The 57,354-nt window shown below is 65.7% G+C and carries 48 protein-coding genes (1 of these 48 only partly in view); 11 read left to right on the top strand and 37 right to left on the bottom strand.

Features of this window, described 5'->3' with window-relative positions:
- The 4 genes in view from ispG to ndk are tightly spaced (at most 45 nt apart) and all read right to left on the bottom strand, a layout consistent with a single transcriptional unit that may run on beyond the window.
- Positions 1-391 carry the 5' portion of a flavodoxin-dependent (E)-4-hydroxy-3-methylbut-2-enyl-diphosphate synthase gene (ispG, locus tag ASE30_RS07915; RefSeq protein WP_057283755.1) on the bottom strand. It extends 896 nt beyond the left edge of the window, so only the first 391 of its 1,287 coding nucleotides appear in the window; its start codon is at positions 389-391; its stop codon lies off the left edge, out of view.
- 14 nt (positions 392-405) lie between these two features.
- The gene (locus tag ASE30_RS07920) at positions 406-900 is read right to left on the bottom strand and encodes a RodZ family helix-turn-helix domain-containing protein (RefSeq protein ID WP_057283756.1); all 495 of its coding nucleotides are present in this window, start codon (positions 898-900) and stop codon (positions 406-408) included.
- Entirely contained in the window at positions 897-2,051 is a 1,155-nt protein-coding gene (gene rlmN / locus ASE30_RS07925) for a 23S rRNA (adenine(2503)-C(2))-methyltransferase RlmN (protein ID WP_057283757.1), read from the bottom strand. Before rlmN ends, ASE30_RS07920 begins: the two co-directional genes overlap by 4 nt.
- A gap of 45 nt (positions 2,052-2,096) precedes the next feature.
- The gene (gene ndk / locus ASE30_RS07930) at positions 2,097-2,522 is read right to left on the bottom strand and encodes a nucleoside-diphosphate kinase (protein WP_057283758.1); all 426 of its coding nucleotides are present in this window, start codon (positions 2,520-2,522) and stop codon (positions 2,097-2,099) included.
- Between the two features lie 390 nt (positions 2,523-2,912).
- On the opposite strand from ndk, the gene ASE30_RS07935 reads away from it, so the two are divergent.
- Positions 2,913-5,807: a valine--tRNA ligase gene (locus ASE30_RS07935; protein WP_057283759.1), complete on the top strand. Its 2,895-nt coding sequence runs from the start codon at positions 2,913-2,915 to the stop codon at positions 5,805-5,807.
- A gap of 75 nt (positions 5,808-5,882) precedes the next feature.
- Here ASE30_RS07935 and ASE30_RS07940 read toward each other — a convergent pair whose 3' ends face one another.
- The 8 genes from ASE30_RS07940 to rpsP all read right to left on the bottom strand — a co-directional run bounded on the left by ASE30_RS07940 (position 5,883) and on the right by rpsP (position 12,181).
- Positions 5,883-7,172, bottom strand: a complete 1,290-nt coding sequence (locus ASE30_RS07940; RefSeq protein WP_057283760.1) for an FAD-binding oxidoreductase — start codon at positions 7,170-7,172, stop codon at positions 5,883-5,885.
- Positions 7,173-7,181: 9 nt separating this feature from the next.
- Positions 7,182-7,913: an amino acid ABC transporter ATP-binding protein gene (locus tag ASE30_RS07945; RefSeq protein WP_057283761.1), complete on the bottom strand. Its 732-nt coding sequence runs from the start codon at positions 7,911-7,913 to the stop codon at positions 7,182-7,184.
- Complete coding sequence (locus ASE30_RS07950; RefSeq protein ID WP_057283762.1) at positions 7,910-8,563, bottom strand: amino acid ABC transporter permease; 654 nt, start codon at positions 8,561-8,563, stop codon at positions 7,910-7,912. Before ASE30_RS07950 ends, ASE30_RS07945 begins: the two co-directional genes overlap by 4 nt.
- 121 nt (positions 8,564-8,684) lie before the next feature.
- A complete protein-coding gene (locus ASE30_RS07955) occupies positions 8,685-9,440 on the bottom strand; it encodes an ABC transporter substrate-binding protein (protein WP_057283763.1) in 756 nt (251 codons plus the stop codon).
- A gap of 99 nt (positions 9,441-9,539) precedes the next feature.
- Positions 9,540-10,205, bottom strand: coding sequence for a helix-turn-helix domain-containing protein (locus ASE30_RS07960; RefSeq protein WP_057283764.1), 666 nt, complete (start codon positions 10,203-10,205; stop codon positions 9,540-9,542).
- Between the two features lie 126 nt (positions 10,206-10,331).
- Entirely contained in the window at positions 10,332-11,204 is an 873-nt protein-coding gene (gene trmD, locus ASE30_RS07965; protein WP_057283765.1) for a tRNA (guanosine(37)-N1)-methyltransferase TrmD, read from the bottom strand.
- Positions 11,204-11,821, bottom strand: a complete 618-nt coding sequence (gene rimM, locus ASE30_RS07970; protein WP_057283766.1) for a ribosome maturation factor RimM — start codon at positions 11,819-11,821, stop codon at positions 11,204-11,206. Before rimM ends, trmD begins: the two co-directional genes overlap by 1 nt.
- A 99-nt stretch (positions 11,822-11,920) precedes the next feature.
- Positions 11,921-12,181, bottom strand: a complete 261-nt coding sequence (gene rpsP, locus ASE30_RS07975; protein ID WP_006224007.1) for a 30S ribosomal protein S16 — start codon at positions 12,179-12,181, stop codon at positions 11,921-11,923.
- Positions 12,182-12,620: 439 nt separating this feature from the next.
- Here rpsP and ASE30_RS07980 point away from each other — a divergent pair, with 439 nt between their 5' ends.
- Positions 12,621-13,202, top strand: coding sequence for a hypothetical protein (locus ASE30_RS07980; RefSeq protein ID WP_057283767.1), 582 nt, complete (start codon positions 12,621-12,623; stop codon positions 13,200-13,202).
- A 70-nt stretch (positions 13,203-13,272) separates the two neighbouring features.
- Here the strand turns inward: ASE30_RS07980 and ASE30_RS07985 are convergent, their stop codons facing one another.
- The 14 genes from ASE30_RS07985 to panD all read right to left on the bottom strand — a co-directional run bounded on the left by ASE30_RS07985 (position 13,273) and on the right by panD (position 29,628).
- On the bottom strand, positions 13,273-13,542 hold the full coding sequence (locus ASE30_RS07985; protein WP_057283768.1) for a sulfurtransferase TusA family protein: 270 nt from the start codon (positions 13,540-13,542) through the stop codon (positions 13,273-13,275).
- The gene (gene alaS / locus ASE30_RS07990) at positions 13,542-16,166 is read right to left on the bottom strand and encodes an alanine--tRNA ligase (RefSeq protein WP_057283769.1); all 2,625 of its coding nucleotides are present in this window, start codon (positions 16,164-16,166) and stop codon (positions 13,542-13,544) included. Before alaS ends, ASE30_RS07985 begins: the two co-directional genes overlap by 1 nt.
- Before the next feature lie 93 nt (positions 16,167-16,259).
- Positions 16,260-17,336 carry a hypothetical protein gene (locus ASE30_RS07995; protein WP_057283770.1) on the bottom strand — a complete coding sequence of 359 codons (1,077 nt, stop codon included), beginning with the start codon at positions 17,334-17,336 and terminating at the stop codon, positions 16,260-16,262.
- Complete coding sequence (locus tag ASE30_RS08000; RefSeq protein ID WP_057283771.1) at positions 17,333-17,950, bottom strand: type 4 pilus major pilin; 618 nt, start codon at positions 17,948-17,950, stop codon at positions 17,333-17,335. The genes ASE30_RS07995 and ASE30_RS08000 overlap by 4 nt, the downstream gene beginning before the upstream one ends.
- Positions 17,951-18,004: 54 nt before the next feature.
- The gene (locus ASE30_RS08005) at positions 18,005-19,141 is read right to left on the bottom strand and encodes a hypothetical protein (protein ID WP_057283772.1); all 1,137 of its coding nucleotides are present in this window, start codon (positions 19,139-19,141) and stop codon (positions 18,005-18,007) included.
- The gene (locus tag ASE30_RS08010) at positions 19,134-20,861 is read right to left on the bottom strand and encodes an ATPase, T2SS/T4P/T4SS family (protein WP_057283773.1); all 1,728 of its coding nucleotides are present in this window, start codon (positions 20,859-20,861) and stop codon (positions 19,134-19,136) included. Before ASE30_RS08010 ends, ASE30_RS08005 begins: the two co-directional genes overlap by 8 nt.
- A complete protein-coding gene (locus ASE30_RS08015) occupies positions 20,858-21,352 on the bottom strand; it encodes a hypothetical protein (protein ID WP_057283774.1) in 495 nt (164 codons plus the stop codon). Before ASE30_RS08015 ends, ASE30_RS08010 begins: the two co-directional genes overlap by 4 nt.
- Positions 21,339-22,676: a hypothetical protein gene (locus ASE30_RS08020; protein WP_235515215.1), complete on the bottom strand. Its 1,338-nt coding sequence runs from the start codon at positions 22,674-22,676 to the stop codon at positions 21,339-21,341. Before ASE30_RS08020 ends, ASE30_RS08015 begins: the two co-directional genes overlap by 14 nt.
- 2 nt (positions 22,677-22,678) lie before the next feature.
- Positions 22,679-24,268 carry a hypothetical protein gene (locus ASE30_RS08025; protein WP_057283775.1) on the bottom strand — a complete coding sequence of 530 codons (1,590 nt, stop codon included), beginning with the start codon at positions 24,266-24,268 and terminating at the stop codon, positions 22,679-22,681.
- Entirely contained in the window at positions 24,265-25,149 is an 885-nt protein-coding gene (locus ASE30_RS08030) for a TcpQ domain-containing protein (protein WP_057283776.1), read from the bottom strand. The genes ASE30_RS08025 and ASE30_RS08030 overlap by 4 nt, the downstream gene beginning before the upstream one ends.
- A gap of 206 nt (positions 25,150-25,355) precedes the next feature.
- Positions 25,356-26,702 carry an extracellular solute-binding protein gene (locus ASE30_RS08035; RefSeq protein WP_057283777.1) on the bottom strand — a complete coding sequence of 449 codons (1,347 nt, stop codon included), beginning with the start codon at positions 26,700-26,702 and terminating at the stop codon, positions 25,356-25,358.
- Positions 26,703-26,706: 4 nt separating this feature from the next.
- Entirely contained in the window at positions 26,707-27,963 is a 1,257-nt protein-coding gene (locus ASE30_RS08040; protein WP_057283778.1) for a D-amino acid dehydrogenase, read from the bottom strand.
- Between the two features lie 180 nt (positions 27,964-28,143).
- Positions 28,144-29,190 carry a CDP-6-deoxy-delta-3,4-glucoseen reductase gene (locus ASE30_RS08045; protein WP_057283820.1) on the bottom strand — a complete coding sequence of 349 codons (1,047 nt, stop codon included), beginning with the start codon at positions 29,188-29,190 and terminating at the stop codon, positions 28,144-28,146.
- Between the two features lie 69 nt (positions 29,191-29,259).
- Positions 29,260-29,628, bottom strand: a complete 369-nt coding sequence (gene panD / locus ASE30_RS08050; protein ID WP_006224022.1) for an aspartate 1-decarboxylase — start codon at positions 29,626-29,628, stop codon at positions 29,260-29,262.
- Between the two features lie 211 nt (positions 29,629-29,839).
- On the opposite strand from panD, the gene sugE reads away from it, so the two are divergent.
- A complete protein-coding gene (gene sugE, locus ASE30_RS08055) occupies positions 29,840-30,157 on the top strand; it encodes a quaternary ammonium compound efflux SMR transporter SugE (RefSeq protein WP_057283779.1) in 318 nt (105 codons plus the stop codon).
- A 20-nt stretch (positions 30,158-30,177) separates the two neighbouring features.
- Here sugE and ASE30_RS08060 read toward each other — a convergent pair whose 3' ends face one another.
- The 6 genes from ASE30_RS08060 to ASE30_RS08085 all read right to left on the bottom strand — a co-directional run bounded on the left by ASE30_RS08060 (position 30,178) and on the right by ASE30_RS08085 (position 35,096).
- Complete coding sequence (locus tag ASE30_RS08060; protein ID WP_057283780.1) at positions 30,178-31,050, bottom strand: MOSC domain-containing protein; 873 nt, start codon at positions 31,048-31,050, stop codon at positions 30,178-30,180.
- A gap of 170 nt (positions 31,051-31,220) precedes the next feature.
- Positions 31,221-32,147: an ectoine hydroxylase gene (gene thpD, locus ASE30_RS08065; protein WP_057283781.1), complete on the bottom strand. Its 927-nt coding sequence runs from the start codon at positions 32,145-32,147 to the stop codon at positions 31,221-31,223.
- A gap of 15 nt (positions 32,148-32,162) precedes the next feature.
- The gene (locus tag ASE30_RS08070) at positions 32,163-32,561 is read right to left on the bottom strand and encodes an ectoine synthase (RefSeq protein WP_057283782.1); all 399 of its coding nucleotides are present in this window, start codon (positions 32,559-32,561) and stop codon (positions 32,163-32,165) included.
- The gene (gene ectB, locus ASE30_RS08075; protein ID WP_057283783.1) at positions 32,558-33,865 is read right to left on the bottom strand and encodes a diaminobutyrate--2-oxoglutarate transaminase; all 1,308 of its coding nucleotides are present in this window, start codon (positions 33,863-33,865) and stop codon (positions 32,558-32,560) included. The genes ASE30_RS08070 and ectB overlap by 4 nt, the downstream gene beginning before the upstream one ends.
- Positions 33,866-33,990: 125 nt before the next feature.
- Positions 33,991-34,551, bottom strand: coding sequence for a diaminobutyrate acetyltransferase (gene ectA / locus ASE30_RS08080; RefSeq protein ID WP_057283784.1), 561 nt, complete (start codon positions 34,549-34,551; stop codon positions 33,991-33,993).
- Positions 34,548-35,096 carry a MarR family winged helix-turn-helix transcriptional regulator gene (locus ASE30_RS08085; protein ID WP_057283785.1) on the bottom strand — a complete coding sequence of 183 codons (549 nt, stop codon included), beginning with the start codon at positions 35,094-35,096 and terminating at the stop codon, positions 34,548-34,550. Before ASE30_RS08085 ends, ectA begins: the two co-directional genes overlap by 4 nt.
- A 266-nt stretch (positions 35,097-35,362) precedes the next feature.
- On the opposite strand from ASE30_RS08085, the gene ASE30_RS08090 reads away from it, so the two are divergent.
- The 4 genes from ASE30_RS08090 to ASE30_RS08105 all read left to right on the top strand — a co-directional run bounded on the left by ASE30_RS08090 (position 35,363) and on the right by ASE30_RS08105 (position 41,629).
- On the top strand, positions 35,363-36,292 hold the full coding sequence (locus ASE30_RS08090) for a MurR/RpiR family transcriptional regulator (RefSeq protein WP_057283786.1): 930 nt from the start codon (positions 35,363-35,365) through the stop codon (positions 36,290-36,292).
- A 53-nt stretch (positions 36,293-36,345) separates the two neighbouring features.
- Positions 36,346-37,686: an aspartate aminotransferase family protein gene (locus tag ASE30_RS08095; protein WP_057283787.1), complete on the top strand. Its 1,341-nt coding sequence runs from the start codon at positions 36,346-36,348 to the stop codon at positions 37,684-37,686.
- Between the two features lie 178 nt (positions 37,687-37,864).
- Positions 37,865-38,869, top strand: a complete 1,005-nt coding sequence (locus ASE30_RS08100; protein WP_057283788.1) for a TAXI family TRAP transporter solute-binding subunit — start codon at positions 37,865-37,867, stop codon at positions 38,867-38,869.
- Positions 38,870-39,010: 141 nt separating this feature from the next.
- Positions 39,011-41,629 (top strand): TRAP transporter fused permease subunit, encoded by a 2,619-nt coding sequence (locus tag ASE30_RS08105; RefSeq protein WP_057283821.1) that lies wholly within the window; start codon positions 39,011-39,013, stop codon positions 41,627-41,629.
- Between the two features lies 1 nt (position 41,630).
- On the opposite strand, the gene ASE30_RS08110 is transcribed toward ASE30_RS08105, so the two are convergent.
- Genes ASE30_RS08110 through parE form a run of 4 tightly spaced genes read right to left on the bottom strand, consistent with a single transcriptional unit; the run spans position 41,631 to position 47,787 of the window.
- On the bottom strand, positions 41,631-42,833 hold the full coding sequence (locus ASE30_RS08110) for a DUF418 domain-containing protein (protein ID WP_057283789.1): 1,203 nt from the start codon (positions 42,831-42,833) through the stop codon (positions 41,631-41,633).
- Positions 42,834-42,848: 15 nt separating this feature from the next.
- Positions 42,849-45,185 (bottom strand): DNA topoisomerase IV subunit A, encoded by a 2,337-nt coding sequence (parC, locus tag ASE30_RS08115; RefSeq protein WP_057283790.1) that lies wholly within the window; start codon positions 45,183-45,185, stop codon positions 42,849-42,851.
- 35 nt (positions 45,186-45,220) lie between these two features.
- The gene (locus tag ASE30_RS08120) at positions 45,221-45,826 is read right to left on the bottom strand and encodes a YcxB family protein (RefSeq protein WP_057283791.1); all 606 of its coding nucleotides are present in this window, start codon (positions 45,824-45,826) and stop codon (positions 45,221-45,223) included.
- Positions 45,826-47,787, bottom strand: coding sequence for a DNA topoisomerase IV subunit B (gene parE, locus ASE30_RS08125; RefSeq protein ID WP_057283792.1), 1,962 nt, complete (start codon positions 47,785-47,787; stop codon positions 45,826-45,828). Before parE ends, ASE30_RS08120 begins: the two co-directional genes overlap by 1 nt.
- 324 nt (positions 47,788-48,111) lie before the next feature.
- Between parE and trxA the strand changes: the two genes are divergently transcribed.
- Together trxA and rho are read left to right on the top strand one after the other, a co-directional pair.
- On the top strand, positions 48,112-48,438 hold the full coding sequence (gene trxA / locus ASE30_RS08130; RefSeq protein ID WP_006387817.1) for a thioredoxin TrxA: 327 nt from the start codon (positions 48,112-48,114) through the stop codon (positions 48,436-48,438).
- A 117-nt stretch (positions 48,439-48,555) separates the two neighbouring features.
- Positions 48,556-49,815 (top strand): transcription termination factor Rho, encoded by a 1,260-nt coding sequence (rho, locus tag ASE30_RS08135; protein WP_006218533.1) that lies wholly within the window; start codon positions 48,556-48,558, stop codon positions 49,813-49,815.
- Between the two features lie 127 nt (positions 49,816-49,942).
- Here the strand turns inward: rho and ASE30_RS08140 are convergent, their stop codons facing one another.
- On the bottom strand, positions 49,943-53,578 hold the full coding sequence (locus ASE30_RS08140) for a YhdP family protein (RefSeq protein WP_082601505.1): 3,636 nt from the start codon (positions 53,576-53,578) through the stop codon (positions 49,943-49,945).
- Positions 53,579-53,680: 102 nt separating this feature from the next.
- Between ASE30_RS08140 and glnE the strand changes: the two genes are divergently transcribed.
- Complete coding sequence (gene glnE, locus ASE30_RS08145; protein WP_057283794.1) at positions 53,681-56,458, top strand: bifunctional [glutamate--ammonia ligase]-adenylyl-L-tyrosine phosphorylase/[glutamate--ammonia-ligase] adenylyltransferase; 2,778 nt, start codon at positions 53,681-53,683, stop codon at positions 56,456-56,458.
- Positions 56,459-56,578: 120 nt separating this feature from the next.
- Positions 56,579-57,253: an epoxyqueuosine reductase QueH gene (locus ASE30_RS08150; protein ID WP_057283795.1), complete on the top strand. Its 675-nt coding sequence runs from the start codon at positions 56,579-56,581 to the stop codon at positions 57,251-57,253.
- Positions 57,254-57,354: the final 101 nt, after the last annotated feature.

A 57,354-nucleotide genomic window follows, 5' to 3' on the forward strand; every position in this document is an offset into this window, starting at 1 on the left:
TCCGGTACTTGGACAGGGCCTGCGCGCACTCGGGAAACTGCGTCAGGAGCTTGTGGCCGTTGTAGTGGAAGTCTCCCACCAGCGGCACGTTGACGCCCATGCGGTCGAGCTGTTCGCGGATGGCGACAACTTCGCGAGCCGCCTCGGGCGTGTTCACCGTGATCCGCACGAGTTCGGAGCCGGCCTGCGCCAGCTCCTTGACCTGGATCGCGGTGGCGATGGCGTCCGCGGTGTCGGTGTTGGTCATGGACTGGACCACGACCGGCGCATCTCCGCCCACCGTCACGACGCGATCGCCCCACTTCACCGCAACCGAACGCGTAGCGCGGCGGGCCGCAGCTCCCACGGAGGGAGGCGGCGCATCCTGGCAAGGCAGAGAAGAATCTTCCATCGGGTGGAACCGGGTTACTTGGTCGGCTTCGGCAGCCAGTCGGACGGCAGCCATTGTTGCGGCAACCAGCCTTGCCAGAAGGCATACGCCACGCCGGCGGCCAGCACCAGCACGATGGCGATGAGCCAGCCCCAGGACGTGGAAGACGAACGCTCGTCGTCCGCGCTGGATTGCGGGATGGAATGCGCCGAATGCAGCGCGCCCGGACTGAGCTTGACCGGGCCGGTGACGCGAGCCTTGGGATCCAGCGAATCGACGATGGCCTGCGAATCCGCGCCCAGCAGCCGCGCGTAGTTGCGGACCAGGCCGCGCAGCGAAACGCCGGTGGGCAGGTCCGCCCACTGTTCGTTTTCAAGGGCTTCGATCTGCTTCGTGGAAAACTTGATGCGGCTGGACACTTCGTCGAGCGACCAGCCCTTGGACTGGCGCAACGCGCGCAATGCCGAGCCCACGCTGCCCGCAGCGCCTGCGGACGTGTCGGAAACTGCAGAAGCGAAATCCTGCGTCATGCATGCACCTGTTTAATTGGTATGGTCTGGCGCTGTGCGGCATTGCGCTCGGTGATCCGAGTACGATCCCGCACCTCTCCGGCCAGTTGGCCACAAGCCGCATCGATATCGTCACCCCGGGTCTTGCGGACGGTCGTGATGATGCCGGCGTCCATCAGACGCTGGGCAAACACTTTCACGCGCGCCGAGTTCGAGCGCTTCAGGCCGGACTCGGGGAAGGGATTGAACGGGATCAGATTGAGCTTGCAGCGTAGCTGGCGTGCAATTTGGATCAGTTCCTTGGCGTGCTGGTCGGTATCGTTGATGCCGTCCAGCATGCAGTATTCAAATGTGATGAAGTCGCGAGGCGCGAACGCCAGATAGCGTTCGCAAGCGGCCAGCAACTCCTTCAGCGGGTATTTCTTGTTCAGCGGCACCAGATCGTCGCGCAGCGCGTCGTTCGGCGCGTGCAGCGATACGGCTAGCGCCACGGGACAGTCTTGCGACAGGCGGTCCATCATGGGCACCACCCCAGACGTTGACACCGTCACGCGGCGGCGCGACAAGCCGTAGGCATTGTCGTCCAGCATCAGGCGCAAGGCCGGCAGGACCTGGTCGTAGTTGAGCAGGGGTTCGCCCATGCCCATCATGACGACGTTGCTGATGACGCGCGTATCTTCGGTGGCGCGGGCGCTTGCCAGGCGGGCGGTGCCGATATCGGCCTCCAGCACGCGCTTGGCCCACCATAGCTGGCCGATGATCTCGCTGGTCTTCAGATTGCGGTTGAAGCCCTGGTGCCCGGTCGAGCAGAAGCGGCAGTTCACCACGCATCCGGCCTGGCTGGAAATGCACAGCGTGCCGCGGTCGTCTTCGGGGATGAAGACGGTCTCGATGGCATTGCCCTGCCCCACGTCGAACAGCCACTTGCGGGTGCCGTCGGTCGAGCGCTGCTCGATATTGACGGGCAAAGCCTCGATGCGGCAGTGCGTCGCGAGCTGGCCGCGGAATTCGCGGGCCAGGTCGGTCATGGCGTCGAACGAATCGGCGCCGCGCTGGTGCATCCAGCGCTGCAACTGACGAGCGCGAAACGGCTTGCCGCCCCACTGCCCGACAAGTTCGGACAGGGCGGAGCCGTCCAGCCCCAGCAGATTGATTCGTTCGACGGATTCCATGACCTGGGTAAAACTAAAAAGCTTTGAACAATTGTTCCGCGAAAATCAACGGCTGTGAATGTTGATTTCGGGGAAGAAGAACGCGATTTCGACAGCGGCCGTTTCCGGAGCGTCGGAGCCGTGGACGGCGTTGGCGTCGATGCTGTCGGCGAAGTCGGCGCGGATGGTGCCGGCAGCAGCCTTCTTCGGGTCCGTGGCGCCCATCAGGTCGCGGTTCTTCAGGATGGCGTCTTCACCTTCCAGCACTTGCACGAAGACCGGGCCCGAGATCATGAAATCGACCAGGTCCTTGAAGAAGGGACGTTCCTTGTGCACGGCGTAGAAGCGCTCGGCGTCGGCGCGCGACAGTTGGGCCAGGCGGGCGGCGATGACCTTCAGGCCGGCTTGCTCGAAACGGCCGACGATCTGGCCGATCACGTTCTTGGCGACGGCGTCGGGCTTGATGATCGAGAGGGTGCGTTGAATGGACATAAGGACTCCAAAAACTGGTTTCTGACTGGTTTCTGATTAATTGCCTGGCGTGGCTCTGCGCTTTTTGGTGTCACCCTTGAAGCGTCATCGCGCTGTTGGCGCACAGGCGGTCCGAAACGAATGGATGTCTCGGGCCGTCCTGAACCACATGGCCAAGGCAGGGATTCGGCACTGCCCACCTGTCGGACGCGCCCCAAGGTTCCACGGGTTTCCGAAAAGCGGGCTGATCGCGCGCATTTCCTGAGGAATCCTCAATGAATTCAGGGACTTCTAAAAGGTTTACAGTAACCCGGTATTCTAACACGCTGAGAAGACCGCAATACATCTTAAAATGAGCGGTTTGCTGCCCGTAACCCTAGTCCGGGCGCCCCTGTCTGCCGGAACCCTGTAATGACTCAAGCTGCTCCCCCGAACGCCGCGAATGCCGCGAGCGACACCCAGGAACTCTCCAAGAGCTTCGAACCTTCCGAGCTGGAATCCCGCTGGTATACCGAATGGGAACAGCGCGGGTACTTCACGGCAGGCCAGCACGTAAAAAAGGGGACGGAAAGCCAGCCCTATGTGATCCAGTTCCCGCCGCCCAACGTGACGGGCACGCTGCACATGGGTCATGCGTTCAACCAGACCATCATGGACGGCCTGGTGCGCTACCACCGGATGTCGGGCGACGACACCGTCTTCATCCCGGGCACCGACCACGCCGGCATCGCCACGCAGATCGTCGTTGAACGGCAACTGGACGCCGAAAAGATCACCCGCCATGACCTGGGCCGCGAGAAATTCGTGGAAAAGGTGTGGGAATGGAAGGAAAAGTCCGGCAGCGCCATCACCGGGCAGGTCCGCCGCCTGGGCGCGTCGGCCGACTGGCCGCGCGAATACTTCACCATGGACGACCGCATGTCGCGGGGCGTGGTGGAGACCTTCGTGCGCCTGCATAAACAGGGACTGATCTATCGCGGAAAGCGCCTGGTCAACTGGGATCCCAAGCTGCTGACGGCGGTTTCCGACCTGGAAGTCCAGTCCGAAGAGACCGATGGCCACATGTGGCACATCCTCTACCCCTTCGTCGACGGACCCCAGACCATCGTCGACAAGGATGGCCAGAGTGTCACGCTGCGCGGCATGACCATCGCCACCACGCGCCCGGAAACCATGCTGGCCGACGGCGCGCTGTGCGTCCACCCGGACGACCCCCGCTACAAGCACCTGGTCGGCAAGCAAGTGGAACTGCCGCTGTGCGACCGCAACATTCCCATCATCGCCGACGACTTCGTCGATCCTGAATTCGGCACCGGCTGCGTGAAAATCACCGGCGCGCACGATTTCAACGACTATGCCTGCGCCATGCGCCACGATCTGCCCCTGATCGTGATCTTCACGCTGGACGCGCACATCAACGAAAACGGTCCCGAGCAATTCCAGGGCATGGAACGCTACGTGGCCCGCAAGGCGGTCGTCGCGCAACTGGAAGCCGAAGGCTATCTGGTCAAGATCGAACCGCACAAAATGATGCAGCCCAAGGGCGACCGCACCGGCGTCGTCCTGGAGCCCATGCTGACCGACCAGTGGTTCGTGGCCATGAGCAAGCCCGCTCCGGAAGGCACGCTGAACCCCGGCAAGAGCATCACCGAGGTGGCCCTGGAAGTGGTGGCCGACGGCCGCATCCAGTTCTATCCCGACAACTGGACCACCATCTACAACCAGTGGCTGAACAACATCCAGGACTGGTGCATCTCGCGCCAGCTCTGGTGGGGCCACCAGATCCCGGCCTGGTATTCGGAAGACGGCCAGGTCTTCGTGGCGCACGACGAAGCGGGCGCCATCGAGCAGGCGCGCGCCGCCGGCGTCACGGGCGAACTGAAGCGCGACCCGGACGTGCTGGACACCTGGTTCTCGTCGGGTCTGGTGCCCTTCACGACGCTGGGCTGGCCGGAGAACACGCCGGACCTGCAGCGCTACCTGCCTTCGAGCGTGCTGGTGACGGGCTTTGACATCATCTTCTTCTGGGTGGCGCGCATGGTCATGCTGACCACCCACCTGACCGGCCAGATCCCGTTCAAGCACGTCTATGTGCACGGTCTCATCCGCGACGCGGACGGCCAGAAGATGAGCAAGTCCAAAGGCAATACGCTGGACCCGGTGGACCTGATCGACGGCATCGACCTGGACGGGCTGGTCGTCAAGCGCACGTACGGCCTCATGAACCCGAAGCAGGCCGGCGCGATCGAAAAGGCCACCCGCCGCCAGTATCCGGATGGCATCCCCGCGTTCGGCACCGACGCGCTGCGCTTCACGATGGCCGCCTACGCCACGCTTGGCCGCAACATCAATTTCGACCTGAAGCGTTGCGAGGGCTACCGCAATTTCTGCAACAAGCTGTGGAATGCCACGCGCTTCGTACTGATGAACACCGAAGGCCACGATCTGACCGGTTCGGACGCCGGCGAACTATCCTTCGTGGACCGCTGGATCGTCAGCCAGATGCAGACACTGGAAGCCGACGTCGCGCGCGGCTTTGCCGATTACCGCTTCGACAACATCGCCAACGCGCTCTACCGCTACGTGTGGGATGAATACTGCGACTGGTACCTGGAACTCGCCAAGGTGCAGATCCAGACCGGCACGCCGGCCCAGCAATTGGGCACCCGCCGCACGCTGATCCGCGTCCTGGAATGCGTGTTGCGCCTGGCGCATCCCATCATTCCGTTCATCACGGAAGAACTCTGGCAGAAGGTCTCGGTGGTGGCCGGCAAGCGCAAGGAAGGGGTTGCGGACAGCGTCAGCGTCCAGCCCTTCCCGCAGGCGAATCCGGCAGCCGTGGACACCGCGGCCGAAGCCGACGTGGCCGAACTGAAAGCGCAGATTGAAGCGGTGCGCGCGCTGCGCGGGGAAATGAGCTTGTCGCCCGCCCTGAAGGTGCCGCTGTGCGCCCAGGGCGATGCGCCGAAGCTGACCCGCAATGCGCCCTACCTGGCCGCGCTGGCCAAGCTGAGCCAGGTCGAGGTGCTGGACGCCCTGCCGGACGCGGGCGCCCCGGTCCAGGTCGTCGGTTCCAGCCGCCTGATGCTGCACGTCGAAATCGACGTGGCGGCGGAACGCGTGCGTCTGGACAAGGAAATCGCGCGCCTTGCCGGCGAGATCGCCAAGGCCAACGGCAAGCTGTCCAACGCCAGCTTCGTGGAACGCGCCCCGGCGGCCGTGGTCGAGCAAGAGAAGGCGCGCATGGCGCAGTTCGGCGAGACGCTGCAAAAGGTGCAGGAGCAGCGCGCCAAGCTGGGCGACTGAACCGCGGCGTCAACACGCTGAAAGGACAACCCCGGAGATGGTTTCCGGGGTTTTTTTACGGCAACACGGCAGCGCTCAGACGCCGCCGTCGGTCATCCGATACCACGTCACCACGGCATTGACGTAGAGCCGCCGCAGGCCGTAAAGCGGAAACGGCACCACGGGCGACAAAGGAACCGGCAGCGCATTGGCATCGCCCGTCGCCACGTACTCTGCCAGGGCGCGGCCCATGCTGGTCTGCAGGCCCACGCCACGCCCCTGGCAGCCAATGTCCACCAGCAACCCCGGTTCCGGCTCGTGCAAATGCGGCAGATAGTCGCGCGTGATGGCGACGCGGCCGCACCAACGGAATTCGAACGGCGTCCCCGCCACCTGCGGGAACATCTTCAGCATCACGCGCTCGAGGTGCGCCCAATCCCCGGCCCCCCTGGGCTCGCGGAAAGGACCGCGTCCGCCCATCAACAGCCTGCCCTGGTGGTCCAGGCGGAAGTACAGCAGCAGGTTGCGGGTGTCGGACGAGACATGCCCCTCTGGAAATATGCCGGCCCTGATGTTTTCGGGCAATGGCGTGGTCGCGACCTGGAACGTATTGGCGTCGATGATCGACGGCTTCAAGCCCGGCCACAGATCGCCTCCGTAGGCATTGGTGCACATCACGACGCGGTCGGCCGTGATGGTGGGCCCCCGGGCAGTGGAAGCCGTCCATTTGCCGCCCTCTCGCTTGAGGCCGGTGACGGGGGTGTCCGTATGAAGAAAGGCGCCCGCGTTCAACGCGGCGCGCGCCAGGCCGCGCGCATAGCTCAGCGGCTGTACGGCGCCCGCCCGCTTGTCGAGCCAGCCGCCCAGGTATTTGTCCGCGCCGATCAGATGGGACACCTGCGCACGGTCTAAAGGCTGGGCATCCGCGCCATGCCGCGCCCACTGCGCGGCGCGCTCGTGCGCCACGCGCAGGGCTTCGGGATTGTGCGCCCCCTGGATCCAGCCATTGCGCACACGCGGCACGTCCATGGCGTGCCGCTCGATCAGGTCGAACACCGAATCCGCCGTGGCGCCGGCGAACCGCAGCAGCCTCTCGCCGCGTTCGGGACCGAACATGGAGATCAACGCATCGGGGTCATACTTCAGGCCAGGAATGACCTGTCCGCCATTGCGCCCCGATCCGCCGAATCCGATCTCGCGCGCTTCCAGCAACACCGCCTTCACGCCCTGTTCGGCAAGATGCAGCGCAGTGCTCAGGCCGGCATAGCCTCCGCCAATCACCAGCACGTCCGCCTGACTGGAGGCGGCCAGGGGTTCCGTGGGCGGTGGCGCCGCGGCGGTCGCTGCCCACAAGGACGGGGAAAGGGGAAACGGCGCTTGCGGCATGATGATTCCTTACATGGGATGCAGCACGCGGCGCAGGAAATCCTGCGTACGGGGATGCTGCGGATGATTCAGCACTTCACGGGCGCCGCCCTGCTCCACCATGACGCCGCCATCGAAGAACATGACACGGTCCGCGACCTCGCGCGCGAAACTCATTTCGTGCGTCACGACGACCATCGTCATGCCGGCCTCGGCCAGCTTGCGCATGACGCCCAGCACATCGCCGACCAGCTCCGGATCCAGCGCGGACGTCGGCTCGTCGAACAAAATGGCCTTGGGCTGCATCGCCAGCGCGCGCGCAATGGCCACGCGCTGCTGCTGGCCGCCCGACAACTGGTTCGGATGGGCGTCCTCCTTGTCAGCAAGGCCCACGCTGGCCAGGAGCTCGCGGCCGCGCTCCAGCGCCTGGGTGCGCGGTTCCTTTTTCACGAAGATCGGCCCTTCGATGACGTTCTCCAGCGCCGTACGGTGCGGAAACAGATTGAAGCGCTGGAACACCATCGCAACCTGCGTGCGGATCGACACGATGGAGGGCGCATCGCAATCCACGAGTTGTCCGTCCACGGTAATGCGGCCGGCGTTGTAGCGCTCCAATCCATTGATGCACCGCAGGATGGTTGACTTGCCCGACCCGGACGGGCCGACCACGCAGACCACTTCGCCCTGGGCGACCTCGGCGTCGATGCCCTTGAGCACCTCGAGCGGACCGAAACTCTTGCGGACTCCACGCAGTTCGATCATTTGGTGGCACTCCTTTTTTCCAGATGCCGGACCAGCAGAATCAGCGGCACGCACATCACCAGGTACATCAGCGCCACCAGCGAAAATACGGTGGCGTTCTTGAACGTGGAGACGGCAATCAGCTTGCCCTGCAACGCCAGCTCCGCCACCGTGATCGTGGAGGCCTGCGAGGAATCCTTGAGCATCATGATCATGATGTTGCCGTACGGCGGCAGCACGATCTTCACCGCCTGCGGCAGCACCACGCGCCGCATGGTGAGGCTCCAGCTCATGCCCATCGCCAGGGCGGCTTCGATCTGCCCGCGGTCGATGGCCTGTATGCCTGCACGGAAATTTTCGGCCTGATAGGCGGAATATGCCACCCCCAGGCCGATGATCGCGGCCTGCACCGCGCTCAGCGACACCCCCATGTCAGGCATCACGAAGTAGATGTAGAACAGCAGCACGATGATGGGTATGCCGCGCAGCAGGTTGATCACGCCGCCGCTGAAACTGGACAGGTATTTGTTGCCCGAGACCCGCATCAGCGCCCACACGAGCCCCAATACCGTGGACAGCGCGAGCGAACCCAGCGTGACCAGGATCGTGAGCTTTGCGCCTTCCAGCAGGATCGGCATGAACTCTGCCGCGTCTTTGAAGAATTCCATCATGACTCGACCCACCCCGACTAGACAGCCTGCGGGAGCGCGCGATGCGCCCCGTCCGCCGGCGTGCGCGAACACGCCGGCGGAGCCTGTGCAATGGCTTGGTTAATGCGCGGTCAGGCGGGCGTCATGCGCCGCCCAGGCCCCACTTCTTCAGAATGGCATCGATGGCGCCATCGGCCTTCAGCTTGGCCAGCGCCTTGTTGATGCGTTCCAGCAATTCCGTGTCTTCCTTCCGCGTAGCCAGACCCAGGCTGCCCATGATGGTGGGCTGATAGGCCTGCGCCATCTTCAGGTTGGGGTAGTTTCCCTGCGTCAGGATGTAGGTGGCGATGGGAAAGTCCATGAAGCCGCCCTGGATGCGGCCGGCGTTGGCGTCTCGCATCATGTCGGGGGGATTGTCGTAGAGCTTCACTTCCTTGAAGACGCCGCTTTTCTGAATCGGCTCGACGAACGCGGTGCCGACCTGCACGCCGACCGTCATGCCTTTCATGTCCGCAAACGACTTGTATTCCTTGTTGTCGGTTTTCAGCACCATCAACCCTTCACCGTAGCGGTAGACCGGCTCGGAAAAGCTCACGACCTGCTGGCGTTGCGGGGTGATGAACATGGCTGCCGACACGATGTCGATGCGCTTGGACGTCAACGAGCCGATGAGCGCCGAAAACGCCATGGGCTCGATCTGCACCGCGAACCCGGCCTCTTTGCCGACCGCCTTCACGATGTCGACCATCACCCCTTCGATGCTGTTGGTCTTGGTGTCGAGAAACGTGAACGGACTGCCGGTGGGCGTCGATCCCACCTTGAGCACCGTCTGGGCTTGCGCGCCCGCGGCCATGGACAATGCTGCGAATACAGAGACAACAAGAGTCTTGAATTTCATGACATATCCTCATCGTGGCAAGGAAATCCGGGCGGCGCTGCGCGCGTCCGGTGGCGGAATGATCCCCAGCGTCAATCCGCCGCATTAGGTGCTGCGCGCTCATGGCGCTTGTTGCGAGTCGTCCCCCAAGGCTTGATTGATATTCGAGATGGCCCAGATGACCTCTGTCGTCTGAGATCCGGGATTGCGCCAGCGGCGCGGTGTGCTGCTGGCATAACAAAAACTGTCGCCTTCCTTGAGGAGGATGACGCGATCGCCCACCCAAAGCTCCAGCGAACCCTTGAGCACCAAGCCGATCTGCTCGCCTTGCCCCGTGACGAACAGCTCGTTGCCGGTTGAACCGCCGGGTTCGATGGAGGCCCGGCACAGATCCATGCTGCGGCACGCAGGCGGCGTGTACATCTCTTTGCGGATGCCCTTTTCCTGCAAGTCGATGTGCCGGTGCGTTCCCGCGCGGGCCACGCGTCCGTCGTCCTCGCCCTCGGTGTGTTCGGCATTGCGCAGCAGCGAATTGACCGAAACGCCGAATTCACGGGCCAGCAGCTGCAGCACTTTCACGGAGGCGGAGCTCAGGCCGCGCTCGATCTGGCTAAGCAGGCCCAGCGACATGCCGCAGGCGCGGGCCACGTCGGCAAGCGACCGACCATGCTGCTTGCGCAACTGGCGCAGTTGCTGGCCCAGCCAGAGATCAACCGCGGACTCGGGACGCCCGGGCAGGGTTGTCGGAGGCAAGCTGGCACGGCGTTCGGCGGCGGATTGGCTCATGTGAAAATTTCATTTTCATGTAATTTTCAATACTAAGGAGCCGCAAAATCGCCCACAACCTAGGAACATCCCTAGCGGTTGCGGGCGTGAATATCGTGACGGATGGGCGTAGACACGCGGGGCGCGTCAGGACGGATCGGATGTCTCGGGCGTGCCGGGCGCGACCGGGGGCACGTCGCCGGAAACCGTTTTCCGGGGCTTTCGGCGATGTGAAGGCGTCTTGGTCCCCGGCACGTCGATGCCAGTCAATTCCGCCAGGTAACGTTCGTCCAGTTTGCTCAGCCAACCCTGGGCGCGGGCGGCTTCGATCAGTTCGGGCCGCCGCGTGGCGGTCAGCGCCAGCGAACGCTCGCGCCGCCAGCGGGCGATATTGGCGTGATGTCCGCTCAGCAAGGGCGCGGGCACGGACGCACCTTCGTACACCTCTGGGCGGGTGTAGTGCGGACTGTCCAACAGGCCGGACAAGGTCTCGTTGAACGAATCCTGCAAGGCGGAATCGCCGTCGTTGAGCACGCCGGGCAACAGGCGCACGGCGGCATCGATTACCGCCAGCGCAGCGATTTCTCCGCCGGACAGCACGAAGTCGCCCAGCGAGATTTCATGCGTGACGCAGCGCTCGATGAAGCGCTGGTCCACGCCTTCGTAACGGCCGCAAATGAGGATGATGCCCTCGCTCGCGGCCAGCGTTTCAGCGCCGGCCTGGTCGTAGCGCTGGCCTACGGGGGCCAGCAGCGCCACGGGTGCGCGGCCCAGCCCTTGCGCGGCACGCGCTGCCTGGGCGGCATTGACGGCGGCCTCGAGGGGGGCCGCCATCATCACCATTCCGGGGCCGCCGCCGTAGGGACGGTCGTCCACCGTGCGATGCACGTCCTGCGTGAAATCGCGGGGATTCCAGGCGTGCAGGGACCACCGGCCCTGGGCATGAGCCCGGCCGGTGACGCCCAGGTCGCGCACTACCCCGAACATCTCGGGAAAGAGCGTAACGACGTCAAATCGCATCAGAGATCCGCGGGCCAGTCGCTGTCGATGCGGCGGGCAGCCAAATCGACGGCGTGGATGTGCGCGCGTACGAACGGAACGAGCATTTCGGCGGGTCGGCCTTTGGCGTCCAGGATGGGCTCGGGACCTTGGTCCCCCGCCTTCTGGCACAAAATCTTCAAGACGGCGTGAGCGCCGTTATCGAGGACTTCGCCAACCACGCCTATCAGCGCGGGTTCTCCGTTGGCGCTGGTGTACAGCGCACAACCGATAAGATCGACCCAGTAGTATTCGTCTTCCTGGGGCGCGGGAAAAGAACCGCGCGGCGCCTGCACGGAATAACCGCGCAGCGCTTCGGCCTGGTCGCGATCCGCAATGCCCTTCAGTTGCGCCACCACGGTGGCGCCCTGCGAACGGACTTGCACGATCTTGAATGCGACAGGCGCAGACGCGACAGCGCCCCGCGCCAATTCAGGCACAGGGCGAGTCAACCACCATTGAGACGCTGAGAGCAGCACTTCGGCATTGGCCGAATGTGGCTGCACCTTAACCCAGCCTTTCACACCGTAGGCTGCAGTGATGCGGCCCAGCTCGATCAAATCCGTAGGCGCCGCGTTGGAGGTTGCGGCATCAGACATGTATCGTGCTCTTGTTAGTGTTCTTGGTAGCTATAAAGCAATGAACGGCAGCTTTTAAGCGTAGAAAAACTAGCAGCTCAGGCTTTGCGACGCGGGCAATCAAGCCGCGGCGGAAACCTTGGCCGAGTAGTCTTTGACCAGACGCTCGACAGCGGGCGACAGTTGCGCGCCGGTGCCAGTCCAGTATTGCACGCGGTCCAGCGCAATGCGCAGGTTTTCCGTGCCTTCGCTAGCTACGGGGTTGTAGAAACCCACGCGCTCGATGAAGCGGCCGTCGCGACGGTTACGCGAATCGGTGGCCACCAGGTTGTAAAACGGACGCTTCTTGGACCCACCGCGGGCCAGGCGAATCACCACCATAGGTAATCCCTTGAATTAGTTGTGAAAAACGGGAAATTCTAGCACTTAAACAAGCCTGCTGGCAAATGAGAGTGCTGAAATGTGTGAGGCGGCGCGATTTGTATCCTAAAACACCCGCATCCGGGTATTCTACAAACACGGGCCATGGCCCGCCGCAGCCCGAAGTGTAGCCGCCTAGCGGCACTTGCGGCTGCGTAATCGCTACTTTTAATGCGTTTGAGCGGTTGGTGCGTCTGAAGAACAGCCCGATTGGAGAGATCGGTTTTATGTCGTTCTACGCAATAACTCCACGCCTTACCCCGCCAGCATGCGCCCCAGCGGCGCCGGCATCGCCTTTTCTTCAAGTCGTCCCGTCCCGGCGCCCGTGTGGCCCGAGGCCTCGGCCCTTCTTTTCCCGCGTTTTCCCCCAAAACTTCCTCTACCTGGAGGGTGCATCACCATGAAGAAACAAAAATCAGTCTTCGCTCCCGTCGCACGCCTGGCTTTGGCTGGAGTGCTGGCGGGAACACTGGCGATGCCGATGGCCGCGTCCGCGCGAGTGATCGGCGCGGCACTGACGACCGCTTCGGGCCAGGTCACGGCGGTGGACCAGGCCACCCGCACGATCACGCTGCGAGGCCCGAATGGCAACTCGATGGACGTCGTCGCGGGGCCGGACATCCGCAACTTTCAGCAGATCAAGCCCGGCGATACGCTGACGCTCGACTATTACGAGTCGGTCGCGGTGGATGTGCGCCCCGCCGGCTCGGGCGCGCCCGAAGTCGTGACTGAAACCGCGGCCACCCGCAGCGCCAAGGGAGCCCGGCCCGGAGGAGCCGTTGGCCGTCAAACCACGATCACCGCCGAGATCTGGCACATCAACAGAAGCGCGAACCTGGTGATACTGAAGGGTCCGCAAGGCGGCAGGCGCACCATCCAGGTTCGGGACCCCGCGCTGCGCGAGAAGCTGCAGCAACTGAAGGAAGGCGATCTGGTGGACTTCACGATCACGCAGGCGGTTGCGGCGGCCATTCACCGGTAAACATCGGCGGTTTACGAAAAAAAGGCCCGCTGTGCGCGGGCCTTTTTGCCTGAGTCGGACTGCAGCAGACTTAGCGGCGGCGCAGGAAATGCACGCAATGGCCTTCGGCCTCCTGCTGCGCGACCAACACGTTGCCGGTTTGGCGCGCGAAGGCCTGGAAGTCGCGGATGGCGGTGCGGTCGGTGGTGATGACGCGCAACACCTGACCGCTTTCCATCTGCGCCAGTGCCTTCTTGGCCCGCAGGATAGGCAAGGGACAGGTCAGCCCAGTGGCATCGACCTGATGCTCGAAGGCCGGCGCCTGGGCGCCGGCATCCAGGTTGGCATCCACGCCGCTCATCAGAGACGCTCGTCCACCCATTTCTGCACGCCGGCGATCGCCGCGGGCAATGCCGCGAGGTCCGTGCCGCCGCCCATGGCCATATCAGGGCGGCCGCCCCCCTTGCCTCCTACCTGGCTGGCGACAAAGCCGACCAGATCGCCGGCCTTGATGCGGTCGGTCAGGTCGGCGGTCACGCCGCCCACCACGCTGATCTTGCCGTCGGCGGAGCCGGTAGCCAACAGCACCACGGCCGGCTTCAGGCGGTCCTTCAGGTTGTCGACCATGCCGCGCAGCGCCTTGGGATCCACGTCGACGATGCTGGCGGCCAGGACCTTGATGCCCTTGACCTCAACGGCGGCGCTGGAAGCCAGATCATTGCCGGCGCTGGCAGCCAGCTTGTTGCGCGATTGTTCCAGTTCTTTCTCGAGCGCCTTGACCTGATCCTGGACCTGCGCGATGCGGACGGGCAAATCCGCCGGCGTGCTGCGCAGCATGCCCGCGACCTGGGTCAGCAAGGCGTTCTGGTTCTGCACCCAGGCCAGCGCGTTGTCGCCGGTGATGGCTTCGATGCGGCGGACACCCGCGGCCACGCCGCCCTCGGAAACGATCTTGAACAGGCCGATATCGCCCGTGCGGCTGACGTGCGTGCCGCCGCAGAGTTCGCGCGAGAAACCGATGTCCAGCACGCGCACCGTATCGCCGTATTTTTCACCGAACAGCGCCATGGCGCCGCCCTTGACGGCGTCATCGTAGGCCATGACCTGGGCCACCGTGGGGTGATTGGCCAGCACCTCGGCGTTGACGATGGCCTCGACGCGGGCGATCTGCTCCGCGGTCAGCGGCGCGTCCTGCGCGAAGTCGAAACGGGTCTTGTCGGGGTCCACCAGCGAACCGCGCTGCTGCACATGCGCGCCCAGCACCTGGCGCAGCGCCTTGTGCATCAGGTGAGTGGCGGAGTGGTTGCGGACCGTGCGGGCGCGGCGGACCGCGTCCACGCGGGCCAGCAGGGTGTCGCCGACCGACAGCGAACCGGATTCGAGGACGCCGTGGTGGCCGAACACGCCGGCCTGGATCTTCAGGGTGTCGGCGACGGCAAAGCGCACGCCGTCGGCTTCCAGCAGGCCGGTATCACCCACCTGGCCGCCCGATTCCGCGTAGAACGGGGTGGCATCCAGCACGACCACGGCGCTCTGGCCGGCCTTCACTTCCTGGACCTGGGTGCCGTCGACGTACAGCGCCGTGACCTTGACGTTGTCCAGCTCCAGCTTTTCGTAGCCTTCGAAGCGCGTGTCGGCGCCTTCGTAGCTCAGGCCTTCGGCCATCTTGAACTTGCCGGCGGCGCGGGCCTGGTCGCGTTGGCGCTCCATGGCGACCTCGAAGCCAGCCATATCGACTTCAACTTCGCGCTCGCGGCAGATGTCGGCGGTGAGATCCACGGGGAAACCGTAGGTGTCGTACAGGGTGAACAGCGTGGTGCCGTCCAGCACGCCGCCCTTGGGCACATTGGCCAGGGCCGTGTCCAGGATGCGCATGCCGTGCTCGAGGGTTTCGCCGAAGCGCTCTTCTTCCTGCTTGAGCACCTGGGCCACGCGGTCGGCCGTGGCGGCCAGTTCCGGATAGGCTTCGCCCATTTCGGCGACGAGGTCCGGCACCAGGCGATGGAAGAACGGCTTGGTCTGGCCCAGCTTGTAGCCATGGCGCAGCGCGCGGCGCACGATACGGCGCAGCACATAGCCGCGGCCTTCGTTGCTGGGGATCACGCCGTCGACGATCAGGAAGGAGCAGGCGCGGATGTGGTCCGCGATGACCTTGAGCGAGTTGTCTTCCAGGTCCTTGATGCCCGTTTCGCGCGCGGCGGCGGTGATCAGGTGCTGGAAGAGATCGATTTCGTAATTGGAGTGCACGCCCTGCAGGACGGCGGCGATGCGTTCCAGGCCCATGCCGGTATCCACACAGGGACGCGGAAGGCGCGGCATGTTGCCGGCCGCATCGCGTTCGAACTGCATGAACACCAGATTCCAGATCTCGATGTAACGGTCGCCGTCTTCTTCGGGCGAGCCCGGGGGGCCGCCCCAGATCTCGGGGCCGTGGTCGAAGAAGATTTCCGAGCACGGACCGCAAGGCCCGGTGTCGGCCATCTGCCAGAAGTTGTCGGAGGCGTAGCGCGCGCCCTTGTTGTCGCCGATGCGGATGATGCGCTCGGCCGGCACGCCGACTTCCTTGGCCCAGATGTCATAGGCCTCGTCGTCTTCCTGGTACACGGTGACCCAGAGCTTTTCGGCGGGCAGCTTGTAGACCTGCGTCAGCAATTCCCAGGCGTACTGGATGGCGTCGCGCTTGAAGTAGTCGCCAAAGCTGAAATTGCCCAGCATTTCAAAGAACGTATGGTGGCGGGCGGTGTAGCCCACGTTCTCCAGGTCATTGTGCTTGCCCCCGGCGCGCACGCTGCGCTGCGACGAGGTGGCACGCGTATACGACCGCGACTCCTTGCCCGTGAAGACGTCCTTGAACTGGACCATGCCCGAATTGGTGAAAAGCAAGGTCGGGTCGTTGCCCGGGACGAGCGAGGACGAAGGAACAATGGTGTGTCCCTTGGACTTGAAGAATTGCAGAAACTGCTGGCGAATCTCGGAGGATTTCATCGTGGATGAAGCAGAATTTAGGCGAATCGTTGATTATAGAGGGTTGGCGGAAAACCGCGGAAAAGGGGCGCCGCCCCGGAACTGCCCCGGGGGCTACCGCACGCAGACGTAACCGGTGGTCCACCCCTCGGTTTCTGTCCATTTGCCCCCTGCGGACACGATGACACTGGCGTACCCGTCGGGGCAGGAACACTGGCCGGTGCGCGGGTTCGCGGTGGAAACGCCCGTGAAATGGGAACAGCCCAGCGGGTAATTCATGCTGTACGCGCCGCCAAACCCGCCGCTTGCCTGAGCCCAGACCCCCGATTGGCAAGCCAGCAGCTCGCCCTGGGCGGAACTGGCCAGCGCGCCCGATGTGACGCCGCAGTAATGGCCCGGCGTCTCTCGGGCGCCTACCGTCACATAGCCGCCCGCGTGCACGTTGCCGGCGACCGAGAGCGAACCCTGGAGGTCGGGGTCCCGTGTGTCCCGCATTTTCACGTAGCGATTCATATCCGGCTGGCCGCTACCCGCCCCCGCGCCAGCCCACAGCGCCAGGGTTCCCGCCGCATACGTCGGCGCGCCGGCACCCAGGGGATTGGGAAAGCTGTACGCGGCTCCGCGCAGTAACGCAGGCGCCTCGGGCCATACCGCGCCGCCGTAGCCGCCCGCGGCCTCGATGACGGACGCCATGGCAATGTGATCGGTAAACTGCGTCCCTTTTTTAAGCAATGGCTTGTCGGCATAGACCACGCCGTCGATGCGGCAAGGCTCGCCGGGACACGCCGTTGCCCGCAGAATCCTGATGTCCGCGCCGAAGCCCAAGGCCGACTGGTTGGGAAAGTCGCCGGGCAGGTATCCGTTGCTGCGCAATTCGGCCAGGGTGGGCAGGAATGCGTTCACGAACAAGGGAAGCCCTTGGCTGTTGACGGGCCCCTCGCCCTTGGCCATGACGTCGAAATGCCGCGTCAGCACGCCCGCTACCGCCACCCGGACCTGGGTCATCCAGACGCCCGCCGACCGGGCCGCGGCGGCCTCGATGTGGTGCACCACGTCGTTGGATGCCCAGATGGCGACCGCGGTGGCAATGGCCAGCGCCAGCGCCATGGCGGCCAACGAGAAGCCCGCCTGCCGCCGTTGGCCGGCGGCCGCGCGGAAGGGACGGCCCGGCACGCAGTCAGGCCGGCTCATCTTGCGGTGAACACGAAAGTATTCACGTCGCCCTGGCTGCATTGGGCCTGCGCCTGCGCCGCGCGGTAGGGCACGCCGGGCTTGGCTATCGTGTCCTTGACGACCTTGGCGCCGCTGGTTCCCGTGATGGAAATGATCTCCGATACCCGCTGCAGGACCGAGGCGAGCGCGGGGCAGGCCGCGTGGCTGACGCTGGTCAGCGTGAGCGTAAACGCGGATCCCATGCCAGCGCCGTCGACGGCGACAGGCTCGACCCCGACAGTGCCGCTGCCGCCCGTTCCACTGCCACCCAAGCCATGGGCAACGCTGGCCGTCGTGCCCGAGCCCTGCACGGCCAGCACGGTGGAATCGCGCAGCGCATTGGCCAGGGCGCCGGTATCGAGCCCCGTATAGGGCGTGACCCCGCCGCCCTGGGCATTGATTTTCATGCTGGCAACGAAGCGCTGCAGTTCTTCCCCCACCTTGGGCACCTTGTTTTCAATGACGTACGAGCCGATCGCCGGGATGCCGACAATCGCGATCAACAAGACAATGGCGGTGACGATGGATACCTCCATCAACGAGAATCCCCGTTGGCGCATCGCGCCGGACCGGAACCTATCAAGACCTTGCATGGCTACCTCTTTTGAATGAAGGCGCAGCGCGGCTGCGCCGTGATGGCCGGCCGGCTATTGGCTGGCATAGAAGTTGGTCAGTGCCTGACGAAGCTCGTCGATGACCGCGTAGTGCCAGAGCGTGATTCCCAGCACGGTTCCCAGGGACAGGATCAGCAACGACCAGCGCAACACGAGCGCCTGCCGCCGCACTCGATCCAGCAACCGGAGTTCGACCCGCTGGCGCACGCGAGCCAAGCCGGTTTCCACGCCTAGCGCATCCATCATGTCGGCCATGTACCACCACGTTTCGGGGTCCAGCAGCCCCGTGCCGAATATCTCGGGACCGCTCGCGCCGGCGTCGATACGGCTCAGCATGGCCTGCAGGTGCGCATGCAGCCAGGGCTGCGCATCGCGGGCCTGCACGGACAGCGCGTACCGCAAGCGGGTGTCGGCCGCTCCGTGCTGCCGGATGAGCACGGCCAGCAACGAAAGAAAGCGGATCGCCTGAAAATCCCGGTACAACCGCCAAAGCAGCCAGCGATCCAGAACCGCCCTGATGTCTCCGGTGAGGTTCGCCAAGGACCACAGACTCAGCAGGGCCGCACCGAAAAGCAGGACCACCCATAGCGCGAGCCATTGCCGCAAGCCGTTTGCCAGCGCGAACAGCGCGCGCGTCAGGGGCGCGTAGTCATCCGCGGGCACCGCCTGAAACACCTGCTGCAGCCGCGGCACGGTGAAAAAAGGAATGGCGCAAAGCAACGCGAAAGCCACCATTGCCGCCACCACGCCCGTCGCGGCGGCCGACACCAGCGCCTTCCATGCGCCGGATGCCAGCCTGACCGCGCGCGCCAGATCCCGCAGTGCCGCGGCCAGGTCCCCGCCCTCTTCCTGAACGCAGCTGAGCAATTGGCATTCGCTGGACGGCAGCGTGTCGGACCAGGCAACACCCAAGTCGCCGCCGGCAGTGAGATAAGCCGACGCCCAGTGCCCGCACAGGCGGCCGCGCACGGTATCCGGCCCGTATCGGCGCGCGTCGTCGTCGAAGATGTCGCGCAGGCTCTTGCGCCCTTGCGTGCCTTCGACGACGTCGGCCAGATATTCGTAGTAGTCCGCGCGGCGCGAGCGAAAGCGCAGCGCGTCCAACCGCGAACGAGGAACCGCGCCGACGATGCGGGACCAGGGGAATGGGCGCAGCGTGGGATCAGCCATGCACGCCCCCTGCCGGTTCCACGCCCCCGGCGGGCGGCGCCGTGGGCAGGTCGAACCTGCGCAAGAGCGCCCGGGGATCGATTTCGCCGCGGCTGACCTTGTACAGCGCGCAATCCAGCGCCCGCGCGCTGCCCGTGGCCGCGTCGCGCCAGGCTACAGGGCCGGCCGCCTGGGCCTGCTTCTTCAAGCCCAGGTTGTCCCGCCTGCGTACCGAATCAAGAAATCCGTGCGCGCGTTCGGGTTCGATCATTTCGGCGGCGACGCAGCGGCCCACCGTGCCGTTCAGCTCGGGCAATTGCGCACGCCGGCATTCGGGGCATCCCGCTGCGTTCCTGACCCGTAGCGTATCGGTATCGAGCTCGAAAGCCCTTTGCATTTCCCGCACCCACGTCCGCCAGTCCTGCGTGGCGCCCGACGACCGATGCCTCTGGGCCTGGCTCCAAAGGCTGTCCACCGGCAGCGCGCAGCGATTGCAGAGCCGTGGCAGCAAGGTCTGGTAGACGAGCAGCTTCAGGATGCCGGGCGACGCCAGGAAGTCGCGCGACACGCCGATCGCATCCGACGCCAGCCGCTCCGGAATCATGGCCGCCGAACCTGAATGGGTGGTGGCATACAGGCTGACGCCCGAGCTGGCGAGATCCATGAAGGCGCGGCCGGTATGGGTATCCCGGATCTCGCCGATCAGCAGATCGTTCATCGCCGATCGCTTGATGGTCTTGAGCTTGGCATCCAGGGCGGGCCACGCGGAATCCGCCAAGGCACCCGCCAGCGTATTCTGCAGGGCATTGCCAATGTGGTATTCCACCGGGTCTTCCAGCGTGATGACCTTGCGGGTGGGCGCGATGCCGCGCATCAACGCGGCGATGGTGGTGGACTTGCCCGAACCGACGACGCCAGCCAGCACGATGGCGCCGCCGTCGCGCTCGCGCGCCCTGAGCAAGGTCTCGGCCTGCCCCGGCAGGTAGCCCAGCGCAAGCAGGTCGCCGTCGACGGCCGCGTCCAGCCGCAGGATGCGCAGGCACACGGAAGGCCCCGCATCGGCGGCCAGCGATGCCCAGCGCAGCACGATGGGAACGGCGTCCACGTCAAGCGCAATGCGCCCCTGCTGTTCCAGCGCGGGATCGAACACCGCGCCGTTGCCGCCGCGCACGTCCATCCAGGCCACGGCCAGCACCTCCAGCAGCGTGGAACTGGACAGGCCCGTGAACCGCTCCGTGCCGATGTACTCGCCGTGGATCGTGTAACGGACGTGGCCGGCGTCGCGCCGCTGGTTCACATTGATGTGTACGTCGCTGGCGCCTTGGGCCACTCCCCAGCGCACGATGTCAAGGAACAGCGCGGCCAGCGCCGAGACGCGTTCCGCCTGTCTCGTTCTGGTCCAGCGCCCCGGGCCCGGAGCCTGGAACTGGCCGCGGGCGATCATCAGCAGGAGCGGCGCGGAGAGCACATAGCGGGAGGGTTGCGCCATGCGGTGGCCAGCTGCCTTCACCATGCGTTCGACTTCATCGATCTGGTCGCCCACCGTGTACTCCCTCACGGTGAAGATCGCGGCTACGCCCCCTTCCAGCAGTACCGGGCACAGCCGGCCGGCCAGCGAGGCCAGATCGAATTCGCGGCCCAGCGCGCGAACGAACGCCGGATCCAGACGCGCGATGTCTTCCGGTGATTGAAGTTCGGGCGGGCGCACGGCCGGCTCCGCACTCAAGGAGGACGAGATCATGGCCGGGTGCCTCCTGCGTCGAGGCAGGCGGTATGGTCGCGGCCCTCGCGGTGCAGGCGCACGCAGGCCCCATCAATGGACAACAGGCGATAGGCGTCCATCGTGGCCGAGCCCGCGACGGGATCGGCGCGGCCCGCGCGATAACGCAGCAACGCGCCGTTGACGACGACGTCGGCGTTCAGGCTCCTGGCCGTGCCGAATATCGCAGCGACCCGGATGTCGTCCCGCGTTCGCGCCGACGGCGCAGCCGATGCGGTGAATTCGCGTCCGGGTGCGCAAATGCCGGGCACCCTGCAATCCGCAAGGGCGGCAGCGGCATCCGCCCGCAGCAAGGTGAGCACGGTCTCGGTTTCCGGCCAGGGCTGCGGTTCCGGTGTCTGGGGCGAAGCGGCGTGGGCCCGGCAGGCCGCTGCGCCAGCGGCCAACGCGATACCGAGCAAAAGCCGTCCGAGGGCCGACCGGCTGGAAATGCCACGGCTATTCCTGTTCATAGATATCTCCTTGCAATTCGGCAACGAGCGCGCTGGCGGTCAGGCTGGGCCGCAACTGGGGCTGAACGTCCACGACCAGACGGGACCACCGGGCGGCGGGAACGGGCCCAGGCATGAGCGCCATCGAACGCAGCGGCCCGTGCAAGGTCAAGGCCCGCCGCCTGAGGACGGGCAGGTCCATGCGCACCGCGCCCGCCTGCGGAACATCCGCTTGCGCGGGCGCGGCCATGCGCGGCAGCAGCGGAATCGGCGGCGACAGCACCACCGATGCGAAAGCCGGGCGCAGGCCCTGCAATCCCCCCGCCACCTGAGTGTCGACGTGCAGCGCGGAGGGCAGCGCGATGTCGGCCAGCGGTAACGTTCCCGATGCCACGCGCCAAGCCAGCGTGGCCTCTTCGAGCGGTTTGAACGACACTTGCCAGCCGGCTGGCAACAAGGCGTGCAGACTATGATTGTTAGCCAGCGGATGGGCCCTGGCGTAGATTGCCGAACAGTTCCATTCCCGCGCGCCGGCGTCGCACTGCGCCCGGCGCAATGCCCAGCCCCTGACCTGTATGGGCAGCCTGCCCATGGCGGCCAGCAAGCGCCCCAACGCGGCCGGCTCGTGCGCGGCGGTGCCGCGCAGCATGGCCTGGTAGGCGTCGGCGACGGGATCACGGACTGGAGACGGCTGGGGCGTCGGGGGTTGTTTCCTGAGCAGCGGACTGACCGTGCCGTTCCACAAGGGGGGAACCACGGCGGCGCAGACCATGCACGCCAGAAACAAGCGCAACGCCAACGGCAGCTCGGCCCAGCGCGAAGGAAGCGCCGTCAGCCGGGCAGCGGGCTCGGCCGCCTGCTGCAAAGCCGCCCATACCTGGTCCGAAGCGTGCTCTTTCAAGGCCGGGCGCAGGGCAAGCAAGGCCCGCTGTTCATGCTGCGCCGCCTCAAGCGAGCCAAATACCCTATCCGTCTGCGATATCACCGCGCCGCCATGAGCCGCCACGAGCCAATGCCGCCCGTCTGGCAGATGCACCAGGCTATGGCCGCCATCCGGATACAACAGCGCGAACAACTGCGCGGCCGCCTGCAGAGGGGCCGCGCCTGCCCGACGTCCAGCTGGGACGTGGCGGCGGTACCGCCATCCCAAACGCGCCCGGCCATAGCCGGCCACCGTGGCGGGCACGCCGCCCACCACGTAATGCGTCGCCCGCAAGCGCCGGCCGCGCGCACGCGCCAGCGCGGGGACGTTGGATCCGATCAGCGCGAACCAGCGCAGACCGAACGCCAGCATCCGTCCCGAACCCGGACATTCAAGCAGGAAGAACTGCGGGGCCCGGTTCACGCTCAGTATCCTTCTTCGACCTGGGCCGTCACGAGCACCAGCGTGGTCAGGCGTTCGGACGCGGCGCTATCCAGGCCCCCGGCAAGCAGCGGCATCCCTGGCGCCAACCGCTGGCGATCATGCTGATCCTGATTGCGGTCGAAGCCGGAAACGATGACGGGCTGCCCGGGGCGCAGTTCGATCTGCTGCACGGTGCCGCTGCCGTCGATGGTGATCTGCTGAACCTGAACCTGGTTGGCGCTTTCTCCGAAGGTGATGGTCTTCAGGGGCTGTGCAACCGCATTGTCATAGGCGATGGACAAGAGGATCTGGCCGTCTTCCTGTATGTCCGGCAACAGCGTCAGGAACGAACCGACCGTCTCTTCCTTCTGGCTGATGGACACGGCGGGCAGCGACCCGTTGGCGCCGCTGGACGTCATGCCTGGGACCGCGGTGCTTTGCACGCGGTCGATATAGGAGAAAGTGGTTCTGACGGCATGCGTGACGGGCCGGCGGTTCAAGGTCAGGACCGGAATCTTGCTGTGCCGCACGACCGCGCCCATGGTGCTGAGCGCGGAGACGATGCCTTGCGAACCCTGAAACGCCCCCCTGCCGGCCGCCGCCTGAAACAACCCCGCGCCCGTGCCCGATGCGCCGGGCACGGCAAGCCTTGCGGTAGCGCCCGCCGCGGCATAGAGGACGTTCCAGTCGATGCCGCCCGAGGCCTCGCTGTTGGCAATCAGGGTTATTTCCTCGAATACCAGGCGCACGCGGCGGGTGAGCGCCTTGTTCTCGCGCTCGAGGTAGCGGGCAACCCGGTCCAGGGCCTCTGGCGTATCGGTCACGACGAGCGTGGTGGCGCCATCCACCGGATCTCCGATCACGCCGGACCGGGTCAGGAAGGGCAGGATGCTGGCGCGCAGAATGGCCATCGCGTTGTGCTCACCCGCAGAGAGGGAGGTATTGGAAGTGCTTTCGAAGCCCTCTCCTTCCGCGCTGCCTGAACGGCCCAGCCTGACGTCGACCTTGCTGGCCAGCGACAGCGCCCGAAGGTCAAACACGCGCGTATCGGTGCGGTAGAACTCCAGCGCGTTGTGTTCGTAGCGCCAATGGACCGAAAAGCGCGCGGCCAACGCGTCCAGCAGATCGGCAAGCGGCTGCGGATCCGCGCGCACCTCGATACGGACAGGAGCGGAAAGCGCCAAGGACCCGCTGATGGCCAGGCGCGGCAGGAACAGATCCTGAGGCAGCAGCGCATCCGGACGAACCCGCACCGCGATGCCGGTGGCGGCGGTCAGGCGCTGGGCCAGCGTGGGAAGGTCGGCGTCGTCCGCGAGCATGAGCGTGGTTTGCACATTTTCCCGAAGCGCGGGCGGCAGCAGGACCTCGCGCGCGAGCGGCTGCGGCTTGCCCGCCAGCCAGGGAGCCGCCACCTCTTGCGCGTCAAGACGCGCCTGGCGGTCCGACAGGCCGTCGGCGAAGGCCTGATGACGGGCGGCCACATCGGCATGTCTGCCGATGGCCGTGCGGCGCAGCTCGGATACCTGCTGCGACACCGCGCAGCCGCCCAGGACGCAGGACATCGCGGCGGAGACAAGCAGTCTGGGATTCATGCCGCGGCCCCTTGCGACGCCGCTGCCCGTGAGCAGGATTGGGCCAGGGGAACGACGCGCAGCACGCGGTTGCCGTAGAAGCACGGTTGCAGCGGCCTGTCCGCCAATTCGGTGGCCCCCAGCAGCCCGCGCACCGCGGATTTGAAGTCGCCGGAGAATTCGGCGGTGGCGGACAGGGGGATGTCCACATCCACGGCCCAATGCTGAGGCTGGAATGTCCAGCCCGCCGTGTCGGCCCAACGCGCCAGCACGGCCCGCAGCGTAGCGTCCGGCGGCGCTGCGCGGAATGGCGCGACAGGCGCGGCGGCGGACGCGGCCGGAACGGCGTCCGTGGGCGGCGTGCGCGCGGGGGAGCCGCCCGCGATGACGGCATCGGCGGGAAGGCGGCCTGGGGATTCATGCCCCGGCGCCCCGGACGATGCCGGATTCGGCGCCATGCCAGGGGCGGCATCTTGCCTGCCGGCGGTGGTGTCGCCGGCGCGGCGTTCCGATTCTGCCTCTTGCGCCGGACCCGGTTCGGCGGACTGTGCCCGCTGCGCTTTGGCCGTCAGCCGCCCGCCTCGAAAGGACAGGCCTTTCCAGGCGCCTGCGACCACCACGTAGGGATCGCGGCGCACATAGGGCAAGGCGCGCTCGCCGTCGCTGCCCACGCCGAAGATCGCGGGCAGGGGCTGGCCCGGCACGAACTGCAGCCAGGTTTCGCGGCCGTCGTCGAACACCTGCAAGGGCGCGACGGCGGGATCACCGGACAGTTGCCAGTCGAAGCGGAAGCCTTGCGCGGGCGGACTGGCGGCCCACGGCGGCCCGCCCGCGCCTGGCCCGGACCACGTGCATGCGCCCAGGCAGGACAGCCCGGCCGCCAGGAAGAAGATTCGTACCATGCCTCACCGCAAACAAAGGGCGCATCGGGAGCGACACGCATGAGAGGCATGGTGGGTGAGAGCTTGCGCTGCCGCCAGACTGGCATGTACGCATGGATGGATTGATCCATGCCGCCGGCAAGGGATCGGCCGACGAAAAAAAAGCCCGGTCCAGAGACCGGGCTTTCGCGGAAAACGCGTGGCGCGTCAGCGGCGCGCCGTGGCGATCAGCGTTGCGGTTGCGCCGCGATGCTGCGCGCCTGCGAGGCGGCGTTGTTCAAGGCCGCGACCGGGGGCACCTTGCCTTCGAAGGCATCGGTGAGCTCCTTGTTCAGCACGGGCTCGATGCGTTCGTAGTTGGCCATGCGGAACCCGCGGCTGTTGGCCACCGGCTTGGCGCTCATGGAAGCGATCAGCGTCTGGGCGCCCGGGATGCGGCTGTAGAACGAAACATCGGACGCACGGAAAGCGGCTTCGGTCAGCGGCAGATAACCGGTGCGCTGGTGCCATTCGGCGGCGACAACCGGCTTGGAGAGCCAGGCCAGGAACTGAGCGGTGGCTTTTTCCTGGTCCTTGGGGTGGCCGTCGAGCGCCCACAATGCCGAACCGCTCACGAACGGCTTGCCGCCTTCCTTGGTGGCCTGGTCGTAGTAAGGCAGGGGCGCCACGCCGAACGACAGCGACTTGGTGGCAAGGAACTGACCGAACGCGCCCGAGTTGGCCGTCAGCACCGCACATTCGCCCTTGGCGAACAGCTTGTCGCTGGCGTTGTCGCCGGAGTACGCCATGAACAGCAGCGAACGCTTCCAGCTCACCATCATCGAGATGTGGCGCATGTAGAGCGTGTCGAACTGCATGGCGGGCGCGGCAGACTTCTTGCTGACGGCGTCAAGGCCATTGTTATTGCTGGTGAACTGCTGATTGTTGACCGGCGCCAGGTTCTCGAGGTGGACCGCGACCTGATCGCTGGAAGCGTAGGGGCAATCGATATCAGCCACGTCGCGCAGCTTGAGCAATTCGGCCTGCAGGCCGGTCCAGGTGCGGGCCGGCTTGTTGGGATCCAGGCCGGCCTTCTTGTAGGCGGCGGTGTTGTAGAACATCACCGGCACTTCGGCCATCCAGGGGAAGGCCAGCAGGCGACCCTTGCTGTCGCGGGTGAAGCTGCTGGTGGCGGGGATGAACCAGTTCAGGTCCTTGATCGGGTACTTGGCCAGCAATTCGTACAGCGGAAGCACCGCCTTGTGCTGGGCCACGACTTCGGGCGAGTGGTTGTCGTTCAACTGCAGCAGGTTCGGGCCCTTCTTGGCCTTGACCGCGGACACGGCCTCCTGTTGGAGGGCGTTGGGCGACGCAAAGCCGCGCAGCGTGACGCGGACGTCGTCCTGTTCCTTGTTGTATTGCTTGGCGAGCTTTTCAAACTCTGCCTTGTTAGCGTCGGACAGTGTGTGCCAGACCTGGATCTCGACGGGCGCGGCATGCGCCGCGCCGGCCATCGCCATGGCGGCGCCAAATACCCATGCGCGCCGGCTGGCGAACATCGCGCGGGCAACGCCCGCCAATTGCAGTTTCTTCATAGGTTCACAGACCAAGAAAAGGGAATTCCGGTTCTGGCCGCCGTCCACTGAGCAGATCGGCCAATGCCCGGCCCGAGCCAACACCCATCGTCCAGCCAAGCGTACCGTGTCCTGTATTGATATACAAATTGGGGATACGGCTACGGCCGATGATGGGCACGTTCGAGGGGGTGGACGGGCGCAAGCCCGCCCAATAGCTGACACGCCCGAAATCGAGCGCGTCGGGAAAGAGTTCACGCGCCAGGCGCGTCATGGCTTCGCAACGGCCCGTATTGAGGCCGCGGGAATAGCCGGAAAGTTCCGCGGTGCCCGCCATGCGCAGCCTGTCGCCCAGTCGCGAGAAGACGACCTTGTGGCTGCTGTCCGTGAGGCTGACCGTCGGCGTGGCGGCGGGATTCAGGACCGGGAACGTCGCCGAATATCCCTTGGCCGGATAGACGTTGCAGGGGATGCCCAGGGGACGCAGCAATGCGGGGCTGAAGCTGCCCATCGCCACCACATAGGCATCGGCCGCCAGCGTGGCGTACTGCCCGTCGGGCTCGATGAGTTCCACGCCCGTCACGGTGCCCCCGGTGGTCAGGAGCCGCGTCGCGCGCGTGCTGTAGCGGAACTCGACACCCGCGCGCGCGCAGCGTTCGGCCAGCGCCACAGTGAACAGATGCACGTCCCCGCTTTCGTCCTCGGGCGTGTAGTCGCCCCCGACGATGGTTCGGCGATGCGGCGCCAGCGCGGGCTCGATCGCAACGACTTCGTCGGCGGAGACGACGCGGCGCTCGACGCCGAAATCGCGCATCAGGCCAGCGGCGCGCTGCGAGTTTTCGAATTCGTGGGGATCGCGGTAGAAATTGAGGATGCCGCGTTCGAGGTGGTCATATTGGATGCCCAGATCCGCGCGCATGCCGCGCAAGGTGGCGCGGCTGTATTCCGCCATGCGGACCATGGCGCGGATGTTCGGAGCTAGGCGGCCGGGCAGGCATTCGCGCAGGAACGCCAGGCCCCACATCCATTGCCGCCAGTCCAGTTGGGGCCGGAACAGCAGGGGCGCGTCGTCCCGGAACATCCATTTGAGCAGCTTGAGCGGCGCCTGCGGGTTGGCCCAGGGCTCGGCATAGGACACGGAAATCTGCGCGCCATTGGCCAGGCTGGTTTCCTGTGCGGGACCGGTGCAGCGATCTATGACCACGACGTCGTGGCCCGCCTGGCTTAGCCACCAGGCGCTGGAGATGCCGATAATGCCGCTACCCAATACCGCTACTTTCATGCCCGCATTGCTCCTTGCACGCCAGTTCCGTTCGTGGACCCGATGTCCGCGCCCCCTGGCAAGCCGCCGCCAAAGCAGTTTACCCCGCCGCTTTGCCGCCGCCTAAGTAATAAAAAGGGGCGGAAGTCACAGACCTTTTCAGGTTCATGCGTTCCGCCCCTTCCGCTTATCTCATGTTACTTACGACGCGGCTTTCGCCAGGTCGGCTTCGGACGTGAAGGCGTCCGCGTAGAACTCTTCCGGCGGCAGGGCATTCTGCACGCTGAACTCGCGCCGCGCCGCATCCACCATCAACGGCGTGCCGCAGGCATAGACCTGATGGCCCGACAGATCGGGGATATCGGCCATGACGGCTTCGTGGACAAATCCGGTGCGGCCGGTCCAGCCGTCTTCCTGCAAGGCATTGGAAACGACGGGCACGTAGCTGAAGTTCGGCAGCAGCCCGGACCAGGATTGCGCCAGCGCGTGCATGTAGAGGTCTTGGGGACGGCGGCCGCCCCAGTAGAGCGTGACCGGGCGGGCAATGTTCTCGTGGATCATGTGTTCCACGATCGCCTTGACCGGCGCGAAACCGGTGCCGCTGGCAAGCAGCACGATGGGCTTGTCGCTGTCTTCACGCAGGAAGAACGAACCGAACGGCCCTTCGAGGCGCAGGATCTCGCGCTCTTTCATCTGCGTGTCGCCTGCGCCGAAGACGTGGTCGGTGAACAGGCCGCCGGGCATGTGGCGGATGTGCAGCTCCAGGGGGCTGCCGGTGTGCGGCGCGCCTGCCATCGAGTAGCTGCGGCGGCGGCCGTCCTTCAGGATGACTTCCACATACTGCCCCGCGTAGTAGCGGAACTGCTCGGACGCCGGCAACTGCAGTTTGAGCACCGTGACATCGGGCGCCACGCGTTCCAGCGTCTGCACGCGCGACGGCAGCTTGCGGATCTGGATATCGCTGGCCAGCCGGACCTCGGTGGATTCGACCACCAGATCGGACTCGGGCCGCGCCTGGCAAAACAGCGTATAGCCGTCGGCCAGTTCTTCGGGCGAGAGTATCTGCGCGGGATACTGGCCGGCGTCGTAGTCTCCGGACACCACTTTGCCCTTGCACGTGGAGCACGCGCCGTTGCGACAGCTATAGGGCAGCACAATGCCTGCCGCCAGCGCGGCGTCGAGCACGGTCTGGCCGGGCTCGACCGGAAATTGATGCTTGCTGGGTTGGATGATGACCTGGAAGCTCATGATGAAACGGTTCAGAGTCGACGAAGCGCCTGCCGGCATGGCCGGAATGGCGCTCCGCCCGGCCCGGCGTCAAGCCGGGAACTTGCGGATTTCCTTGACGCGGTTCGCATCGTCCACCAGCACGACTTGCGGCTTGTGCGTGGCCGAATCGGCTTCCGACATCGGGCCATAGGTGCAGATGATCAGCAGATCGCCCACCTGGGCCCGGCGCGCGGCCGCGCCGTTCAACGAAATGGCGCCGCTGCCGCGGGCAGCCTTGATGATGTAGGTGTCGAAACGTTCGCCATTGGTGACGTTATAGAGTTCGATGCGTTCGAACTCGCGCATGCCGGCAGCGTCCAGCAGGTCTTCGTCGATGCCGCAAGAACCCTCGTAGTGGAGGTCGGCTTCGGTGACCGTGACGCGGTGCAGCTTTGCCCGCAGCATGATGCGTTGCATAAAAAATATCCTGGTTTCGCGGCCCGGAACGCGAAGTGTTGCAAGAGTTGATACGCGGCACCCGGTTTTGCCGCCGAAAGCCGGTATTCTATAATTTTTGCCGCAACGGGACGGCCCGCTGCTGCGCACAGTCAAACGGCTGGCGCTTTTTCCGGGGACGACCCCTGTATGTGCCGGCGCCCTGCCGGCACCGCAAGCAAGGGAGTCGCGCATGACCTGGATCATCCTGGTACTGGCAGGCCTGTTCGAAATCGTCTGGGCCGTCGGCCTGAAATACACCCACGGGTTCACCCGTCTTTGGCCGTCCCTGATTACCGCGGGCGGCATGGCCATCAGTTTCTGGCTGCTTGCCCTTGCCATGAAAACCCTGCCCCTGGGCACCGCCTACGCCGTGTGGGTAGGTATCGGCACGGTCGGCGCCTTCGTGGCGGGCATCGTGCTGTTCGGGGAATCGACGAGCTGGCTGCGCATCGCCAGCGTCGCCCTGATCGTGCTGGGCCTGGTTGGGCTGAAGCTGTCTTCGCCCTGAGGCCCGGGCCGGGCGGCGGGTCAGAAATCCAGTTCGATCTCGACCGCGTCGCCCACCTTCAGCCGCGCCCCCGCCGGCGCGTCCAGAATGGCATTCTGGCCGAACACCACCCCGATATCCAGATTACGGTAGCCCGCGAGCGTGCGGCCCGGCTCGTCGTGCTGCCGCGCCGTGCGCTGGTCGATATCGGGAATCGAGCACCGGGTGCAGGGCTTGACGAACGCCATCCGCACGTCCGCCACGGTGATCATGGCGGTGTGGTCTTCGTCGTAGGCTTCCCATTCGCCCTCGACCACGATGTTGGGCCGGAAACGGTCCATCGGAACCGGCGGCTCGCCCTTGGCGCGCAGCCGGGCGTTCAGGTCATCCAGCGACGCCTGGTTGGCCACCAGCAGCGGAAATCCGTCGGCAAAGCCAAAGTGATGGCTCCCGGCGAATGCGTCGGCCAGGTCGGGATGCGCGTCCGCCCAGCGCGACACCCAGTCGGGCTTGGCGGTCCGCTGCGCCTGGACGTCGACCTTGAGCAGCCGGCAGGGCGTCTTGAGGAAATCCGTGAACCACTGCCCTGCCGCCGCGCTTTCGCGTCGGGCGGAAATGGTGTCGCTCCATACGTCCACGGTTTCCGCCCCCGGCTCCAGGCCGGATCCGTCCAGGGCGACGTCCAGGTCCGGCATGCCGGGCGCCGACACGCGCAGCGCTTCGGCGTCGAGGGCGGTACGTATCAGCGCCATGGACGGCCATTGGCGCTGCGTCATGAACTTCCCGTCGGCGCCGATCAGCATCCAGCGCCGGTCCTGGGCCAGGCCGGCGCGGTCGATGGGGGATTCACCCAGGTCGATGCCTGCGCAGGATTTGATCGGATAGATGTGCAGGCTGAGGATGCGGGCGGACATGGCGGCGTGGACTCAACGTTGGGAATGCCGCAGAGAATACAAGAAATGCGCCTGCCACGGCACCACCCCGGCGGCCGTCACGCGCCACGGTGCATGCATGGCCGCGGACCTGGGCGGCTGGATAAAAAAACCCGGGCCTGTGACCCGGGTTTGCAGGACGTACGTCCGTATCAGCTTCCCACCAGCTTCAAGGTGTCCAGCGGCGTGGCCGCCTTGAACCCCTTGCGCGTCGCGATATGTTCGGGACGCGGCGTCAGCCCGTACTTGGGCGGGTTCAGTGTGTTCTCCATGCTGTTGTAGACCATGAAGACATTGGCGCGCGGCCACGGCGATATATTGCTGTTCGAACCATGCATGGTGTTGCAGTCGAAAAACACCACCGAGCCGGCCTTGGCCGTCATCGAGCGGATGCCGCCCTGCTCCACCAGCAGCTGCAGGCTGACGGGATCCGGCACGCCGTATTCCTGCTTCTTCAGCGACTGCTTGTAGTGCTCGTTCGGGGTCTCGCCCACGCACGAAATGAACTGCCGGTGCGATCCGGGAACCAGCATCAGCGGGCCATTGCAGTCATTGTTGTCGGTCAGCAGCACCGAGCAACTGAGCGCGCGCATCGAAGGCATGCCGTCCTCGACGTGCCACGTCTCGAAGTCGGAGTGCCAGTAGAACTCCTTGCCCTTGAAGCCCGGCTTCATGTTGGCACGAGACTGATGGATATAGACCTCGGACCCGAGGATCTGGCGCGCCACGTTGACCAGCCGGGGATCGCGCACCAGGCGCGACAGCATGGGATTGAGCACATGCACCATGAAAATGGACCGCACGGCATTGCTGCCGGGCTCGGTGATGGACTCTTCGCGCCGGACGATGGACGGATCGCGCGTCATGCGCTCGACTTCGGCCGACAGCGCGCGGATCTCGTCTTCCGAGAACAGGTTTTCCAGCAGCAGAAAACCATCGCGCTCATATTGGCCGACTTGCTCGCCGCTCAAGGCGTTGGCGTACTTGCCATCCTCGTAAACCACCGGATCCTGACGGGAGATGATGGCGGAGCTTCGATCCGTGCGCGAGGCGTACGGATCCTGTGCAGGTGAAATCATACGAATCTCCTTGGTTCAGGCCGCGACGGCTTCGGGCAAGGCGTAGACGCCTTCCTTGTCATGCACTTCCTGGCCGGTCAGCGGCGGGTTGAAGACGCAGATGACGCGCAGCGGCTCCTTGCCGCCGCACAGCCAGTGCTCGTCGTTTTCGTTCAGTGCGTAGACCACGCCCGGACCCAGGTCGTACTTCTTGCCGTCAGCGATGGTTTCGATGGAACCGTCGCCTTCGATGCACCACACCGCTTCAAGATGGTTCTTGTAGTGGATGTGCGTGCGGCCGCCCGGAAAAATGGTGGTCTCGTGGAATGAAAAGCCCATGCCGTCCTTCTTCAGCAGCACGCGGCGGCTGACCCAGGTGTCGGTGCGGACTTCGTCGGCGGTGCCGATCACATCTTTGACATTGCGTACGATCATTGACGTTTTCCTCCAAATTTCAGAATGCGCGCGGACTGACCTTCGTCGGCCAGCGCCTCGGCCACGCTGGCCTCGATCAGATCCAGGCCCTTGGCCAGCAGGTCTTCCTCGATCGTCAGCGCGGGCAATAGCTTCAGCACTTCATCGTGCGCGCCCGAGGTTTCGATCACGACGCCCTTCTTGAAGGCGCACTGGGAGATCCGATTCGCCAGCGCCGGCGTCGTGTTGGCCACCAGGCCCTGGATCAGGCCGCGGCCGCGCGCCGACAGGCCGGCGTTGGGATAGCTGTGCACCAGGTTTTCGAGCCAATCGCCCACCAGGCGCTCCTTGCGCTGGATCTCGGCGGTGAACGCCGTGTTGGTCCAGTAGGTTTCCAGCGCCTGGGTCGCGGTGACGAAAGCCAGGTTGTTGCCACGGAAGGTGCCGCTGTGGGCGCCGGGCTTCCAGATGTCCAGTTCGGGCTTCATCAGCACCAGCGACATGGGCAGGCCGAAACCGGACAGCGACTTCGACAGCGTGATGATGTCCGGCCGGATGCCCGCGGCCTCGAAACTGAAGAACGTGCCCGTGCGGCCGCAGCCGACCTGAATGTCGTCCACGATCAGCAGCATGTCGTGGCGCTTGCACAGCTTGTCCAGTTCCTTCAGCCAGCGCAGCGTCGCCACGTTGACGCCACCCTCGCCCTGCACCGTTTCAACGATCACGGCGGCGGGCTTGTCCATGCCGCTGCTGGGATCTTCCAGCATGCGCTCCAGATAGGCCATGGTGTCCACGTCCGGGCCGAAGTAGCCGTCATAAGGCATGAACGTGGTGTTGCCCAGCGCATAGCCGGCTGCGTCGCGGAACTTCATGTTGGCCGTCGCCGCCAGGGATCCCCCGCTCACGCCATGGAAGCCGTGGGTGAAGGAAATGACATTGGAGCGTCCCTTGACCTGCCGCGCGATCTTCAGCGCGGCTTCCACGGCGTTGGTGCCGGTCGGGCCGGTGAACTGCAGGGTGTATTGCCAGTTGCGCGGCTTGAGCAGCACGCGATCCACCGTCTCCAGGAAACGCTTCTTCGCGCTGGTCGCCATGTCCAGTCCATGGACGACGCCGTCCGACTGTACATACTCCAGCAGCTTTTCCTTGAGAACAGGATTGTTGTGTCCATAGTTCAGCGTGCCTGCGCCGCTGAAGAAATCGATGTACTCGGTGCCTTCTTCATCGATCAGCGTCGAGCCCCGGGCCTGATTGAATATCACGGGAAACGACCGGATGTAGCCCCGCACTTCCGACTCCATACGGTCAAAGATCTTCAAGTCCATGATTAATCCTCCCTTTTCATCTCATAAATTGACGGACGGCCAGATCCCCTCCGGGTGCGCCAGGCGCATCCGGATCGGTGAGACCATCCCGGTAATTCGATAAGTCCTTCAGGCCTGCGCCGCCCTTAAGGGGACGGTGAGGCCAGCGGGCCTATCCTCAACAACATCTCGTCGTCATGGTCCGCGCCGCCGAAGAGTTGCCGGTCGAAGAACGGCTGTTCGGAAACGTGGGCGCCTGCCTCGCCGGCCAGGCCAGCGAAGGTGCGGCGCGAAGCCTGGTTGTCAGGCCCCACCGTGGTTTCAAGATAGCGGACATGCGCCAGGCCCTTGCGCTGCAAGAGTTCCCGAAGCATGGCGCGGCCAAGGCGTTGGCCGCGTGCGCGGGCGTGCACCGCGACCTGCCAGACGAAAAGCACGTCGGGGCGGGACGGGTCCACATAAGCGGAGATAAATCCGTTGATACGTCCTCCGGCGCTTTCGGCCAGGACGCAGGTGTCGCGAAAGTGCTCGCACAGGAGCAGGTACGCGTAGAGGGAATTCAGGTCGAGCGGCGGGCACTCGGAAATGAGGCGGTGGATGGCGGCGCCGTCTTTGCGGTCGGGCAGACGCATGGTATGGGTCTGCGCGCTGACCGCCGGCGCCACGGCACTTGAGAGTATTGGGGTATCCAGTTCGTTTTTCTTCATGCGACGATTCCTGATTCTGGGGGTGCCCCGCCCGTGGGCACTTCAAGGATGGGCGACGACACGTCTCCATGCGTGTCGACAGCGGCCTGCCCGTCCTGTTCCATGAGCGTCACGATGCGCTCCAGGGACAGGGTGATGGTGGCCTGTTCCAATTCCGGCAAGGCATTGAGCGCGTCGGCCAGGTGCTTCTGAAGCGGCGACGGCGCGCCTTGCGCCAACTCCCGCCCGGCATCCGTGGCGGTGACAAATACGATGCGGCGGTCTTCGCGGCCGCGCTCGCGGCGGATCAAACCCTTGTCTTCCAGGCGATCCAGGATGCCGACCACCGTGCTGGGGCTGACGTGCATCTCGCGGCTGATGGCCGTGGCCGTCATGGGCCCGCTGGCGATCACCGCACGCAAGCACATCAACTGCGGCGCGGTGATGTGGCTGACCGCGGACAACTGGCGCGAATGCAGCGCGATCGAACGCGTAATGCGGCGCAGGGCTCGCAATATGCGCAGGTCGTACTGCTGTGAAGGATCGGTTTTCGCGGCGTCAGTCATGGTTGAGGTGGGTTGATTCAAATTCATTTCTACACAAATCATATGCGCCCAACTAATTCGAGTCAAATAAAAAGACCCGCATCGATGTAAATAAATGAACGCAGATTTGCCGAGGATGACTGCACTATGACCGGACTTGACGTTTACACAAGAAGCGCGCCCCGATGGTCAGCCGGCATCCGTTTGGGGAAATCCCTATAAAAAACACATGTTTTTTATTTTCACATTTACTTATCATATGTTTTTTATAGGTCTTCTTGCCCGCCATGTCCTTGCCGTCCTCTCTCCTCCTGACCCTGCAGGAAAAGCTGGAGCAGCTGCCGCCCGAATTGCAGCGCGCGGCGCACTGGGTCGTGGCGCATCCCGCCGAAGTGGGACTGTGGTCGATGCGGCGGCAGGCGCAGGCACTGGGGGTCGCGCCCGCCACCATGCTGCGGTTGGCGCGGGCGGTCGGCTACGCCAGCTATGAGGATTTCCGCCAGCCCTTCCAGCAGGCGCTGGCCGGACAGAGCCCCGGGCTGCGCGACCGCGCCGCGGCCCTGCAGGCCGCCGCAGGCGAAGCCGCCGCTCCTGGCCACGACGTGCTGACCGACTATCAGATCCAGGCCATGGCCTCCGTGTGCGCGCTCAATCCGCCTTCGGCGTTCGACGAGGCGGTGCAGAGCCTGCTGGAAGCCCGACAGGTCGGCTTCCTGGGTACGCGTTCGGCCTTCGGCATCGCATTCCAGATGCGCTATGCATACCAGCTCGTGCGCCGCAACAGCGTCCTGATCGACGGCATGGGCGGCGCCCCCGCCGAACAGGCGGACAACCTCGGGGCGGGCGACGCGCTGATCGTCATTTCGCAGGCCCCGTACCCGACCGCCACCGTGCAACTGGCTCGCCAGGCCGCGCATCGGGGCGTGGCGCTGGTCGCGCTGACCGACGACCCGCTGTCGCCGCTGGCCATCGAGGCTCGCCACACGCTGCGCTTTGCGCCGCCCGATCGCGACGGCGTGCGGGCCAGGCCCGCGCGCCAGGGGCCGGGGTCGTTCTTTCACACCACCGCCGGCCTGCTGGGTCTGGCCGAACATCTGATCGCGCGCTTGACCGCGCGCGGCGGCGACGAGGTCCTGAACCGCCTGACCGAGGTGGAACAGCGCCTGAACGCCGACAACGTCTATTGGAGCGGCGCTCCCCCGCGCCGGCCGGGCTGAGCCCCGCCCGCCCCGCCGTTCGTCCTTAACCCTTGCCTCACGGAAACGCCAGCATGAGCCAGACTCACGTCCTGCATCGTTCTCTACGCCAGACGCCCCCCGTCGCCGTACGCGGCCAGGGGGTGTGGATACACGACAGCGCCGGCCGCGCCTACCTCGATGGATCGGGCGGCGCCGCGGTGTCCTGCCTGGGCCACAACCATCCGGAAATCCAGGCCGCCATGCATCGGCAGATCGATGCGCTGGCCTACGCCCACACCAGCTTCTTCACCACCGAGGTCGCCGAACAGTTGGCCGCCCGGCTGGTAGCCGATGCGCCGGCGGGCACATCGCACGCCTACTTCGTTTCCGGCGGCTCGGAAGCGGTGGAGGCCGCCTTGAAGATGGCTCGGCAGTACTTCGTGGAAATCGGCCAGCCTCAGCGCCGTCACATCGTGGCGCGCAGGCAGAGCTATCACGGCAACACGCTGGGCGCGCTGGCCGTGGGCGGCAACGCCTGGCGGCGCGCCCAGTTCGCGCCGCTGCTGATCGAGGTTGAGCACGTCTCGCCCTGCTACGCCTATCGCGACCAGCGCGAAGACGAGACGGCCGAGCAGTACGGCGAACGCCTGGCGCAAGAGCTTGAGCAGACCTTCGAACGGCTGGGATCCGGCACCGTGATGGCCTTCGTGGCCGAGCCGGTCGTGGGCGCCACGTCGGGCGCCGTCACGGCGGTGCCGGGCTATTTCCGCCGCATCCGCGAGGTCTGCGACCGCCACGGCGTCCTGCTCATCGCCGACGAGGTCATGTGCGGCATGGGCCGCACCGGCACCCTGTATGCCGTAGAGCAAGAAGACGTGGTGCCTGACCTGATCACCATCGCGAAGGGACTCGGCGGCGGCTACCAGCCCATCGGCGCGGTGATGGTCCAGCAGCGCATCGTGGACGCCATGCAGCAGGGCAGCGGCTTTTTCCAGCACGGCCACACCTATCTGGGCCACGCCATCGCCTGCGCGGCGTCGCTGGCCGTGCAAGACGTGATCCGCCGCGACAAGCTGCTGGAGCGGGTGCGCGCCCAGGGCGCCGGCCTGCGGCAGCGCCTGGAACAGGCGCTGGGCAACCATCCGCGGGTGGGTGACATCCGTGGGCGCGGTCTCTTCATGGGGGTGGAACTGGTGCGTGACCGGGCGACCAAGCAGACCTTCGACCCCAGCCTTGCGCTGCATGCGCGAATCAAGCGCGAAGCCATGGCGCGGGGCCTGATGGTCTATCCCATGGGCGGCGCCCTCGACGGCCGCCAGGGCGACCACGTACTGCTCGCGCCGCCCTTCATCATCTCCGACGACGAACTGGACCAATTGACAGAGCGGCTGGCCGGCGCCATCGACGCCGGCATCGCCCAGTCGGGCGGCTAGCCGCCGCCCCGGCGCACGGCGGGGGGATCCGTCGGGCGCCGCGCGTCGGGCGCCGGGGCACCGCCCGCCGACAGCGGGCACGTGATGATTCAGCACAGGGCGACCCGCGGCTCGCGGGGCTGCCAACCGCCGGCACAGACCGGCAATATCACGGGGAAAACCCCCAAAAGGAGTTTGCATGACCACGTCCGTCAAACACACCTTGGGCCATCGCAATGCCTGGACGCTCGCCGCGGCGGGCCTGGCCACGGCATTGCTGTCCACGGCGCCGGGTCCGGCCGCCGCTCAACAGAAGTTCGTCAGTATCGGCACGGGCGGCGTCACCGGCGTCTACTATGCCGCCGGCGGCGCGATCTGCCGCCTGGTCAACAAGGACCGCGCGAACCATGGCATCCGCTGCTCGGTCGAATCGACCGGCGGCTCGGTCTTTAACGCCAACACCATCAAGGCCGGCGAACTGGACCTGGGCGTCGTGCAATCCGACGTCGGCTTCAATGCCTTCAATGGCGAGGGCCAGTTCAAGCAGGCCGGCCCCTATCCCAAGCTGCGCTCGGTCTTCTCGATCCATCCCGAGCCGTTCACCGTGGTGGCGCGCAAGGAATCCAACATCAAGGGCTTCGAAGACCTCAAGGGCAAGCGGTTCAACGTCGGCAACCCCGGTTCCGGCACGCGCGCCTCGATGGAAGAGCTGCTGGCCACGATGGGATGGACGCTGAAGGACTTCTCGCTGGCGTCGGAGCTGCGTCCCGACGAGCACGGATCGGCGCTGTGCGACGGCAAGATCGACGGATTCTTCTATGGCGTCGGCCACCCGTCTGCCAACATCCAGGACCCGACCACCAGTTGCGGCGCTAAGCTCGTGCCGCTGACCGGCCCTGCCGTGGATAAGCTGGTCGCGAAATACCCCTACTACGCCCACGCCACGATTCCTGCGGGGCTGTATCCGGGCAACCCGGCGGAAACCAAGACCTACGGCGTCACCGCCACCTTCGTCACCTCCGCGGACGTGCCCGACGCCACGGTCTATACGGTGGTCAAGGCGGTGTTTGACAACTTCGACGACTTCAAGAAGCTGCATCCCGCCTTCGCCAATCTGAAGGCGGCCGACATGACGAAGAACGGCCTGTCGGCGCCGCTGCATCCGGGCGCCGAAAAGTACTTCAAGGAAAAGGGCCTGCTCTAAGGCCCGCTGGATCGGCCCGTCCGGGCGAGCGGGCTTGCGCCGCTTGCCCCGGACGGCTGCCGCCCCTTGCGCGTTTCATGCGCGCAAGGACTCATCGCGCGCCGCTGGGCCGGCCCGCGCCACGATACGCAGGGGAATTTCATGACACAACAGCCGCATGCGCCGACTCCGGACCTGGAACAGCTCGTCGCCGACGCTGACCGCGGCGGCCGCGCCGTCGGCGGCGTCGCCGGCGCCACGCTGGCGGCCGGCGCGCTGATCTGGTCCTTCTTCCAACTCTGGTACGCATCGCCGATACCCTTCGCGCTGAACTGGGGCATCTTCAACGACACCGAGGCGCGGGCACTGCACCTGGGCATCGCCATGTTCCTCGGCTACCTGGCCTATCCGGCCAGCAAGCGGTCGGCGCGCGACCGCATGCCTTGGTACGACTGGGCGCTGGCGCTGACGGCGGGCTTTTGTGGCAGTTACCTTTATCTCTTCTACAACGAGCTGGCCGGGCGGCCCGGCCAGCCCACGCCGATGGACGTGTGGACCGCGGTCGCCGGCCTGGCGCTGCTGCTGGAGGTGACGCGGCGCGCGCTCGGCCTGCCCATGACCGTGCTGGGCCTGGTGTTCGTCGCCTACGCGCTGGCCGGCCCCTGGCTGCCCGATGTGCTGGCTCACCGGGGCGCGTCGCTGGAGCGGCTGATGTCGCACATGTGGCTGACCACCGAGGGCGTGTACGGGGTCGCGCTGGGAGTATCGGTGTCGTACATCTTCATCTTCGTGCTGCTGGGATCCTTGCTGGACAAGTGCGGCGCGGGCAACTACATGATGCAGGTGTCCTTTGCGCTGCTGGGCCACCTGCGCGGCGGGCCGGCGAAAGTGGCCGTCGTGTCATCGGCCGTCAATGGCCTGGTGTCGGCGTCGTCGGTGGCCAACGTGGTGACAGGCGGCATTTTCACGATTCCGCTGATGAAGAAGGCGGGCTATGGCGGGGTGCGCGCGGGCGCGATCGAAACGGCGTCCTCGGTCAACGGGCAGATCATGCCGCCCGTCATGGGCGCCGCGGCGTTCCTGATGATCGAGTATGTGGGCATCCCCTACACCGACATCATCCGCCACGCGATCCTGCCTGCTGCCATCTCCTACATTGCGCTCTTCTATATCGTCCATCTGGAAGCCCTGAAGCTGGGCATCCAGCCCATGATGGCCTCCGGCCCCGCGCGCACGCCGCTGCAGAAGCTGGCTGGCTGGGGCATGGGCATCAGCGGCACGCTGCTCGTGATGGGCGCCGTGTACTGGATCGGCACCGGTGTCCAGGCGCTGGCCGGGCCGGCGGCGACCTGGGTGCTGCTGGCCATCCTGGCGGTCCTGTATCTGTGGCTGCTGCGCGTGGCGGCCCGCCACCCTGATCTGCCGCAGGACATCGACATCAACCATCCCGTGCGCCCCCTGCCCTGGCCCACGGTCCGCGCCGGCCTGTACTTTCTTATCCCGATCGGCATCCTGGTCTGGTGCCTGAGCGTAGAGGAGCTTTCAGCCGGCCTGTCGGCGTTCTGGGCCGCGATGGCCATGCTGTTCCAGATGGTGACGCAGCGCCCGCTCATCGCGTGGTTCCGCAAGCAGCCAGCGTCGCCGGCGTGGCGCCAGGGATGGCGCGACGCCATCGGCGGCCTGCAGGACGGCGCTCGGAACATGATCGGCATCGCCATCGCCTGCGGCACGGCGGGGCTGATCGTCGGCGCCATCACCCTGACGGGGCTGGGGCTGCGCATGACCGCCTTCGTCGAGCTCGTGTCGATGGGCAACGTGCTGCTGATGCTGATCTTCACGGCGGTGGTGTGCCTGATCCTCGGACTCGGCATGCCGACGACCGCCAACTACATCCTGATGGCCACGCTGATGGCGCCCGTCGTCGTGGAGCTGGGCGCGCAGAACGGCCTGGTGATCCCGCTGATCGCCGTCCATATGTTCGTGTTCTATTACGGCATCATGGCCGACATCACGCCGCCGGTGGGCCTGGCCACCTTCGCGGCGGCGGCGATATCCGGCGAGGATCCGATCAAGACCGGCATCCAGGGCGTCACCTACGCGGCGCGCACGGCGATCCTGCCGTTCATGTTCGTATTCAATCCGATGCTGCTGCTGATCGACGTGGACTACGGCTGGGAACTGGCTCTGGTGGTGACGGGCGCCACGCTCGCTTCGCTGACCTTCGCCGCGGCCACGATGAAATGGTTCCGGGTGCGCTGCACGCTGGCCGAGGTCGTGGTGCTGCTGCTGGTGACGTTCATGCTGTTCCGGCCCGACTGGTTCATGGACCATTTCGCGCCCAGCCATGAAGACCGTCCGGCATCCGAGATGGTCGCCACCGCGGCGGCGCTGCCGCACAACGGCCGGCTGACCGTGGTGCTGCGAGGCATCAATCTGGAGGGCGATGAACTGACCAAGACGGTGGCGGTCGCCCTGCCCGCGCTGGAAACGGGAGCGACCGCTCCCGACGCGGGCCGCAAACGGCTCGCCGAAGCCGGGCTGACGTTGATGAGCCTGGGCGACCAGACGCAGATTGGCGGCGTGCGCTTTGGCAGCCGCGCGCAGCGCGCGGGCTGGGAGCAAGGCTGGGACGTGGTGAACGTGAAGGCGCTCAATCCGCGGCGCTGGTCGGACTTCTGGGTGTACGTGCCCGCGCTATTGCTTCTGGCGGGCATGTGGGTGCGGCAGGGCCGGCGCGACGGCGGCGCCCCCGCCAGCCGGCTGCGCGCCAGCGCCGCGTAGGTCAGTCCGCCTGCGCGCGCCGCCAGGGCGGCCAGGCGCCGATGGTCAGCGCGCGCAGGAACCACTCTACCGGGCCATACGCATGGCGGCGCAACCACCAGGCCGACAGCGGCATTTGCGCCGCGAAGATGACGACGGCGATGCCGAACGCCGCCAGCGGCGATACGGAGGCGAACAGCCGCAGCCCCCAGGCGGTGAACAGGAAGGCGCAGACCACGGATTGCATCAGGTAGTTGGTCAGCGCCATCCGCCCCGCCGGCGCCAGCCAGACGCCCGCGCGCCGGCCCGGCCGGGTGCGCAGGGCCAGCAGGAACGCCGCGGCGTAGGACATACTTAACAACGGCGCGGTCAGCAGCCCCACCGCCAGACCGGGCAATTCCCAGGCAACGCCTATCCACGGCAATGCGGTGGTTGCATAGACCGCCGCGCCCGCAAGCCCCGGCAACAGCCCCAGCGCGCACAGCAGCCAGAGCGCGCGCGGGGCGCGCCAAGGGTCCGCCAGCGCGTTGCGCCGGCCCAGCGCGTAACCAAGCAGGAACATGGCAAACACAAACGGCCCCTGCACGAACAGCACCGTGAACCAGATGGTTTCGATCAGTTCCTTGATGTGCTGTTCAATGGTGGACCCGATGGTGCCCCGGTAGGCTTCGATCGAAGCCAGCGCGTCGGCCTTGTATTGCGCCGCATAGCCGGTCTGTACCGGATCCAGGAAGCTCAGCGCCCCCAGGATCGCCCAGGCCATCGCCGCCAGCACGATCAGCCAGAGCGCGCCGCGCAGCGCCCGCCCCGGGTCCATGCGCCGGCAAAGCAGCAGCGCCAGGCCCAGCAATGCGTAGGTCACCAGGATGTCGCCCTGATAGAACAGCACCGCGTGCGCCAGGCCCAAGATGGCCAGCCCGGCTAGCCGGCGCAGGAAGCGCGGCGCGAAGGCAGCCTGGCTGCGTTCGGCGGCCGCCATCTGCAGGGTGAAGCTGTATCCAAAAAGGAAAGAGAACAGCAGGTAGAACTTGGTCTCGAACAGCCAGGCGACCAGCCAGCCGACGGTCAGATCGAGCGGCCGCGAGTACGCCGGGTCCGGCGTGCTCGCGCCATAGAACGGAGACGCGAACACCCCGATGTTGACCACCAGGATGCCGAACAGCGCGAAACCGCGCAACGCATCCACCTGCGCGAGCCGCGCGCGGGTGTCGGTTGCGATGGCCATGCCCGGCCCCAGGCCTTAACCCAGCACCGGCGACAGCAGCGGCTGCTTGGGCCGCACGTCCAGCGCGCGTCCCTTGCGCGCCCGCTTGCCCACGTAGGGTCCCAGCGCCGCGCCCGCCAGGATGTCTTCGGTGAGCTTGTTGCGGTAGATGCCCGTGGCGCGCAGGCCGCCCGCGCCGATCGGCACGGTCTGGTCCAGCTTGTCCGTACCGTCCAGCCCCATCAGGATCGTGCCGCGCCCGCCGCCGGAGAGCGATTTGACCTCGTCCAGGCCGAAGACCAGGAACTTGCCCTTTTGCGACAGCAGCGCCAGTTGCGTGGCGCCGTCGAACAGCGGCACCGGACGCAGCAATTCGTCGCCCTCTTCCAGGGTGATGAACTGCTTGCCCGCGCGCTGGCGGCTGATCATGTCGGAAAGCTTGGCGGCGAAGCCGTAGCCGCCGCGCGTGGCCAGCAGCCAGCGGCTGTCCGCCGCCGCCGCGATGGTGTGGACGATGCGCGTGCCCGACTCCAGATCGATCATGGTGGTGACCGGCTGGCCATCGCCGCGCGCCGACGGCAGCCCGGCCACCGGCACGGAATAGACGCGGCCGTTGTCGCCAAGCGCGATCAGCGTGTCGGTGGTGCGGCACTCGAAGGCGCCGTACAGGTCGTCGCCCTGCTTGAAGCCGAATTGCGCGGCGTCATGGCCGTGGCCCTGGCGGGCGCGCAGCCAACCCTTTTGCGACACCACCACGGTGACGGGTTCGTCCAGCACCTTGGTTTCCAGCACGGCGCGCTCGGCCGTTTCAATCAGCGTGCGGCGGTCGTCGCCATACTGCTTGGCATCGGCCTCGATTTCCTTGATCAGCAGGCGCTTGAGCGTCGTGGGGTTGTCCAGCAATTCTTGCAGGCTGATCTGGTCGCGGCGCTTGTCGGCCAGTTCCTGCTCGATCTTGAAGCCTTCCAGGCGGGCCAACTGGCGCAGGCGCATTTCCAGGATGTCTTCGGCCTGTCTTTCGGACAAACTGAAGCGTTCCATCAGCGCGGCGCGCGGCTCGTCGGATTCGCGGATGGTCTGGATGACCTCGTCCACGTTCAGGTACACCAGCATGCGGCCTTCCAGCACATGGATGCGGTCCGTGACCTTGTCCAGGCGGAAGCGCGTGCGGCGGACCACGGTGTTCGTGCGGAACGCCACCCACTCCACCAGGATGTCGCGCAGGCCCTTCTGGCGCGGACGGCCATCGGTGCCGATGCACACCAGGTTGATGGATGAACTGCTTTCCATGCTGGTCTGCGCCAGCAGCGTATTGACGAACTCGTCGCGGTCCACCCGCGAGGTCTTCGGTTCGAAGACCAGGCGCACCGCCGCGTCCTTGCCCGATTCGTCGCGGACGGCGTCCAGCAGATTCAGCATCACGGCCTTGGCCTGCGTTTGCTCGGGCGTCAGGCTCTTCTTGCCGGTCTTGACCTTGGGATTGGTGATTTCCTCGATCTCTTCCAGCACCTTCTGGCCGGACGTGCCGGGCGGCAGTTCGGTCACCACCAACTGCCACTGGCCGCGCGCCATTTCCTCGAACTGCCAGCGCGCGCGCACTTTCAGCGAGCCGCGGCCCCCGCGGTAGATCTGGGCGATGTCGGCCGCCGGCGTGATGATCTGGCCACCGCCGGCGAAGTCCGGTCCGGGAATCATCGCGTGCAGTTCGTCGTCGGGTAATTGCGGCTGCTTGATCAACGCCACGCAGGCCTGAGCCACTTCCCGCAGGTTGTGCGACGGGATCTCGGTGGCCATGCCGACCGCGATGCCCGAGGCGCCGTTGAGCAGCATCACCGGCAGCCGCGCCGGCAGCATCTGCGGCTCTTGCTGGCTGCCGTCGTAGTTGGGCACGAAATCCACGGTGCCTTCGTCCAGCTCGTCCAGCAAGAGCTTGGCGATGGGCGTCAGGCGGGCTTCCGTGTATCGCATGGCGGCGGCGTTGTCGCCGTCGCGCGAGCCGAAGTTGCCCTGGCCGTCGATCAGCGGATAGCGCAGCGAGAAGTCCTGCGCCATGCGCACCATGGCGTCGTAGGCCGCCTGGTCGCCATGCGGATGGTACTTGCCCAGAACGTCGCCCACGACGCGCGCGGATTTGACGGGCTTCGCGCCGGCGGCCAGGCCCATCGCCTGCATGGCGAACAGGATGCGGCGCTGCACGGGCTTCTGCCCATCGCCCACGTCGGGCAGGGCGCGGCCGCGCACCACGGACACCGCATAGTCCAGATAGGCCTGCTCCGCGTAGCGCGCCAGCGTGATGGCGGCGTTACCGTCGCCATCACCATCGCCATCGGGAGAGTTGGAGTCGAACAAGCCGGGTTGATTGCTGTCGGTCATGATGTATTCAGGTAGACAATTTCATCGAAACGGCGTCAATGCGCCTGCGCGGACGCAGCGAGCTGCGTGTCGGCGACGTGGGCGCGCAACTGGGCGCGCACCGCCTCCAGCGTGGCGGCGTCCTGCCCGCGCTTGGGGATGATCACGCCCTGCAGGGTGCCAAGAATGACGTAGAGGTGTTCGGGGGTTTCCTCGACCCGCCGCACATCGGCCCAATCCATGCGGCCGGAGGCCGTCGCGGTGGAGTCCGACACGCCGTCGGGGCCGAAGTCCAGCCGATGCCGGCCCAGGTACAGCGTATCCGGCTGCTTGGCGAGCATGCGCCGCGTGTTCATTTTCACCAGCGCGGGCAGCACGTATTCATAGGCGAGCGCCAGCACGGCCAGGATGCCCAGGCCCACGGCCAGCCCCTCGAAGTACACGGGCAGCAGCCGGCCCCAGTCCGGCCCCTTGCCGTCCCAGGTCTGCCAGATCAGGTAGGCCAGCAGCGCCACGACCATCAGGACGGCGAAGCGCAGGTGGGACCGGTAGCGGCGGCGCCGCAGCTCCGGCCGTTTGTACACATAGGCGGCGAAGTCGGCGTAGTCGTCGGCCGTCAGGTCGACGGTCATGCTGGCTTGACCTGGCTCGGATGGCGTCATCAGATGTCGAGCTCCGCCAGGTTGCCCTTCTCTTCGATCCACGCGCGGCGTTGCGAGGACTCGCCCTTGCCCATCAGCATGTCGAACATGCGGGTGGTGTCGGCGGGGGTCTGGTCGCCGTAGCCCACGGGCAGCAGACGGCGCGTATCCGGATTCATGGTGGTCTCCCACAACTGTTCGGGGTTCATTTCGCCCAGGCCCTTGAACCGGCTGACGGCCCAGGCGCCTTCACGCACGCCTTCCTTGCGCAGCTTGTCCTGCGCGGCCTCGAGTTCGCCTTCGTCCAGGCAGTAGATCTTGCGGGCCGGACGCTTGCCCTGGGCCGGCACGTCCAGACGGAACAGCGGCGGCTTGGCCACGTAGACGTTTCCTGCCTCGACCAGCTTGGGGAAATGCTTGTAGAACAGCGTCAGCAGCAGCACCTGGATGTGCGATCCGTCGACGTCCGCGTCGGACAGGATGCAGATGCGGCCATAGCGCAGTCCCGACAGGTCCGGCGTATCGCCGGGGCCGTGGGGATCCACGCCGATGGCAACCGAAATGTCGTGGATTTCGTTGTTGGCGAAGAGCCGGTCGCGATCCACTTCCCAGGAATTGAGCACCTTGCCGCGCAGCGGCAGGATGGCCTGGAATTCCTTGTCGCGGCCCATCTTGGCGGAGCCGCCGGCCGAGTCGCCCTCGACCAGGAACACTTCGGTGCGCGACGCATCGCTCGATTCACAGTCGGTCAGCTTGCCGGGCAGCACGGCCACGCCGGAACTCTTGCGCTTTTCGACCTTCTGGGCCGACCGCTGGCGCGCCTGCGCCTGCCGTATGGCCAGTTCGGCCAGCTTCTTGCCGTATTCGACGTTGCTGTGCAGCCAGAGGTCCAGGGCGCTCTTGGCGAACCCGCCGACCAGGCGCACGGCGTCGCGGCTGTTCAGGCGTTCCTTGATCTGGCCCTGGAATTGGGGATCCAGCACCTTGGCCGACAGCACGAAGCTGGCGCGGGCGAACACGTCTTCGGGCAGCAGCTTCACGCCCTTGGGCAAGAGGCTGTGCAGTTCGGCAAAGCCCTTGACCGCGCCGAACAGGCCTTCGCGCAGACCGGATTCATGCGTCCCGCCGGCCGGCGTCGGGATGAGATTGACGTAGGACTCGCGCACCGCGTTGCCGTCTTCGGTCCAGGCCACCACCCATTGGGCGCCCTCGCCTTCGGCGAAGTTCTCGTGGTCGGCGCCGGCATACTGCTCGCCTTCGAAGAACGGCACCATGAGCTCGGCCCCGGCCAGCGCCTCGGACAGATAGCCGCGCAGGCCGTCCTGGTATTGCCAGGTTTTGGTGTCCCCGGTTTTTTCATTGACGAGCGACACCTTCACGCCGGGCAGCAACACCGCCTTGCTGCGCATCAGGTGGGTCAGCTCGCCCAAGGGGATATTGGGGCTGTCGAAATACTTGGCGTCGGGCCATACGCGGACTCGCGTGCCGGACTTCTTGCGGCCGCCCTGCTCGTAGGGCGCCAAGGGCTCGGCAACGTCGCCGCCCTTGAAGACCAGACGATTTACCGCCCCATCGCGCCAGACGACGACTTCCAGACGGGTGGCCAACGCATTGGTGACCGACACGCCGACGCCGTGCAGGCCGCCGGAAAAGGCATAGGCGCCGCCGCCGGCCTTGTCGAACTTGCCGCCCGCGTGCAGGCGGGTGAACACCAGCTCCACGACGGGGGCGTGTTCTTCAGGATGCAGGCCGACGGGAATACCCCGGCCATCGTCCTCGACGGACACGCTGCCGTCGATATGCAGCGTGACCTGGATCTGTTTGCCGTAGCCGGCCAAGGCCTCGTCTGCGGCGTTATCAATGACCTCCTGCACGACGTGCAGAGGGTTTTCGGTGCGGGTGTACATGCCCGGGCGCTGGCGCACGGGCTCCAGACCCTTCAGGACGCGAATGGACGCCTCGGTGTAACGTGGAGTGGCCAAGTTATCCCCAACATCTGTGGAAAAAAACCGACATTTTACGGATAAGCCTAGATTCTGCGCGGCTCCGGGTGGGATGCGCACGACCTGACCAGCTCCGAATTCGGTAGGATGATGACAGTCACAGCCAGCGCTTTCGGGTTGGACGTCCCGGATCGCGACAACTGCGCCGCAACATCCTACACAAATCCTGCAAACCCTGTTGTTATTAACAGTGGTATGCCTGTTGTTATTGACAGTGGTATGCTTTAGTCCATTCCACAAACAAGAACAACGGCAAGGCGCGTCTTCCACGCGCCTTTTGCTGCCGAACCGAGAATCACCATCATGAGCGACCAAATCAAGAACGTCAGTGACGCGAGCTTCGATGCCGATGTGTTGAAATCCGGCCAGCCGGTGCTGGTGGACTACTGGGCTGCCTGGTGTGGCCCCTGCAAGATGATTGCCCCGATTCTGGAAGAAGTCGCCACCGAGTACGCGGGTCGCCTGACGATCGCGAAGCTGAACGTGGACGAAAACCAGGGCACGGCCGCCAAGTACGGCATCCGTGGCATTCCCACCCTTATGCTCTTTAAAGACGGCCAAGCCGCCGCCACCAAAGTTGGCGCGCTGTCGAAGTCGCAACTCACCGCATTCCTGGACGGCGCGTTGTAAACTGCGTGCTGTGAACGAAGGCGCCGCCGCGGAGGCGGCGCTCATTCAGTACCGCGCGAGCCCGTCCGTGGCGCGCCGCCAGAGCCCTCCTCTACTTTTCCCCCAACACTCACCGCGATGCACCTCAACGAACTGAAGGCGCTGCACGTCTCGCAGCTGCTCGAAATGGCCGCTGGCCTGGAAATCGAGAACGCCAACCGCCTGCGCAAGCAGGAATTGATGTTCGCCATCATGAAACGGCGCGCCAAGCAAGGCGAGCAGATCTTCGGCGACGGCGTTCTGGAAGTCCTGCCCGACGGGTTTGGTTTCCTGCGCTCGCCCGAGACCTCGTACCTGGCCAGCACGGACGACATCTATATCTCGCCGTCGCAGATCCGCCGCTTCAATTTGCACACTGGCGACTCGATCGAAGGCGAAGTCCGCACGCCCAAGGATGGCGAACGCTATTTCGCCCTGGTGAAGGTGGACAAGGTCAACGGCGTGGCGCCCGAAGCGATCAAGCACCGCATCATGTTCGAAAACCTGACGCCGCTGCACCCGAACCGGACCATGCGCCTGGAACGCGACATCAAGAGCGAAGAAAACCTCACGGGCCGCATTCTTGACGTCTTCGCTCCCATCGGCATGGGCCAGCGCGGCCTGATCGTCGCCAGCCCCAAGTCCGGCAAGACGGTGATGATGCAGCACATTGCGCACGCCATCACCACGAACTACCCCGACGCGGTCATGATCGTCCTGCTGGTCGACGAGCGCCCCGAGGAAGTGACCGAAATGCAGCGCACCGTGCGCGGCGAAGTGGTGGCGTCGACCTTCGACGAACCCGCGACCCGCCACGTGCAAGTGGCCGAAATGGTCATCGAAAAGGCCAAGCGCCTGGTCGAAATGAAGAAAGACGTCGTGATCCTGCTGGACTCGATCACCCGTCTGGCCCGCGCCTACAACACCGTGGTGCCGGCCTCCGGCAAGGTGCTGACCGGCGGTGTCGACGCCAACGCCCTGCAGCGTCCCAAGCGCTTCTTCGGCGCGGCCCGCAACCTGGAAGAAGGCGGTTCGCTGACCATCCTGGGCACCGCGCTGATCGAAACCGGCAGCCGCATGGATGAAGTCATCTATGAAGAATTCAAGGGCACGGGCAACTCCGAAGTCCACCTTGAGCGCCGCCTGGCCGAAAAGCGCGTCTACCCGTCGATCAACCTGAACAAGTCCGGCACCCGCCGCGAAGAGCTGCTGATCGCCCCCGACCTGCTCCAGAAGGTCTGGGTGCTGCGCAAGTTCATCCACGACATGGACGAAGTCCAGTCCATGGAGTTCATCCTGGACAAGATGCGCGCCACCAAGACCAATGCCGAATTCTTCGACATGATGAAGAAGAAGTAAACGAGTCCCGCGCTCGCCAAAAAAACCGCTCTGCCGAGCGGTTTTTTTTTGCGCCATGCCGAAGGCAAGAACCCGCTGCGGCCACCGCCCCCAAGGCCAGCGGGCGGGCTTCAAGCCGGGAGGTGAATCAATGCTCGATGAATTCGGGTATTCGGCGCGGCGTCGAATCCGCCGGCCGGGGCGTCTGCTTGTCAGGTTGCTTGCCCGACCCATCGATCGGTTCGATCCGCGGATCGTCCCAACTGCCCGTCACGGCGTATTGCATGGTCATGGCGCGCGCCAGAGGTTGTTTCAGCAGCCACTGCGTGACAAAGGCGCCTAGGCCGATCAGCGGGTTGACGGCCAGCGCGGTCACCATCGCGGCGCCACTGGCGTCCAGGTTGGGGATGACCACCGCCTTCAGGTCCCAGCGTTCCTTGATGAGATCCACGCCCCCAGCCAGCACGATGGCGGCCACCGGCCCATTGATCTTGTAGCCTTCCGTGGACACCATCCCGTTGGCCACCTTCAGATTGCCGCGGATGGTGTCGAACGGAAATCCGTCGCGCAACAGGTTGGTGGGATTCACATCCAGCCGCGCCAGCCGCTGCAGCGATTGCAGCGACAACAATTCCAGAAGCCGGGCCGTGCGGGAGTTCACATGCATGAAGCGGCCGTTGTCCAGGCTGACGACCACATCGCCCGCCACGTCGGCGATGTTGTGGGCCCAGGGCAGGTTGCGCCAGGTTGCCTTGCCCTGGACGGTGCCCTTGCCGCCAGACACCACATTCTCGAAACCGATCCGATTCATGAAGTCGCCGACATTCTCGAACTTCACGGTGGCGTCGACGGTCAGGCCGCGGTCCGGCCCCTCGAGCCGCCAGTTGCCGGCGGCGTTCAGCGCGGCCGACTCGTTGACGATGGACAGCTTGTCCAGACGCCACTGCCGTCCGCGTTCGAGGTTGGTGCCGTTCACCTGGAGCTCGCCCAGATTCTTGCCGTAAAGCAGGAACTGCTTGGCCTGCAGGTCGATCGCGGGAATATCCGACAGCTCGTTCCCGGAAGCCAGCGCTTTGTCGGCCTCATTGGCATCGTCTTCTCCGCCAAACGACAGGTGCTTCAGGCGGGCGGTGATCTGCCCGGCGATCGCGCCGGAGGCTTCACGCCATTCCAGCGTACCCGTGGCCTGCCGGGACTGCATATCGACGCGCCATTGCGCCGGCCCCGGGCGCGTCGCGTACAGCGTCAGGTCGTTGAAGGTATAGCCGCTGGTTCGCAGGATGCCGGCCGCCAGGCTGACGCGCTCGGGTTGCGGCAGGACGGGCTTGGGCGCGCGCTTGCCCTTGCCGGCCGGCGCGCTGAAGCCGTCGGCGACCGCCTCCCAGCCGTCCACGTCCAGTTCCGGCAGACTGGCATTCAGGCTCAGCCCCCGTTCGGGCAGGCTGGCCGGCCGCCCGATACCGAGGGCGCCGCGCGCGAAATACGACGGCGCGGGGTCATTGGGGTCCCGTTCGAAAAGCGCGTTGACGCCTTCGCCCAGGCTGGCCGTGAGCCAGCGCCGGCCCTTCGAACCGCGGTCCTGCGCCGGTCCCCATTGCAGCTTTAGCGGCAGTGCGGACTGCGCTGGCTTGCCCGCGGGCGCAGGCATGTCGATCGCCATGCCGACCAGATCGGACTCGACCGCGACATCGATCGCGCCGCCCCGTTGATACCCCAGTCTGCCCTTGTAGGCGGCCTTGCCCGAAAAGCGCGACATGGACGGCGTATTGCTCAGTTGCGACAACGCCGATCCCGCCAGCGTGCCGTCGAAGCGCAAGACGTCGGAGCTTTGCGCCAGGGCGCCGAAGATCTTGACCGGTCCGTCAAGGAACTGCGCCCGGATTTCCTTGGTCTGCACGCCTTTTTCAGAGAATTCGAGATCGCCGTGCAACTGGCTGAGCAGCGGCATCTCCGGCATGAACGTGAAGGTGTTGTCGGCAAAGAGGATATGGCCCTGCACCTGCGTATCGTCGGCGTTGAGCAGCGGCACTTTCAGCTTGAGCGGCATGCGCCAGTCGCCCGTGCCGCGCGCCTCGTCCAGCGCGCCGTCAAGCAGTTCGCCAAGCGGGGAATTCGCCGCCATCGCCAGATAGGCAGGGACGGGCCCCGACGTCTCTCCCGAGACGAGCAATTCGGAAGCGTGCTCCATATCGGGAATGGAGGCGGTCACGGCGCCCAGCGTGACGGTGTGTCCCGGTCCGGTGTGCGCCACGGCGCCGCCCGCGCTATCGAGCGCCAGGCTCACCTTGTCGATGCGGAAGTTGCCCGACAGGTTTTCCAGCATTGGCCAACCCTTGCTGTGCGGCCGGGCCGGCGCGTAGTCGACCTTGGCGCCGGCATACGCGCCCGCGATGACGAATTCGCCCGCGACGCCAGGCGCGCCGAAGGGAAAGTCGTCCAGGTCGCCCTTGAGCGTAATGGCGGCGGAACGCATTTCGCCCGCAGGCAGCCCCGTGGCCAGCCATTCGCGGGCGTCCGCGTTGACTTCCAGCGGCAGGTAGCGATGAATGGCCGACATGGCGCCGCGCGCCATCGTGCCGCGCACATCGGCGCTGCCCGCCGCGGTCTTGCCCTCCCGTTGCCATTGCCCCTGCAAGCGCACATCCAGGTCGTCGTTGACCACATGCAACTGGGCAATGTCCACGAACCAGTCCTTGGCGTCCGGCCCCTTGACCTCGGCATCCAGTTCTATGTCGCGCGCCTCGAGCGTGGGGGTTTCGAATACGCCGGGCAGGGTCACGCGCAATTGATGCAAGGCGCCCTTCACCGCCAGGTCGGTTGCTCCCTCGCTGCGCGCCATCGGCAGGCCGTCGACCTGCAGGAAGTCGCCGGGCATCGCGGAAATGCGGAACTGCGCCGAGCCGCCGTGCACCGAAGGACCCTCCGGGGCGGGCGCCCAAGCCACGCCGCGCACCGCGACGTCGCTTGTCAATTGCGAGAGCTGGCCGCGTTCGAGCTGCCACCAGGCCCGGCCGGCGATGCGCCCGGCAATCGCGGGCACCTTGACCCATGCCGACCACGCAAGCGGTTCCAGGTCATCGACTTGCGCATAGAGCTGCCCGCTCCAGTTCGCGGGGTTCTTCGCGTCCGCGGCGAACAGGCTGCGGTTGAACTCACCGCGCAGCTCGATCTTGCGGGCAAGCGCGGCACCGGCCGACGCGCGCAAGACGAAGCGGTGGGACAGCTTGCCATTGCGCGCCAGGAAATCGACGTCTTCCAGCTTCAGTTCGGGCGCCTGGCGCAATTCGTCCTGCCAGCGCAGCGTGGCGCCGCGGACCCGCAATTCGCGCTGCGCCGCCAGCCAGCGCAATCCGGGATGATCCAGGTCGGACTTGTGATCGCTGGCATTCAGGTCGATTTCCTGTCCGGCCACCCACAGGTGGTTGGCCGGATCCCGGCGCAACATCAGTTCCGGCTTTTCGAGCTGCAGGCGCACCAGCGTGGGAGACAGAGCCAGTATGCTGCGCCATGCGAGCACGGCGGATACGGATGGCAGCGACAGCACTGGACCAGCCTCGTCGTCGTAGACCTGGACGGAGGCAAGATCGAGCCTGGGATTCAGCCCTTGCCAGTTGGCGCGGATCGCGCCGATCGTAACTCGGGCGCCCAACGCCTGGCTGGCGTAGGCTTCAATCTGAGGGCGCCATTGGTCCACTCGCGGAAGGACCCAATAGCGCACGCCCAGAAACCCGACGGCAACGACGCCATATACGGTCAGCGCAGCCCAGAACAGGCAGCGGAGCACTTTTTTTGAAACAGACACGGATCAGTGGGCAGGAGAATATGTCTTGCGGTATCGTCCCCACTTATACCTGAAACGCGTCCATCCGTCTGCCGCCCTTTAGCCATGTCCAATCCGTCCCTGCTTGCCCCCGCCCTCGCCTGGTCCGGCCATCTGCGCCGGCGCCTGGATGCCCACCCGGATCTGGCCGCCTGGCTGGCGCAAGCCGTGCGCAATCCGGTCACGCCCGCGTTGATGGCGCAATGGCAATCCGAGTTGGCCGGCGCCGGCGCGCCCGGCGTGCTGCCGATAGACGCCTGCCGCATGGTGCTGCGCAAATTGCGCGAGCGCGTCTTCAGCGTGCTCATCGTGCGCGACTTGACTGGCCAGGCGGAGCTTGAAGAAGTCGTCGGCGCCATGACTGCGCTGGCCGACATCGCGGTGGCTGCCGCCTATCGCAGCGTGGCCGCCGACCTCGCTGCCGTCCATGGCGTGCCCCGCGACCCCGCCACGGGCAAGCCGCAAGAGATGCTCATCGTGGGCATGGGCAAGCTGGGCGGTTGCGAATTGAACGTGTCGTCCGACATCGACCTGATCATGCTGTACGGCGAGGAAGGGGAAACCGACGGCCCGCGCCGCATCAGCCACCACGAATTCTACGGCCGCCTGACGCGCCGGATGATGCCGGTGCTGTCCGAAGTGGACGCCAATGGCCAGGTGTTCCGGACCGACCTGCGCCTGCGCCCCGATGGCGACGCCGGCCCGCTGGCCTGGAGCCTCGATGCCCTGGAGCATTATCTGATCGGCCAGGGCCGCGAATGGGAGCGCTATGCCTGGCTCAAGGCGCGGCTGATGCCCGCCCAGGCATTCGAAGGCAGCGATTGCGCCGCGCAAGCGCGGCAACTGGAAAGTCTGCGGGTGCCCTTCGTCTATCGCAAGTATTTCGACTTCGACGCGCTGGCCGCGCTGCGCGCCTTGCGCGAACGCATCCGCCAGGATTGGCAGAGGCGCGCAAGCGCGCGCAACGGCATCGACAGCGCAAACAATATCAAGCTGGGCGATGGCGGCATCCGTGAGATCGAATTCGTGGTGCAGCTTGCCCAGCTCATCCGGGGCGGCCGCATGCCGGCCCTGCAGAAGCGCGGTTTGCTGGAGGCGCTTCATGCCGAACGCCTGGCCGGCCTGGTGCCCGAAGAAGACGCGCGGCGCCTGGAAGACGCCTACCGCTTCCTGCGCCGCACCGAGCATGCCCTGCAATACCGCGAAGACGAGCAGACTCACCTGCTGCCGGGCGACCCCTCCCTGCGCGCCGCCCTTGCCGCCGCACTGGGCATGAGCCCCGAGGACTTTGAACGCACGCTGGCCGAACACCGCACCTTCGTCTCGCAGACCTTCCGCAACGTGTTCCGCATGGTGGGCATGGGCGAAGAAGAGCAGGCCCCCCCGGCAAGCGCCGCCGACACCGGCACGGGCCAAGACGAACCCGACAGCGAAAGCGAGCTGGCCGACCAGATCCGCCAGGCGTTTGGCGACGACGCGCAAGACCTGCTGCGCCGGGCCGAGACCCTGTCGGGCAGCCACCGCGTGCGAAGCCTGCCCGAAAGCAGCCGCCGCCGCATGGAAATCCTGCTTCCCGCGGCCCTGCGCGCGGCCTTGCAGACTCCCGCGCCGCGTGAGGCCGCCATCCGCCTGTTCGACCTGATCGAGAAGATCGCTCAACGCAGCGCCTACCTGGCGCTGCTGGCCGAGTATCCGGACACGCTTGCGCGCGTGGCGCGCATGGTTGCCGCCAGCCCCTGGGCCGCGCAGTACCTCACGCAACACCCCCTGCTGCTCGACAGCCTGATCGATTGGCGCACCCTTTTCGAGCCGCTGGACTTTGCCCAGATCGCCCGGCAACTGACGGCGGACCTGGATGCCTGCCGTCTGCCGGACGGCGCCCCGGACGTCGAGCGCCAGATGAACCTGATGCGCGACGTGCAGCGCCAGGCCAGTTTCCAATTGCTGGCGCAAGACCTGGAAGGCGAGCTCACGGTGGAAAAGCTGGCCGATCAGTTGTCGGCGCTGGCCGACCTGCTGCTGACCGAGACCATCCGCCGCGCCTGGCCGCTGGTGAACAAAGCGGAAGGCGCCGTGCCGCGCTTCGCCGTCATCGCCTACGGCAAGCTGGGCGGAAAGGAACTGGGCTACGCCTCCGACCTGGATCTGGTCTTCCTGTTCGACGACCCGCGCGAGGACGCCGCGGAAGTCTATGCCAAGCTGGGCCGGCGCATGTCGTCCTGGCTGTCGACCATGACCTCTTCCGGGCGGCTTTACGAAGTGGACCTGAGGCTGCGGCCGGATGGCGACGCGGGGCTGCTCGCCGTATCCATGGAAGCCTTCGAGCAGTATCAGCGCAAACACGCCTGGGCCTGGGAACACCAGGCGCTGACGCGGGCGCGCCATGCCGCCGGGGACGCGGACGTGGGCGCCCGATTCGAAAAAATCCGCGAAGATATCCTGGTGTTGCCGCGCGATCCCGCTACGCTGCGCCAGGAAGTCCTGACGATGCGCGAGAAAATCAACGCCGGCCATCCGAACACCAGCGACCGGTTCGACCTCAAACACGACCGTGGCGGCATGGTCGATGTGGAGTTCGTCACGCAATATCTGGTGCTCTGCTACGCCGGAACGCATCCGCTGCTGGTGCGCAACCTGGGCAACATCGCGCTATTGCGCCTGGCGGGCGAAGCCGGGCTGATCCCCCCGGATCTGGCCTCCCGCGCGGGCGACGCCTACCGCACGCTACGCCGGGTCCAGCATCAATTGCGCATGCAAGGGGTGGAAAAGGCGCGCGTGGGGCCCGAGCAACTGCAGGAAGAGCGGACAGCCGTCAGGGAACTCTGGGCGGCCGTGCTGGGCTGACCGCCGGCCACGCGAAAGCCAAGGGGGACAGGGCCGGGCAAAGCCATGGCGCCGCGCCCGCCCTCTTTGCGGCAACTCATCGTAAAATAAGGGGTTTTCCGCCTTCTTAGCTGCAAGCCCATGTCCGAACTCGTGCGCCCCAAACTCGACCTGCCCCCCGGCCGCGGCAAGGTGCTGATGCATTCATGCTGCGCCCCCTGTTCCGGCGAAGTGATGGAAGCCATGACGGCATCCGGCATCGACTACGCGATCTACTTCTACAACCCGAACATCCATCCGGTCAAAGAATACGAAATCCGCAAGCAGGAGAACATCCGCTTCGCCGAGCAGCACGGCATCGAGTTCATCGATGCCGACTACGACATGGACAACTGGTTCGACCGCGTCAAAGGCATGGAAAACGCGCCCGAGCGCGGTGAACGCTGCACGGCCTGCTTCGACATGCGTTTCGAGCGCACGGCGCTCTACGCCCACGAGCACGGCTTCGACACCATCACCAGTTCGCTGGGCATTTCGCGCTGGAAGGACATGAATCAGATCAACGGCTGCGGCGAACGCGCCGCCGCGCGTTACGACGACCTGATCTACTGGACCTACAACTGGCGCAAGGGTGGCGGCTCGGCCCGCATGATCGAAATCAGCAAGCGCGAGAACTTCTACCAGCAGGAATACTGCGGCTGCGTCTATTCGCTGCGCGACACCAACCGCCATCGCCGCTCGCAGGGCCGCGAACGCATCCACATCGGCGTCAAGTTCTACGGCAAGGAAGACCTCATCAACGAGGAACTCCTCTAGGCGCCTGGCCGCAAAGCCGGCCAATAAGAAAAAAGCCCGGCGGACCGCGGCGCGCGCGTCCTGCCGGGCCTTGCGCGGCGCCCGGAGACCGGACGCGCGGA

It is taken from the genome of Achromobacter sp. Root83, from assembly GCF_001428845.1.
GTDB lineage: Bacteria > Pseudomonadota > Gammaproteobacteria > Burkholderiales > Burkholderiaceae_B > Achromobacter.

Bases quoted from the DNA above. Each gene is read 5' to 3' on its own strand.
- sugE (WP_057283779.1), top strand. From the start codon at position 29,840: ATGACCTGGATCATCCTGGTACTGGCAGGCCTGTTCGAAATCGTCTGG.
- ASE30_RS07950 (WP_057283762.1), bottom strand. From the start codon at position 8,563: ATGATGGAATTCTTCAAAGACGCGGCAGAGTTCATGCCGATCCTGCTG.
- ASE30_RS08105 (WP_057283821.1), top strand. From the start codon at position 39,011: ATGACACAACAGCCGCATGCGCCGACTCCGGACCTGGAACAGCTCGTC.
- trxA (WP_006387817.1), top strand. From the start codon at position 48,112: ATGAGCGACCAAATCAAGAACGTCAGTGACGCGAGCTTCGATGCCGAT.
- ASE30_RS08060 (WP_057283780.1), bottom strand. From the start codon at position 31,050: ATGTCCGCCCGCATCCTCAGCCTGCACATCTATCCGATCAAATCCTGC.
- ASE30_RS08090 (WP_057283786.1), top strand. From the start codon at position 35,363: ATGTCCTTGCCGTCCTCTCTCCTCCTGACCCTGCAGGAAAAGCTGGAG.
- ASE30_RS08010 (WP_057283773.1), bottom strand. From the start codon at position 20,861: ATGATCTCGTCCTCCTTGAGTGCGGAGCCGGCCGTGCGCCCGCCCGAA.
- rpsP (WP_006224007.1), bottom strand. From the start codon at position 12,181: ATGGTGGTGATTCGCCTGGCCCGCGGTGGGTCCAAGAAGCGTCCGTTT.
- ASE30_RS08030 (WP_057283776.1), bottom strand. From the start codon at position 25,149: ATGGTACGAATCTTCTTCCTGGCGGCCGGGCTGTCCTGCCTGGGCGCA.
- ASE30_RS07980 (WP_057283767.1), top strand. From the start codon at position 12,621: ATGAAGAAACAAAAATCAGTCTTCGCTCCCGTCGCACGCCTGGCTTTG.
- rlmN (WP_057283757.1), bottom strand. From the start codon at position 2,051: ATGGAATCCGTCGAACGAATCAATCTGCTGGGGCTGGACGGCTCCGCC.
- ASE30_RS07945 (WP_057283761.1), bottom strand. From the start codon at position 7,913: ATGATCGAACTGCGTGGAGTCCGCAAGAGTTTCGGTCCGCTCGAGGTG.
- ASE30_RS08120 (WP_057283791.1), bottom strand. From the start codon at position 45,826: ATGACGCCATCCGAGCCAGGTCAAGCCAGCATGACCGTCGACCTGACG.
- ASE30_RS08085 (WP_057283785.1), bottom strand. From the start codon at position 35,096: ATGACTGACGCCGCGAAAACCGATCCTTCACAGCAGTACGACCTGCGC.
- ASE30_RS08095 (WP_057283787.1), top strand. From the start codon at position 36,346: ATGAGCCAGACTCACGTCCTGCATCGTTCTCTACGCCAGACGCCCCCC.
- ASE30_RS07955 (WP_057283763.1), bottom strand. From the start codon at position 9,440: ATGAAATTCAAGACTCTTGTTGTCTCTGTATTCGCAGCATTGTCCATG.
- ASE30_RS08035 (WP_057283777.1), bottom strand. From the start codon at position 26,702: ATGAAGAAACTGCAATTGGCGGGCGTTGCCCGCGCGATGTTCGCCAGC.
- ASE30_RS08045 (WP_057283820.1), bottom strand. From the start codon at position 29,190: ATGAGCTTCCAGGTCATCATCCAACCCAGCAAGCATCAATTTCCGGTC.
- ASE30_RS07920 (WP_057283756.1), bottom strand. From the start codon at position 900: ATGACGCAGGATTTCGCTTCTGCAGTTTCCGACACGTCCGCAGGCGCT.
- ASE30_RS08040 (WP_057283778.1), bottom strand. From the start codon at position 27,963: ATGAAAGTAGCGGTATTGGGTAGCGGCATTATCGGCATCTCCAGCGCC.
- ASE30_RS07960 (WP_057283764.1), bottom strand. From the start codon at position 10,205: ATGAGCCAATCCGCCGCCGAACGCCGTGCCAGCTTGCCTCCGACAACC.
- alaS (WP_057283769.1), bottom strand. From the start codon at position 16,166: ATGAAATCCTCCGAGATTCGCCAGCAGTTTCTGCAATTCTTCAAGTCC.
- ectB (WP_057283783.1), bottom strand. From the start codon at position 33,865: ATGGACTTGAAGATCTTTGACCGTATGGAGTCGGAAGTGCGGGGCTAC.
- ASE30_RS08100 (WP_057283788.1), top strand. From the start codon at position 37,865: ATGACCACGTCCGTCAAACACACCTTGGGCCATCGCAATGCCTGGACG.
- ASE30_RS07940 (WP_057283760.1), bottom strand. From the start codon at position 7,172: ATGCCGCAAGCGCCGTTTCCCCTTTCCCCGTCCTTGTGGGCAGCGACC.
- rimM (WP_057283766.1), bottom strand. From the start codon at position 11,821: ATGTCTGATGCCGCAACCTCCAACGCGGCGCCTACGGATTTGATCGAG.
- ASE30_RS07995 (WP_057283770.1), bottom strand. From the start codon at position 17,336: ATGAGCCGGCCTGACTGCGTGCCGGGCCGTCCCTTCCGCGCGGCCGCC.
- rho (WP_006218533.1), top strand. From the start codon at position 48,556: ATGCACCTCAACGAACTGAAGGCGCTGCACGTCTCGCAGCTGCTCGAA.
- parC (WP_057283790.1), bottom strand. From the start codon at position 45,185: ATGACCGACAGCAATCAACCCGGCTTGTTCGACTCCAACTCTCCCGAT.
- ASE30_RS08070 (WP_057283782.1), bottom strand. From the start codon at position 32,561: ATGATCGTACGCAATGTCAAAGATGTGATCGGCACCGCCGACGAAGTC.
- ASE30_RS08110 (WP_057283789.1), bottom strand. From the start codon at position 42,833: ATGGCCATCGCAACCGACACCCGCGCGCGGCTCGCGCAGGTGGATGCG.
- ASE30_RS07985 (WP_057283768.1), bottom strand. From the start codon at position 13,542: ATGAGCGGCGTGGATGCCAACCTGGATGCCGGCGCCCAGGCGCCGGCC.
- panD (WP_006224022.1), bottom strand. From the start codon at position 29,628: ATGCAACGCATCATGCTGCGGGCAAAGCTGCACCGCGTCACGGTCACC.
- ASE30_RS07935 (WP_057283759.1), top strand. From the start codon at position 2,913: ATGACTCAAGCTGCTCCCCCGAACGCCGCGAATGCCGCGAGCGACACC.
- ectA (WP_057283784.1), bottom strand. From the start codon at position 34,551: ATGAAGAAAAACGAACTGGATACCCCAATACTCTCAAGTGCCGTGGCG.
- ASE30_RS08150 (WP_057283795.1), top strand. From the start codon at position 56,579: ATGTCCGAACTCGTGCGCCCCAAACTCGACCTGCCCCCCGGCCGCGGC.
- trmD (WP_057283765.1), bottom strand. From the start codon at position 11,204: ATGCGATTTGACGTCGTTACGCTCTTTCCCGAGATGTTCGGGGTAGTG.
- ASE30_RS08015 (WP_057283774.1), bottom strand. From the start codon at position 21,352: ATGAACAGGAATAGCCGTGGCATTTCCAGCCGGTCGGCCCTCGGACGG.
- ASE30_RS08000 (WP_057283771.1), bottom strand. From the start codon at position 17,950: ATGCAAGGTCTTGATAGGTTCCGGTCCGGCGCGATGCGCCAACGGGGA.
- ASE30_RS08025 (WP_057283775.1), bottom strand. From the start codon at position 24,268: ATGAATCCCAGACTGCTTGTCTCCGCCGCGATGTCCTGCGTCCTGGGC.
- glnE (WP_057283794.1), top strand. From the start codon at position 53,681: ATGTCCAATCCGTCCCTGCTTGCCCCCGCCCTCGCCTGGTCCGGCCAT.
- ASE30_RS08005 (WP_057283772.1), bottom strand. From the start codon at position 19,141: ATGGCTGATCCCACGCTGCGCCCATTCCCCTGGTCCCGCATCGTCGGC.
- thpD (WP_057283781.1), bottom strand. From the start codon at position 32,147: ATGATTTCACCTGCACAGGATCCGTACGCCTCGCGCACGGATCGAAGC.
- ndk (WP_057283758.1), bottom strand. From the start codon at position 2,522: ATGTCCATTCAACGCACCCTCTCGATCATCAAGCCCGACGCCGTCGCC.